Below are 52411 nucleotides of genomic sequence, written 5' to 3'. Positions count from 1 at the left end.
CCCGCGGAGCGGGTACCACATCGCTGCGCGATGTGCAAGCGAACCACCGCGCTGCGCGCGGTGGTTGCGCTTCCGCTCCGCGGAAGCGCTGGTGACCCGCTGCGCGGGTCACGCACCTCCTGTGCTGCGCTTCGGAGGTGACGGTCCATCCGCTGCGCTCCCGGACCGGCGCAGGCTTCGCCTGCGCTTAGCAGGCCTTCGCTTCGCTTCGCCTGCTTGGGGCGAGTCCGCTGCGCTCCCTCGCCCAACGGTCCTTCCGGCTGCGCCTCCAGAACCGTTGGGCCCGCTGCCGCGGGCCGGGCTAGCTACGAGGGGTGGGGGGTCCCTCGTTCGTGTCGGGTTCTAGTGCAGTGGCTGCCTCAGATAGATGCAGCATGTACCGTTGGCGGAAATATGGGATACCTGGCAGTCGCTCGGGAATATCCCAAGTTCCGAGAGGATGGCCAGATGGCCGGTCACCGCGAATCTACCGGACCAGATCCCGCGCTGAGCAGCGATTCGATGCGCCGGGTGACGCAGTACCAGACGGCGGGTGTGAACGCCCGGTTGAGACTGTTCGCGCTCCTGGAGGCGCAGGGCGTGCCCGCGAGCGAGGCGGACGACCTGGAGGCCGGGGCGGTCGCGGGGGCGCAGGGCGAGGTGGTGGAGCTGGGCGGCATGGCGCCGGCTCCTCGGGGTGTGCTGTTCGCGGACGGCTGGGACGAAGGCGTGATGGCGGTGAGCGAGGCCCTGGAGGTATCGCGGGCCGGGGATGGCCACGGTGCGGCGGCCGGTGGGGTTCGTCCGGGAGTCCGTGCTGCCGCGCGCCTATCCGTGCATCATGGCGCGGCTCCGGGTGGGAGGTGCTGGGCGTGGTCGGCGGTCTGTGTGCGGCGCGGAGGGTGAACAGCGACGAGGACTGGATCCTCTGCATGCTCGGTGTCGGGCGCTACGACCCGGACGGCCGACCGCCCTTCAAGGACGGAAAGCCCGGCTGGCACAGGGCGGGTGCGTGGATCTGGAACGGCTCGGGTGCGGCCTGCATTCCGCACGCGGCCATCGAAGGACCACAGGAATAGGAATCGGGGAGGGCTTGGAAATGCTTTTGGTTCCGCTCAAGGAACACCAGGTCGACCAGAAATTGCGCTTTCGTGACTGGGTTGGATTTCCTGCAAGATCTTTTGTGCCTCCGGAGGGGGCGCGTGCCATGGGGGTGTCCGCGACCGGGTCCGGTAAGACGATCACCACCGCTGCGTGCGCTCTGGAGTACTTCCCGGGCGGGCGGATTCTGGTGATGGTGCCCACGCTGGACCTGATCGTGCAGAGTGCCCAGTCCTGGCGGCGGGTCGGGCACAGTGCGCCGATGGTCGCGGTCTGCTCGGTGGACAGGGACGAGGTCCTGGAGCAGCTCGGGGTGCGCACCACGACCAATCCGATCCAGCTCGCCCTGTGGGCCGGGACCGGGCCGGTGGTCGTGTTCGCTACGTACGCCTCTCTCGTGGACCGTGAGGACCCGGTCGATGTCTCTGGTCGTGGGACTGTTCCTGGGCCGTTGGAGTCGGCTCTGGCGGGCGGGGATCGGTTGTACGGGCAGCGGATGGCTCCGTTTGACCTGGCCATTCTGGATGAGGGGCACATGACGGCCGGGGATTTGGGGCGGCCGTGGGCGGCGATCCATGACAACAGCCGGATCCCTGTCGGCTTCCGGCTCTACCTGACCGCTACGCCGCGGATCCTCGCCGCGCCCCGGCCGCAGCGCGGGCGGGACGGGCGGGAGGTGGTGATCGCGTCGATGGAGGACGACTCCCGCACCTACGGCACCCGGATTTTCGATCTCGGTCTGGCGGAGGCGGTGGAACGCTCGATCCTCGCGGGGTTCGAAATCGACGTGCTGGAAATCCGCGACCCCGACCCGATTCTAGGGCTGTCGGAGGAGGCGCTGCGCGGCCGGCGTATGGCTTTGTTGCAGGCGGCGCTGCTGGAGCATGCGACGCAGCGGAATCTGCACACCACCATGGTGTTCCACCAGCGGGTCGAGGAAGCCGCAGCGTTCGCCGAGCAGATGCCGGCGACCGCCGCCGAGCTGTACGCCTCTGAGGCCTCCGCGGCGGCGCTGGCCGAGGCCGCGGAGCTACCCGCGTCGTCGATCGACGCAGAGCTGTACGAGCTCGAGGAAGGCCGTCACGTGCCGCCGGAGCGGGTGTGGGCGGACTGGCTGTGCGGGGACCATCCCATCGCGCACCGGCGTGAAGTAATCCACCAGTTCGCCAACGGCATCGACGCCGACAGCCGGCGGGTGCACCGGGCGTTCCTCTCCTCGGTACGCGCCCTCGGAGTCGGGGTCGACATCACCGGACTGCGCGGGGTCGAGGCCGTGTGCATCGTCGGCTCACGCAGCTCCCAGGTCGACATCGTCCAGAACATCGGACGCGCCCTGCGCCCGAATCCCGACCGCAGTGTGAAGACTGCGCGGATCATCATCCCCGTCTTCCTCCAGCCCGGGGAGGACCCGAAAGACATGGTCGCCTCGGCCAGCTACCAGCCCCTGGTCGACATCCTCCAGGCCCTGCGCTCGCACTCCGAACGCATGGTCGACCAGCTCGCCTCCAACGCCCTCACTCGCGGCAGCGCTGTACGGCGGCGCATCCACGTCCACCCCTCCCCCGCCACCGCGGCCGGTCCGGAGGACGGGGACATGCCCGCGGAGGCCGGCGAGGCGCAGCAGGAGGTCGACCGGGTCACCTCCATCGTGGTCAACTTCGCCTCCCCCCGCGACGCCGCCGACATCGCCGCCCTCACCCGCTGCCGCGTCATCCGCCCCCAGTCCTTCGTCTGGCTGGAGGGCTACCAGGCCTTGGTCCGGTGGCGTGCCGAGAACGGGATCACCGGCCTGTATGCCGTGCCTTATGACGTCGAGACCAAGGCCGGCACGACGAAGGCGTTTCCGCTGGGGCGATGGGTGCACCAGCAGCGGAAATCATTGCGGGCCGGAGAGCTCGATCCTCACCGCAAAGACCTCCTCGACGACGCCGGGATGGTGTGGGAACCCGGCGACGAAGCATGGGAGAAAAAGCTCGCCGCACTCCGCTCCTACCACCAGGCACACGGGCACCTCGCACCCCGACAAGACGCCCTCTGGGGCGAAGGCGCGGCAGACGGGGAGCAGCTAGCTGTCGGACAGCTCCTCGCCAACCTCCGCCGCAAGGGCGGGCTCGGGAAGGATGCGGAGCGGGCCACTGCGCGCGCGGAGCAGCTGGCGGAGATCGACCCGGACTGGAACTGCCCCTGGCCACTCGACTGGCAACGCCACCACCGCGTACTCGCGGACCTGGTCGACGCCGACGGACACCTGCCCCACATCGTCCCCGGCGTCACCTTCGACGGCGACGACATCGGACGATGGCTCAAGCGGCAGAAGAACCCAGGCACGTGGGCGCAGCTGTCGACCGATCAGCAGGAACGGCTGTCGAAGCTGGGCGTGGAACCTGCCCAGGCCCCGCCTCCCGCCCCGGTCGGCGCGCGTGCGACGAAGAAGGGCCCGAGCAAGGCACAGCAAGCCTTCCAACGCGGCCTCACAGCCCTCACACAGTGGATCGAACGGGAAGGCCAACGGCCTGTGCCGAGGGGTCACGCCGAGGAGATCTCGATCGACGGCGAGACTGAGCAAGTGGTCGTCAAGCTCGGCGTATGGATCTCCAACACGAAAACCCGCCGCGACAAACTCACCCAGGAACAGCTCAACGCCCTCCGGGAGCTCGGCATCGAATGGGCATAACCGCCGCGGGTGACGTTCAGCGAGCCGTGTTCTCGGTGCGGATCATCCGGCGCAGGCTGGTCCGGGCAGCAATCAGGTCTTCTTCGAGGGCGGTGATGCGTGCGCGGGACGCGGTGTTCTCTGAGGAAGCCGGATCAGGCGTGGCGCAGTGAGGCGTGGATGCGGGCGATGGCCCGCAGCACCTTGTCGCGGTTCTTGGCCTGCTGCATCCATGCGGGCAGGCGGGCCACCACGGTCATCTTCCGGCCGTGGTCGTGCCAGGGGATCCCTTCACGCAGCGGCGCCTGAACGAACCGCCTGAGCAGGTCCAGGTGTTCCAGGTTGTAGGCCCATACCCACCCGTGCCGGGTCTCGGTCTGCAGCCACAGACGGACGCCGAAGTATGGGTCCGTGGCCGGCTCGTCCCGATCCCGGTGCAAGGCCACACCCCCACGGCTCCATTCCTTCGCCGTCCCGCAATTCCGACAGACGAGACGCCTTGGTGCGAAGAGGTCCGGATCGCGCACCCCGGCCGACTCCGGACCTGCCACGACGTGCGCGACCTTCTCGCAGCCGGGACAGCACACGACGACCGATGCGAGAAAGTCGTACTTCGTGCTGCGCGGGTCCCGGAACCGATGGTGTGCGGAGATCGAACTCATCAGACCAGTATGCGAGCCAAGCACCGAAGGCTCCTACGGGATAAATCTCCAGCTCAGCCACAACGGAGCCGCGCTCTTCGGATCCTATTGGGTGGGATCCAGGTGGGCAGCGGTCATGGGAGAAGCTCCTTGTTCAGCGTTCAGTGAGTTTGGGGGTACCGCCGGTTCAGGCGGAAACGGGGTCCGGGGTAGGCGCGGCCTGGGCGGGCACGGCAGCCTTCTTGCGGTCTGCGGCTGCCCGCTTCTGCGCCAGGTCCTCGTGGCGCTGGTGGGCGTAGCCGATGATGAAGCGGCCCTGCTGGACGTCGGAAAGGTGACCGGGAAGGTCGTCGCTGACCTTGCTGTAGAGCTCGAGAAGCCGGCTCTCCAGCGCACGGCCGGCTCCGGGCTTGTCACGGTTCAGCCTCTTGAAGTGGGCCGTGGAGTCAGCGAACAGGCGGCGCAGGGTGAGGCTGGGTGCGGACACTGCAGTACTGAAGTACTTGTCGCGCAGTGTGGTGTTGATGTCCGGAAGAGCTGTTTCCTGCACGGACTCAAGCACGGCGAAGATCCGGCCGCAGACGTACGCGGGATCGGTGCTGTCCTTGTCGAGCTGGGGCATTAGATGGTCCTGAGGGTCGGGGGAACGGTTGAGGAGCAGGCGCAGCAGCGCCAGGCGCGGCACGTCGACCCGGCGGTCGGCGTGGACACGCTGAAGCAGAAGAGCAAGTGCCCGGTCGGGCGGACGCAGACCGTGCAGGGCGCTGTGGAGCAGTTCGGCCTCCAGACCCCGGGGGGCGCTGTCGGGTGCGTAGCGTTCGCCTTGCCAGCGGCCGCAGGACAGGGCGAGGAGCCACAGCGGGACGTACCGGGTCTGCCCGGTCCATCCGTCCCGGACTCCGTGGTCGGAATACCAGGCGGCGATGTTCTTCTTCGCCTCCTGAACAGGAACGTCGATCCAGTCCCGGACGACGAGACGGGCGTTGTTCAGTCCGAGGGACAGGCCGTAGAAGGCGTCCGCGTCAACCCGCAACGCAGCGGCAGGCCCGGCGGGCTTGTCCATCGAGTCGATGAGGTGCTGAACGTCGGCGGCTTCCGGCCGGTCGTCGAAGAACATGGCCAGTGCGGAGTCGGGCGCAGTCTGCCGTGTCCACCAGAGCAGCACCCCGTCGTCCCGGAATCGCCGACGGTGGCGGTCCGATGCGAGCAGGTGATTGAGCACCGCCATCGCCCGGCCCCCGCACTGGTGGCACACCGGGGTGTTCACCAGCTGGGTAAGGCCCTGACGCCCCTGGGCCGCGGCGTTGATGCTGATGAGCTGGCCCTCGTTGCTGCTGGCGGCCGTCGGCACAGCCCCCTTCTTCACCGGCTCCGGAATCGTCGCGAGCAGAGGCCGGCATTCCCCGCACACCAGGCACAACCCCGTACGCTCCGTGGCACCTCCCTTACGGGACCGCACCTCCTGCGCCCACAGCCGCTGCACAGAGCCCAGGTCGTGCAGCCAGGAGGTCCCCACCATGAGGGCGACCGTGTCCTTGGCCTCCACCTCCTGCGGGACACTGAGTGCCTGCCACCCACTGGTGAAGAACGCCTCAGCGGCCCGAGCGGCCGGCTCGTCCATCACCTCTCGCGCCCACTGCAGCACCAGAGCGCGGTAGGCGTCGTTCCGCCGCAGAGCTTCGGCCCTGTCCCCTTCCGTGACGCTGCCGTTCTTCGCCCTCTTGGGCACGCCAAGTACGAACTCCGCGGTGTCCACCAGAAGGTAGGGAGGGACCTTCGTACCGGACCGCTGCACATACGGCACCGCCATGCTCAGCACCTGATCGCGCTGACGCCCCGGCACCTTTCTGCTGATCAGTTTCGCGCTCAGGCCGTCCGGCGCGATATCCAGCACCCAGTGGACCTGCTTCTCCCGGTAGAACTCGGCAGGAAGATCGTCGGCGATCCGGTCCCCGTACTCGGTCAGACGCTGCAGCAGCACAGGTCAGGCCCCCGGCCCGGTGGCGCGCCGGGGAGCCGACGGCATCATCACCGCGTCGCCCGGCAACGGCTCCCGCGGAACCTCGAGCACACCGTCCACGACCGATGCGCGAAACCACCGGTAGCTCTCTCCGTCCTCGCCGTATTCGATGGAGTGCAGCATCACCCCGAGCTCTTCGCTGAATCGCACCGGCGGCTCCTGGGGGTCCGCCTTCCCGAACGAAGCGGCAAACTCCTTGCAGCCCAGAAACGGCTGCGAGAAGCACGCACCGCGCTCGACCCGGCGACGCAGCTGCTCGCGGTACTTCTCCTCAGACGCCGGCGGGTACTTCGCCGACCCGGCCAGAGCTTCTGGAGCAACCACGATCTGCGCGTGGATGCGGTACCGGACGTCCCTCAGCGCCAGCGTGCTGCGCTGGTCACGGTCGCTCTCCACGTCGTACCGGTGGCGCCGGTCGCCCTGCAGACGCTTCACGTCCTGAGAACTGATCATCGACTTCACCTCGTTGCGGCGCACCCGCAGCCAGCTGACCGGCCGCAGAACCTCGATCCTCCTCACCACGTAACGGAACTGTGGCTTCCAGAAGATCGCCTCCAGCACGCCACGTGCCGCCGACGGCGTCATCACCTGGTAGCTGACGCGCTCGGCCTTCAGCTCCGGCCGCGTGAAACACGCCGCGTCCCCCCACACCTCCACCACCAGATCCGGAAAAGCCCAGCCATCATTGCCGCGGGCCTCCCGCCGCACAGCAGGCACCGTCATCGTCATCGCCTCTCGCCCCATCCCTGACAGCTCGCCCCCGCCGCGCCCGTCCAGTGGACGAACCCGGCGAAGGCGCGCGGAACCAGGAGAGCAGCCAGTCACTCTCTGCCCTCTACTGGCTCCGCACTGTAGGTGCAGGCACTGACAATGCACCCAGAAACGTGGAAATCCCCAGGTGGAGCAGGTTCCGACGCGCTAGCAGGCGAACGGGAACCCACCTAACCCGGAAGCGCGACTCAACCCTCAAGATCAACAACGCGACGACGATGGCGAGGACCACCGGTACGTCGACCGATGGCAAGCCCCCGTTACCTTTTTCGTAGCTCCGCAATGGGGCCTCCGGCCTTCGGGTCCGGCACGACTCCCCCGTGCAGACGGCGGTGGTCTCGTTCTCTGGGCGGCAGTTCGCGGGCCAAGTGACCTCGGCGAACGAGGCGAACCAGGTCGTCATGCCGCCACCCTGGCCCACCACCTTGACCAAACACATCCCGAACACCACCGCCCGCGCCGCCATCTACAACGACGCCTACGAACCCGCCGTCCGCATTTTCGACCTCGACCTGACGAACAACGGCCACCCTCACCATCAACCCCTCGACGAACTGACACACGGCCCCTCCGGCGGCTCAGCCCGACCCCTGCACGGGCCCTGTCCGAGCCGGGCAGCCGACCCCACAGCACCGCCCTGGTAACCCCACCCGCACCACCCGTGGGCAACTGGCCACCCAGAAGGCCGGCCCGGACGGACCAAAGCGCCGAACGCCCGACGCCGCCCTCTGCCGTGCCGCCCGCGGCTACCGCCGCCCCCTGACCGACTTCGGCCTCACCTGACGAACCCGGACAAGATCGGCTCACGCAACGGCCCTGGCTCTTGAGCTGAGGACTACCTCCCGTCAGGCGACGGGCCCGACGAGGGCATGCGGAACCAACGGGCCATCGGGTCACGCTCTGCCCCCTAGCGATTCCGCACTGCAGGTGGAGGCACTGACATTGCACCCCGGAACCGGAAAAGCCGCTGCTCACAGACGTCTCGGCATCTCATCCACCGACTCGGAACCGAGCCGGCCCTGCCGTCAAAGGACGTAGCCGCCTCGGTCGTCGGGATCATCCGCTTAGACCGCGCACCGGGTCGTAGTACCCCCGCCACACGACGAGGTCACCGATCACCGGCTTCGCTAAACCCGCCTGCAGTGCCATGGCGACCTCATGCCGCGGCAAGGTCGCCATGTGCGGCTGCAAGCGACGCAACGGCTCCGGACCTACCGGGTAGGAAGAGCGCAGGAGGGCGATGTCCGACTCGATGGCATCGCGCTCCTCGTCGGCCTTCTCCGCACGGATCACGACAACGGACTGCGCATACTTGTTGTCGACCATCTGGAACGCCTCCGCGACGGCGGGAAAGTCCCAGACCCGGCGCAGTTGCTGGATTCCCTCACCCATCGACCGGCCGTCAGTGCCCTGCAGCGCCCAGCGCTTCTCGTAGTACCACTCCAGGGCCTCCAGATCATCCGGAGCCGAAGCGCCACCAGGCCCGAAGAACTCCGCGGTCGCCTCCAGAGCCGCCGTGTACGACAAGTCCTTCGGCACGCCGCCGTCCACCGGCCGGAACACCACCACCCTCCCCCTGCCCAACCGGCCGTCCCTGTTGCAGCGGCCCGCCGCCTGCTGCAGAGCTTCGGCCGGCGCCCACGCCCGGTACACCCGCGGGAAGTCCACATCCACACCTGCCTCAATCAGCGACGTGGACACCACATGCACAGGGCGGCCGACCGTGAGCTCGCCACGCACGTGCTCGATCACTTCGCGCCGGTGCTCGGCCGTCATCCTCGTCGACAAGTGCCACACCGGCGCCGTCACCCGCGCCTCGCCCTCCGTACTGTTCAAGAGGCGGTGCAAACGCGCCGAGTCCCGTGTGGTATTCACGATCGTCAAAACCTGCTCGCCGCCTTCGGACGCGATCTCCTGTGCGATCGACTCCCACGTGACATCAGGCCCCAGCCGCCAGTCGTACTCCACCCGCCGCAGCTCTTCGAACAGCCCGGTCACGTCCTCAATCATGCTGCGCCGCGGCAGCCCGTCCAGCTGCGCGAGAGACCAGAAGGAAGGCTGGGTCGCAGACGTCAGCACCACCGAAGCCCCGAAATGCTCCACCAGGTCGCGCAGCACACTCAGGATCGGGATCAGCAGCCGGTCGGGAAGAGCCTGCACCTCGTCCAGCACGATCACCGAGCCCGCCAGCCGGTGCAGTTTGCGCATCACGGAGGGTTTGCGCGCGAACAACGACTGGAACAGCTGCACCGTCGTCGTGACCACCACAGGCGCAGCCCAGTTCTCCGCCGCCATACGCGCCCAGGCCCCCGCTCCGTCCTCTTCCTCCAGCTCCACCGAACTGTGGTGCTCCAGCACGACAGGCTGCTCGCCGCTGTCCGGGGCGGGGTCGAGGAGTTCCCGGTACACCTCGGCGTTCTGCTGCGTAATGCTGATGTACGGAACCGCGAACACCACCCGGCCCAGACCATGCTCAACCGCATGCCGCAGCGCGAACCCGCCCGCAGCGATCGTCTTCGCCCCACCCGTCGGCACATGCAGCACATACATACCCGGCGCGCCCGCGGCCGCCGCCAACGCCTGCGCGTACACCCGCTCACGCAGCTCATCCACCGGCGAAGCCGTACGCCGGGCAAGCAGCCGTAGCCTGCGCTGCTCGAAGCGCTTCAGCAGCATCCCCATGTCCGCACGCGCGCCGGTCCGTGGCTCCCTGCCGGCGAAGTGGGCCTCGGTATCGAGATAGTCCGCATCGACCACACAGCTGAACACCATGCGTGTGAACACATCCAGTGCCAGTGCCTGCCTCTGCGGCGATTCGAGTCCCGCAAGCCAGGCCGGCGGTGGAATGCGGCCTTCCCGAAGGATCTCCGGCACCACCCGGGCCACAGCCTCGGTCGCCTCCCGAGCACGGTCCGCCTCCACACCGCTCCCCCGGAGCTCGGCCAGAAGATCCTTGATCTTGTCCTGATCCGGCAGCCCTCCATGATGCCCCTGCACCACAGCAGCGAGCTGACGCCCCACCGTCCGCGCAGCAAGCACCGTGCCGGCTTCCTTATGCGGGATCCCCACCGGCTTACCCGTCGGCTCAGCATGAAAGATCAAGCGATCCTGCCAGGCACAACACCCCTTCCCCACGTCATGCACCAACGCCAGGTACCCGGCCACATCCTCAGCACCAAAACGCTCGGCAAAGACCCTGGCCAAAGCAGCCGAGCCACGCAGATGATCCTCGAGCCGATGCCGACACCCCGACCGCGGACTACGACTATGGGCGAACAACCCACGCTCTGACACCCGACCTCCTGACCGCCGAATCACCAACCTCCCTGGAACCGACACACCCTAAGATTGGCCACTGACACAGCCGTTGCGATTCGCGGTCGTCCCGTAACGCGACCACCACCCGCAGCGCTGTCCACGTACAAGGACGGGACGTTGCAATCCTTGGCTGCTCCGGAGAGCGACCGCCACGACCTGCGCCCTGTCGACGTCGTCGAGCTTGAACGCGTTGCGATCCTCGGCCGCTCCGGAGGTCGACCGCCACTTCGTCGTCTCGCTGATGTCGGCTTCCCGGACGTTGTTGCGATCCTCGGTCACCCCGGAGAGCGACCGTCACCCGGCGGCACGGTACTCAGTACGTGCACGATCGGAATGTTGCGACCCTCGGTCGTCCCGAAGGGCGACCGCCACCAGGTCGACGAGCCACGCCCCCGGGACCTTCTTGTCGTTGCCATCCTCGGCCGCCCGGCAGGGCAACCGCCACACCGCGTCCCGTCCTAGCCTCGGTACAGGCGGCGGCTGTTGCGATCCTCGGCCGCCCTGAAGGGCGACCGCCACGTCGTCCAGATCGGCCTGCGCCCCTGGTACGCGGAGTTGCGATCCTCGGTCGCCCTGGAGGGTGACCGTCACCTTCCGGCACGGGGGGCACAGCTGGGTGTGCTCGATGCTGCGATCCTCGGCCGCCCTGGAGGGCGACCGCCACGACTCCCTCCAGCTGCGCGGACCCGGTGCCGGTGGTGTTGCGATCCGGAGTCGCCTTGAAGGGTAACCGCCACACCGGAGTCAGCCAGTCGGCCTCGACGCAGTAGTCGTTGCGATCCACGGTCGCCCTGGAAGGCGACCGACACTCGCTGTACTTGACGCCCTCGACCATCCGCGTGTTGATGTTGCGATGCTCGGCCACCGCGGAGGGCGACCGCCACGCGGTATCCCTCTCGCTCGATCTCGGTCCAGCTGGCGTTGCGATCCTCGGCCACCCTGGAGGGCGACCGCCACCGGCCACCAGGCCGTGCACCTGCCGCATGAGGAGCCCGTTACGATCCTCGGCCGCCCCGGAGGGCGACCGCCACCCCGTGCCTGAGGCCCACGGCCAGACCTACGTCGTTGCGATCCTCGGTTGCCCCGGAGAGCGACCGCCACCTGGGCGCGAACGTCGGCCCGGAACTGCGTCATGGAGTTGCGATCCTCGGTCCCCCCGAGGGCGACCGCCACATCCGAAACCGCCTCCGTCCCCTCCGTCGGCGTACAGGTTGCGATTCCTCGGCCGCCCCGGAGAGCGACCGCCACGGGTACTTCGCCCCGGAGCCGGGACTCCGATATCGGTTGCGATCCTCGGTCCCCCTGGAGGACGGCCGCCACCAACTGGTCGGCGTGCGTCTGGTTACCGCGAACGCGTTGTGGTGCTCGGCCACCCCGGAGGGCGACCGCCACTTGATGCTGACCCAGCCGGCGTCCGCGCCTTCGCCGTTGCGATCCTCGGCCACCCCGGAGGGCGACCGCCACTGCGGGGCGAGTTGCGCGGCGGCCTGCTCGCCGAGGTTGCGATCCTCGGCCACCCCGGAGGGCGACCGCCACGCGACGTCGTACCTGCCACTCGCGTTGGTGGAGGGTTGCGATCCTCGGCCACCCGGAGGGCGACCGCCACGACGGCGGCCCGGTCCCGGCCGTGCGCGATGGACTGGTTGCGATCCTCGGCCACCCCGGAGGGCGACCGCCACATCCGTCCAGTTGAAGCGGGCCAGGATGCGGGAGTCGTTGCGATCCTCGGCCACCCCGGAAGGCGACCGCCACGCCGATGCGGGGGGGTGTCCCTACGGACGGCATCGAAAGTTGCGATCCTTGGCCACCCCGGAGGGCGACCGCCACCGCGCACTTCTGGCCCTCGATGAACATCCGCATGTGGTTGCGATCCTCGGCCACCCCGGAGGGCGACCGCCACAGCAACGACGCCGCCGGGACGGGCGTCGTTGCGGACGTTGCGATCCTCGGCCACCCCGGAGGGCAACCGCCACAGCGGGACGACGGCGTCGTTGCCCTTGGGTTCCAGGTTGCGACCCTCGGCCGCCCCTGAGGGCGACCGCCACGTCGACCGCCGTGTCACCGTTGATCACGGCGTCGTTGTTGCGACCCTCGGTCGACCCGGAGAGCGACCGCCACGCCGCCGATCGGCGTTTACATGGGGTGGTTGCGATCCTCGGTCGCCCTGGAGGGCGACCGCCACGCCCTGCATGGCCGCCTCGTCACCCTCGGGAGCGGTGTTGCGATCCTCGGCCACCCCGGAGGGCGACCGCCACGACCCCCTCCAGCTGAGCGGACCCGGTGCCGGTGGTATTGCGATCCGGAGTCGCCTTGAAGGGTAACCGCCACGACCAGGCGCATGGCGGCGTACGCGGTCCTGGAGACGTTGCGATCCTTGGCCGCCCCGGAGGGTGACCGCCACCCGCGCTCCCCAAAATCCCCATGACGCTCGACAAGGTTACGATCCTCGGTCACCCCGAAGGGCCGCGCCACGTGGTGCACCACGATGCCCGGGCGGCACCCGGAGGTTGCAATCTGCGGATGCCCCCGCAGCCACCCGGGTCGAGAAGTTGCGATCCTCGGTGGCCCTGGAAGGCGATCACCACTCCCCCTTGCCGGAGCCAGTGCCTCAGGCGATCAGGTTGCGATCCTCGGCCACCCGGAGGGCGACCGCCACTGCCACCCCCGATCCCCCACCGGTACGTCCCGTCATCGTTGCGATCCTCGGCCACCTCGGAGGGCGACCGCCACGTGCTGCCCCCGTCCTGGTGACGAACAAGGAGGAGGCTGCGATCCTCGGCCACCCCGGAGGGCGACCGCCACTTGATCTGCGCCGGGGGGCAGGCACCCACCGTTTCGTTGCGATCCTCGGCCGCCCCGGAGAGCGTCCGCCACAACCCCAGGTTGCGATCCTCGGCCTCCCTGGAGGGCTACCGCCACCTGCCCGGTCAGTGTGACCGTCTCGATTCCCTCGGGGTTGCGATCCTCGGCCGCCTTCGATGACGACCGCCACACCTGGCTCCGAACGTCGGACTCGCCCGCATGGACGAGTTGCTAGTCTCGGCCGCCCCGGAAGGCGATCGCCACCTGCAGCCAGCCCTCGGGCAACTCGACCGGCTCGGTGTTGCGATTCTCGGTTACCTCGGAGGGCGACTGCCACGCCTGGGCCACCAGCGGCGGCACCTCGGCAGCGATTCTCGGTCACCTGCGGGGGCGACCGCCACTCCTCGGGGTCCTCGTCTTCCTCGCACAGGCCCTCGTTGCGATCCTCGGTCACCCGCGGGGGCGACCGCCACAGCTCCTCCACGGCGGAGAACTGGCCGGGGAAGGCGTTGCGATCCTCGGTCGCCGCGACGGGCGACCGCCACCACGCTGTCCGCCTCGCCCTCGGCGTACTCGATGAAGTTGCGATTCTCGGCCGCCCCGGAGGGCGACCGCCACTCAGCTGATCACCTCGGCCACGGCCTTGCCCATCCCGTTGCGATCCTCGGCCACCCCGGAGGGCGACCGCCACCGGCCGCCGCCGGGCCGTTCGCCCGCGCGTACGCCATGTTGCGATCCTCGGCCACCCCGGGGGCGACCGCCACCATGTCCGGGCCCTTCTCGGCCGGTGGGTTGTGCAGTTGCGATCCTCGGCCGCCCCGGAGGGGGGCGACCGCCACGTCCAGCCGCCGAGCCCGGTGCGTTTGTCGGGGCTGTTGCGATCCTCGGCCATCCCGGAGGGCGACCGCCACCACGCCCCGCTCGGCCTGGGCCACGCCGTGGGTGTCGTTGCGATCCTCGGCCAGCGGCGGTTCACGTCACACTCATTCCCAGGGCAGCCCAAACGGTCACCACACTCATGAGGATCACCGGCCTGTCCAAAACCGATTCCATCAACCGGGCCGTCCAGGTCTACGCCTCCTCCCCCAGCTGGCTGGTGGCCGACGGAAGAGAAGTGCTCCTACGCGACGAGAACGGCGACACCGCCGGCGTCCATATCGTCTAACCCCGGCGGCTTGTCAGTTCAGCTCGAGGGGCTTGCCGAACGTCGCCCACGCCCGCAGCACCATGCTGTCCACCAACGCGATTCCATACCTGGCTGCTGCCTTCTCCGCGTGCACGGTGAAGCGTGTGTTCGTCACCATGATCGGGTGGGTGGCGTCATGGTCGGGGCGGGCTGTCCCGTTGAAAGCCTGCACATCCGGCGCTCCGATCGCAGCCGACGGCGCCCTGCGAAGCTTGCACTGCACGACGATCCGCTCACCGTTCCCGCCAGTGGCTATAACGTCCGCTCCCCTGTCACCCGCGCCCCCATGCATACGCTGCACCTCGTAGCCATCTCGCTCCAGAAGCCGGGCAATAAGCAGTTCAAACCCTTGGCTCGACAACCTACGTATCTCCTCCAGGGAAGTGCTGGCACTGCTGAGCCGGAAGTCCTGACGCCGTCGCTCCTCCACGGACAGTTCTTCCAGTTCTCGCCGGTAGGCCTCCAGAGAGCAGACGTAGCGTGCCCGGGCCCGCTGCAGTTCCTCTAGCAGTTCGCCCAGCGGAGCTGCCTTCGTCGAAGGAAACTCAGTCCTCCGCTCCCGCACCAGCCGGCCGAAATCCTTGATGACGCCCTCTCGTACCTCTTCACACCACTCGACGGCCTTCCCTGCGAGGGAGACCAACTCGTGCAGCTCGTCCCTAAGAATCTTCGCCGCCGCCCAGCGCCCGTAGCGCACGGTGTCCTGGTCGACCGTCCCGTCCTCAAGCAGCCCGCGGCCCTTCCAGCAGCGACTGAGTTCCGCCTGCGCCTCCTCGCCCAGCCGACGCCAGTCAGCAACAAGATCGTCCGCGAGCCGCCCTTCCGCTACCCACGCGAACGCGGCCTCCAGATCCACCGAAGTCGCCCGCTCACGTGCCGACTCCAGCAAACACCGCACCGCGTCCTCCGGTGACGGCCGCACCGCATCCGCAGAAGGTTCCAACAAACTCATACGAGCAGGCTAAAGACACCCACTGACAATCCTGCGAGGCTCCCACACAAGTCCTCCCAGGCAGGCAGCAACCGGCACCCCGCCGCCCTGCAGAGGAAAGTGATCTTCGATGCAGCGCAGCACCAGCCGGCATGTGAACGGCTTACCGGAATCCTGCGGTGCCCTCGTCTCGCTGCGCCGCATCGGCTTCCTGTCCGCCCTGCTCACCGCCGCCGCCCTGACAGCCTGCTCCACCGAACCAGTGGAGGCCTACGACCCCAATCCCTCCGCCACCGGCACCACCACACCGTCTGGCGCGCCCGGCGGAGCCCCGGACGAGGGCGGCCTGACCCTCGCAGACGCCATAAGGAAGATCCCCGTCGCCGAGGAGAAGCGCGTCGGGTATGAACGCGATGCCTTCAAACACTGGGTCGACGAGGACGACGACGGCTGTCCGACCCGTCAGGAAGTCTCCCTCGCCGAAGCGGTCACCGCCCGGAGCAAGGTGACCGGTGCACGACCAGCGGAGGCAGTTGGATGTCCTACTACCACGAGGCCGAGCTCACCGACGCGAGGGGCGACCGCCACCACGCCCAAGGCGGCGACGTCGCGTCCGGACCACAGGTTGCGATCCTCGGCCGACCAGAGGGGAGACCGCCACCACCCTGCTAACCCGAGCCGCTTACACCGTACGAGCCTTGCGATCCTCGATCCCGCGGAGGGCGACCACCACCTGCTGGTGGGTGCCCATCCAGACGACGAGGGCGTAATCGTCATCCTCGGCCGTCACGGAAGGCGACTGCCACGCCCGGCCGTGCTGACGGCCGCCGGTTGGTACAAGCAGTTGCGATCCTCTGCCGCCGGGGAAGGCGACCGCCACCACCCTGGTCGGCTACTCCACGGTCACCAAGACGTTGCGATCCTCGGTCGTCCCGAAGGGCGACCGACACAGCAACGACGCCGCCGGGACGGGCGTCGTTGCGGATGTTGCGATACTCGGCCGCCCCGGAAGGCAACCGCCACCCAGGACACGTACGACGAGCTGTGCCGGATCGGCGCGTTGCGATCCTCGGTCATCCCGGAGGACGACCGCCACGAGGACCGCATCTCGCCGAGGTCCCACGGGTTGCGGTTGCGATCCTCGGTCACCTCGGAGGGCAAGCAGCGCCTGTGCCTGCTGCGACACCACCTCGGCGGCATTGCGGTTGCGATCCTTGGTCGGCCTTCACGGCGACCGCCACGTAGAGCCTCATGCACTTGTCGCCGTCCATCGTGTCGTTGCGATCCTCGGCTGCCCTATTGGGCGACCGCCAGTCGTCCGAGGCGGCAATAGCCGCGCTCGACGCGAGAGTTGCAGTCCTTGACCGCCCCGGAGGGCGACCACCACCCGAGCACTTGCGAGTCGCCGACGACGAGCGGCAGGTTGCGATCCTCGGTCGCCCTGGAAGGCGACCGCCACTCCCCCTTGCCGGAGCCAGTGCCTCCGGCGATCAGGTTGCGATCCTCGGCCACCCCGGAGGGCGAACGCCACCTCGGTCGACGAGAGGCCCCGTTGCAGGGCGGGGACGCGGTTGCGATCCTCGGTCACCCCGGAGGGCAACCGCCACCCACTCGAGGGCCATGCAGGAGAGCCACACGAGGTCGTTGCGATCCTCGGCCACCCTCGAGGGCGACCGCCACCCTGCCCGGACTCCGGCTCGCCGGGTTCCACTCGACGTTGCGATCCTCCACCCAGGAGGGCGACCGCCACTCGGGGTGCTGGCCGGCGATGAACAGGCGTTGCACGTTGCGATCCTCGGCTACCCCGGAGGGCGACCGCCACCACCAGCCGGTCGTCGGCGCGCCGGGCGACGCTGAGGTTGCGATCCTTGGCCGCCCCCGAGAGCGACCGCCACAGGACCGCCGGATGACCGGTGCCCTGCCGGGCGGAGTTGCGATCCTCGGTCGCCCCCGGAGGGCGCCCGCCACCGGCAGATGACCTGGTACCTGGCCGCCCATCCCGAGTTGCGATCCTCGGCCACCCTGGAGGGCGACCGCCACCCTGGCTGAACAGTACAAAGAGCGTAGCGCTCTTCATAAAAGGAGGCCGCTAGAGGTGGCAATTCTGGTGAATTCGAACATCTAGCTTCGGTGCGGCTCTCGACGAACAAGTACCCGGGCTCGCGGAGGCGGTCGCGAATCTACCGCTCCGTCTTCGCGCGGATGACCAGGTCGGCCTCCTGCCCTCCCGACCACGCCTGCTGGTGCGCAGCCAGGGCTTCGAGGTACCTGGGGTCCCGAGCTCGGGGCACCAGCGGCTCACCCGGGGCTGGGCCAGCCACCGGTGGCGGCGCGAGGGACGCCGGAGAACTCTCCGCCGGCACCTGATACTGAGGATTGCCGGGCCGCAGGATCTCCAGGCACGACACCGTGCCCGAGCCGACCGCTGCGTTGACGCGGGCGAAGATCTCATTCTGATGCAAAACGAGTTGGTTCGGTAGGCCGGTGAGCAGGGACGCAGGTGCAGGGTGCGGGTCGCGTCGTCGTACCGGACGGCCTGGACCTTGCCCTGCAGCTCGGGTGCGATGTTGTCCCACTGGCTGAGCACGGTACGCCGTACCTGCCCGCCGACTGCGCCGGTTTCCAGGCCCTGCTCGGCGATCATCTGGCTGACGGCCGCGCCCAGGGCCACGGGCTCCCGGCCCCGGAACGGCCCTGGCGGGACGGAGCCGCTCCGGTACGGCGAGGGCGCTGCCGCGGTGCGGACTTCGCGGCCGCGAGGGCGGCGCGGAGCGCGACACGGGCGAGGTCCATGCCGCTCGCGGACGCGGGTGCGGTGCCGGTCATGCCGGAACCCTTTCGAGGAAGGCGGCCATGTCGGCGGCCGCGTCGGCGTCGGTCAGGTCATCGAGGCCCTGCTCTGCCTGGCGGGCGGAGTAGGCGGCCATCCCTACGGCCAGGCCCTGCATCACGTCGTACGCCAGCTCCGGCCGGGACACGGTGAACGCCCTGGTGGCGGCTGCCTCGTCCCAGCCCTCGGCCGCTTCGTACGCCGCCGCAACGTGCTCGGCGGCGGCCTGCTGCGCCAAGCGGGCCCGGATATAGGCAGCGGGCCGGGCCGGGTTCCAGGTCAGCATCCAGGAGTGGAGCTCCGCCGCGATCATGTGCGCATCCCACCCAGCGCCCGTAAGGGGCCGGAGCGCAACCTCCAACGGCCGGAGACCTTCCCGCTGAGTCCAGTTGACCAGGGGCCTGACCTGCTGAACGACCGCGATCCCGGCCCGCGTCTGAGCCGCCGTACGACGGGAGCCGTCGCTGTTCAAGCTGATCTTCGCGGAGGAGACGGGAGCTGTTCGGCAGCTCGCGCGAGCGCGCGGGATGTAGTTACAACCCCTCTCAACATCAACTGCAGGTGCTCGGTGGTAACGACCAAGAGAATGGGGCTCACCCCCCGCTGAACAGGCCTTGTCCACAGCCGAGTTATCCACAGGCCAGGCAGCGCGGACACCACGCCGAACACCCTGGCCGGAGCGGCTCGCGCGACGCTGCTCCTGCCGGGCGTCGGCCCGTGCCGTCGCACTAGCGACCGCGAGCTCCCGGCCCGCCGGAGTCACGCCGCACAACCGGGCCTCGTACCCGGACCCGGTCAGCCGGTGCCCCATCGCGTCGTCGTACGCCGGAGGGATCACTGCGCCGTAGATCGTCGCCGTCGCCATGTACTTCTCGCCCGGGGCCGCGAGGTTGCGCTTGCTGCCCCGGACCATCCAAACCAGCGCACCGAGTTCCCGCAGCACCCGTACGTGCCGCTTGACCGTCGCCGGCGACAGACCGGTCCGCTCGACAACCCCTGCCAGGCCGTAGACGACGATGCCGCGGCGATAGTCCATACGGAACGAGAGATCACGGGCGACCAACACGGTCGACGGCCCGGCACCGGGATGCAGCCCGGCGGCCACGAGCCACACCACCGCGCGCAACCACGCCCGCGGCTCCGCGCGCCGCGACCGCGTCCGGACCACGTCCTGGTCGGCCCCCGCCACCAATTGCTCGTCCGGCATCTCGACGAGCAGATCGACCGTGGCGGCGGCCTCTGGGCTCTCAGTCGTACGCGGGGACGGAATCCGACTCCGCGGCGGGGCCAGGAGACTCATCGGAGCACCGCCCGGGCACGGGCCGTAGAAGCACCCGAACGGGTGAAGCGACCACGCCCAGCAGTGACCTTCGTCACGACGGATCCGGATCGCGGCGTGAAAACAGGGCGGGAAGTGGTTGTGCGGGCATGCCGAAGCTGGCCGCCGCACGAAACGTCGTGCACAATGGCTCCCGTGTTGAAGGGGCCCGCCTCTTGGCACGACGAAGCCCCTGAAAGGGCTTCGGTTTCTGGGAGAAACCTTGTTGAACCGCTCGGCCGGGTGGCACCGGACGGGCAATCCCTTCGGGAAGCTCGGCAAAAGCTTCCCGGTGTCAGAAGGGCGCTCCAGCTGAGGCGACGGCAAATCGCTTCACGGCTCGGAGGCCCGGGGCGGCAGACCCATCGGGTGCCGCCCCAGAAGGACTACGCCATCCCGACCCCCTCGACAGAGGTGCGGGCCGGGGCGTATTCAGGCAGCACGAACACCCCGTCGAAGGAGCAGCGACCGGCAAGGTCGCTGAGCCCACGGCGGGGTGCAGTGTGTGCGCGTGCGGGTACGGGTACCCTGATCACGTCGCCACCTCCTGGTTCGTAGGAGTGTGCGGCCGGCCAAACGACCCCCACCACAAGGTCTTTGGCCCGAGTGGTCCCTCCCGGTTGCCAAGCCGGTCGCAGGGGCCACTCGCATTTTCGATCTACGTCCGAGGCCACCATACCGCCGCAGGCTCATGCCGCAGGGCCTTGGGGGCAACGTGTCGATACCGCGGCCCCCCGAGCCTGCTGACGGCGTTTCACCCCGAGAGAGTGAGATGAGGTTATGGCGTCTGTCTGCCATATCCCGTTCACGGAGTGGCGTGCCACATCCCGGGGCGGAGGATGTCCTCCCACACCTCAAGCGGACCGTCATCATCCGAGTAGACCGTGCGGAGGACGAGAACAGGAACGGGCGCGTCCGGGGGTACGTCGATACCGAACTCGGCGAGTTCGTTAGTCGAAGCGAATCGGGCAGCGCTCTTCTGAGGGCCAGCTGTCAGCTGCTGGCCGGTGCGCTCCGCGTAGAGGTCATGGCGGAACTTCGGCATGGGGCCAGCGTCGAGCAGTTCAGGCAGAACGTTCAGAGCGCGGACGTGGATGCAGTTGAGGGCCAGGGTGATTGCTCGCTCGCCTCGCATGAAGGTACGGCTGCGGATGACGATTTCGTCGTACAGCTCGATACCGAGGAGTGCTGCGATCTCTGGATCAGCGCATGATCGCATCACCGACTGCGCGTTCGTGTACGTCTCGCCGGGCGTGAGTGGCTGCCCGGTCCGGCGAAGCCGATCCAGCCGAGCTGCGCCCGTGACCACAGTGTGTGGCGAATCGCCCGGGCCAAGCACGACTGTGCCGCTCCCGAGCACCATTCGCACCAGTCCCTCCGCCTCCAGTGCTTGGTACGCACGATGAACCGTTGCGGTGGCTCCTCTCCCCGCGGCGACCTGCGCCTGCACTGAAGGAAGCCGCTGGTCGGGGCTGTAGAGGCCGTCTCTGATTTCCGCAGCGATCTCGTCAGCGATCTGCCGCCACTTCGGCGGCTGCTTAGGCGAAGGCACGGCGACTCCTTTGGTTGATGGACTTCAGTGAACCCGATTCTAGAAGGGTTGACAACCCTTCTAGAAGGGTTCATTGTTTGATTCGAAGCACCGCAAAACAGCAGGCGCCACTGCCCATTCGGGTGGCGGCAAGGGGTTGAGCCCGCGCTCCCCCGGTCGGCGGCCCCCTGTACCGAATAGCTCCACCCGTTCCACACCCTGAACAGCGTTGTTGCGCTGTCTGTCCGCCAGGCCCACCGGTCATCCGGTGGCCTGCCGGGCGGAGAAGGCAGCACCGCTCCAGTACCGAACGAGGAGGACTCGATGTCCCGTAAGCGTCCCGGCCGCGTCCGGACCAAGCGCGACAACCGTCGCGAGCCACTGCTGCTCAGCACCATCCAGCCTCAGAACATCAACGTCCGCGAGGGCGAGATTCTGACGATCGTCTGCCCCGACTGCGAAACCTGGCGCAGGCTGATGGGCGAAACGCAGCTCAAGATCCGTGAGCACTGCCCGCGCGGCTGCACCGGCCGTGCGGCCGAGTGCGAGGAACACCCCCGTTGCCCTGGCAGCAACCAGTCGGTCCTGCTCGACATCACCATCGAGCAGTGGGGCGAGGCGATGCTCACCGCCGACAGCACGGCCACCGGTCGCCGCTCCGCTCGCCAGCACTTCAAGCCGATCCCGGCTCCGGCCAAGCCGGTCATGCAGATCTCCCCGATGTCGACGACGTCGAGTGAGGCTCTCGCCGCGTACCGCGATCACCTGCGACGGTGCCGGTCCAACGTCAGCGGCATTCGCTGCATCGGTAGTTACCGCTGTGTGGGCGGAGCACGTCTCGCAGCCGCGTACGAGGAGCTGGAGCGGACCGAGCAGCAGCGCCATCGCGAGGCCCGGGTCGAAGCCCTTCTCACGCGCTGCCGGGCGGCGAGGACGTGGTCCCGGCACGCAGAAGCCACCGCCGATTCGAAGGCAGACCTGGCGAAGCGCGCCGGTACGGCGATCGAGGAAGCCAACAACTCCGTCCGGGCCCGCTCCGCGGGCTCCGTCTCGGAGTTCCGAGGCCCCGACGTCCCGCTCGACCCGCTGACGATCGCGGTCTGACCCCGACGAACAACCACGGCCCCGGCCGCCCCGAAGCACTTGGGGCGGGCGGGGCCGTGGCTGCTCGTACAGCAGCCCGGGGCCACAGGCCCCGGAAACGGCACACCCCCAGGGATTACGGCCCTGGGGGTGCGTCTTCGCAGATCACCCTGATCGAGAGGGCAACCATGCGCGTGAACAGGATGACATTCAATCAGTCCCCGCCGGCACGAGGGGCCGCTACGACCGTCCTCGACCGGCGCGCCGAGAGCGGCCCCGCCCCCGCAGCCGCCGGTGGGTACGGCGGCTGGGAGGACGAGGACAACCAGCGCGGCTACGAGCGCGACGAGACCGACCAGGTCCACCAGGTCGTCCGCCGCCTGACGGACGACGGTGACCGCCGCGCCCGCGCCGCCGGCCGCCACGCCCGCCGCACCTATGCCGAGATGGCCCCCGGCCAGACGCGGCAGCCGGTGCTGCAGATGACCCGCCAGCTGACCTTCGCCCCGTCGGCCCCCGCCTCGCAGACGGGCCGAACCTGCACCACCTGCAACGGGCAGGGCGGGAAGATGATCGACACCAGCGGCGACGGTGTCTCCCGGCAGAACTGGCAGTCGTGCGCCCCGTGCGGCGGTACGGGGGTGGCCCGATGAGTAGCTGCGGACACCCCCCGCGCCTGGTGACCGTCAACCACATCGGCGCTGACGGCAAGCCCTACCAGGCCGTGGTGCACGAGCCGTGCCAGTGCGGCGGCAAGCAGTAGACCTGATGCCGCATCACATACGTGCCGCCCGGACCGCCCAGCACCTCGCGGTCCGGGCCCTTACCGCCCACGGCCTGGCCCACCCGCTCACCCTCGCGCTCCTGGCGGCCGCCTCCACGGCGGCCGCCAGGGCGTGGGACCGAGGCCACCCCGTGCACGCGATCCACCCCGCACAGAAGGGCCGCCGTGCCCGCTGACCTGTACTCCCGCTACATGGAGGCCCGGCGCACCTGGGCCGACCACGCCGACGACTGCGGCGCCTGCACCCCCACCCAGCCCGCCTGCCCGCCCGGCACTGCGCTGTGGGAGCGGATCTGCCGCCTGCAGGACGCCTACCTCACCCACCTCCGTACGAAGGGCGCCTCATGACCGCCACTGTCACCTCCATCGCCGCCCCTGCCGCCGTAGACGCTATTTCCACCCAGGCCGGGGCCACCGTGTTCGTCTACACGGACCCCGACGGGACCCTGAGCAGCGACTGCACCGGCTGCGGCGAGTACGCCTGGACGCTCGCCGCCGACCACGGCTTTGCCCGGCAGCACGCCGCGGCCTGCTTCCGTCGGCCCAGCCCGCTTCGCCTGGCCGCCTGACCCGCCCCGTTCACTGCCGCGTACAGGTCGGCCCCGCCAGCTCCACGGCGGGGCCGACCTGTGCGCGACCCTCTTGAAGGAGCCCCATCGTGGCGACCGCCGCTCGTACGAAGCCCGCCCGGCGCAAGCCGAACCGGGCCCGCAAGACCTCAGTCCCCAAGACCCCGGCCCCGGACGCTCGGCCGACGGCGGAGGTTCCCCCGGCGACCGGTTCGGCAGAGGAGCGCGACGAGGCGCTGGCCCGGGTCGCGGATGCCCGCGACCGGTCCGCTGACATCATCGAGACCGCTCGTGAGCAGGCTGCCGTGCTCCAGGCCGAGGCCGAGAGTGTGGCCGCGCGCACCATCAGTGAGACGCACGAGCAAGTCACCGTGATGATGGCCGAGGCGCAGACCCGCGCCGAGGGCACCCTCGTCAACGCGGACCAGAGCGTCACCGCCCAGCGCGCGGCTGCCGAGGCCGACGTGGAGGCAGCGCGCGGCGAGGCTGACCGGCTCCTGGCTCAGGCGCAGAGCCGCGCCGAGCTGCTGGTGCGCGAGGCCCGCAGCCAGGTCTCCGAGATCACCGAACTGGCCGCCACGGAGCGCGAGGTGACGGCGACGGCGGTCGCCGAGCTGCGACGCCTGGCGCAGGCTGACCTCGCCGAGATCAGTGCGCTGGTCGACCAGCGCCGCACCGAAGCGTCCGCGATTCTGGCCCGCGCCCAGGAGCAGGCCGACGAACTGGTCGCGGCGGCACGACGGGAGGTCGAGCAGGCCCGCGAGCGGTTCGCCGAGCTGGCCCGGACCGCGGCCGAGCAGTACGACGGCCGCCGGGCGGAGGCGGAGCAGCTCTACACCGGTGCCGTCGCGGCGGCCGATGAGCGGCGCCGTGAGGCCGATGCTCACGTGGCCGCGGCGCACACCGAGGCGGAGCAGGCCCGGGCTGAGCTGCGCGAGAAGCTGCGTGAGCTCACCGACCAGTTCGACACGGTGGCCGCCGAGAGGCGCACCGCGCTGGCCGGGGAGCTCGCCGGGCTCAAGGCCGCGTGCGACAAGCAGCGCGAGCGGCTGCGCGAGGAGGCCAAGACCGTTGCCGGGCAGCTGCGGGAGGCCGCGCAGAAGGAGGCCGCCCGCATCACCGCGGAGGCGGAGCGCAAGGCCAAGGGCATCACCGACCGGGCCGAGGCCGACATCTCCCGTGCTCACCGGATGCTGGAGGAGGCCCGCGAGGCGAAGAAGGCCAGCTCCCGCTGGAACGGCTGGCAGCAGAACGTCAGCGCGAAGGCGTGGAAGGGCGCCCCGTGGGTTGCGCTCGCCGCCGGCGTCGGTCTCGCCGCCTCCGGTGAGTACGAGCTGGCCCGCATGGTCGGCATCAACGAGTACGTTGCGCCGCTGCTGCCCGTCAGCATCGACGTCTACTGCGTCACCGCGTTCCGCGCCAAGCGGGACATCCCGGCGGCGCTCGTACTGATGGCGTCGGCCAACGTCGTGTACCACCTCTCGGAGCAGGCGCACCTCGTACCGGAGGGTGCGTCGGCTCCGTGGCCGCTGACGACGTTCGTCGTACTGATCTTCGTGGCCGTCATCTGGCGCGTCCACGCGCTCATGCACGACACCGGTACGGACGGACACGGTGGTACGGACACGCCCGCCGCGACGGACGGCCGTACCGGTACGGCCGCAGCCGCCGGTGCCGACGGGCGTACCGGTACGGACGCGTGGACGGACGGCCACACCGCCTCGCATCACGCCCGTACAAGCCCCGCTGGTACAGGCGTGTACGGCGGGATGACTGGTACGGCGACTACTCGCGCGGCCCGGGGCGCGCCTGGTACGGAGCCTGTACGGCGCACCTCGCACCACGAGGGCCCCGCCGAGGGGAATGCGGCTGTGACCAGCGCGTACGGCGACCGTACAAGCGTCGTACAGGGCCCCCGGAGCGGGGCGGCGCGTACCGGTACGGGTAGCCCGGGTCGTACGAGCGCCGCCGCGTACGAGGGCAAGGCCCGTACCGGTACGGTCACCGCCCGTACGAGCCCGGCCGACGCGGTCCCCGCCGCCCATACCGGTACGGCGGGCGGGCCCCCGCGTACCACCGGGGGTGACTCCGGCGGGCGTACCGGTACGGCGACCCGCGCCCGTACGGACGACGAACTGCTCCCGCTCGTACAGGAGCTGCCGCGCGAGGCGGACGGGTTCGTCAACATCAGCCGCGTCCGTACAACGCTCTCCGTCAACCAGGACCGCGCGATCCGGCTGCTGTCGAAGGCCGGGCTGCTGCGGCCCGAGGACGCGGACAAGTACCTCACCTGACAGGGGCGCGCCCGTACCGGCGCGCCCCCCCTTCTCCTGTACGTCCTGGCCGCGCATGGCCGCACCCAGACCCGCTCCGCCCTCTCCGGACTGCCGGACCGGGGCGCGGAGGGACCTGGTGGCGGGCCACGGCTGCCAGGCCGGCCCCCAGCACCGCCCGATTCGGAGACATCCCATGAGCGATCCCCTGAACCGCGAGAAGAAGAATCCGCTGGCCGACGTCGCCGCCAGCCCCGACGCCACCGCCCGCTACCTCGCCGATGTCCAGCGGGTCCTGCTGGACATCGGCGGCAACCTGGAGATCCTCGCCCGCGAGATCCATCTCCACTGCCGCCACACTCACGTCGAGGGCGACCGTTTCTACGACGCATGGATGCGTGCCAGGCCCGTTGAAAAGGCCCTGAAAGACGTCCTGAAAAACGTCGAGGGCGTCACCAAGGGCCTGGAAAAGAGCGCCTATCAGCGGCGCGCACACGACGAGGCCGTTGCCGCCGCCGACGCGAAGCGTAAGGAAAAGGCGCTGGAAAAGGCCCGGAAGAAGAACCCGCCCCAGCTGAATAGCACCCAGGGAAACACGGGGCAGGTGCCCCAGCAGGGGAATGTGCGCTACGATGAGCCCGCGTCGATTTACGACCTGCGTAGCGACAGGCGGTCGGCGTAATGGCTGGCCGCCCGCTTCTGAAAGCGGAACTCTCCGCCCAGCGCTCCCGCGATTACCTGATGGAACAGCGGGATTCTTTCATCCAGAAACACGGGGGAGACCTCGGCGCTTTCTATTTCCTGCTGATGCTGATCCAGACGCACGGCAGGAAGCGGCTCAAGAGCGGCGACGTCACCGCCCTGCGGGCCCTGGCGCACGACCTGCACGCGATCTACGTCAAGCACACCCAGTAACACCGCCCGCTGCACCCGGGGCCCGTCACGAAGACCGTGACGGGCCCCGGCTCCGTCTGGAGGGGGGCCCAACGCCCAGGCGCCCACACGCCCACCCGCCCAGGCGCGCACACGCGTACGCGAGACCGTCACTGTTTGTCAACTCCCCTTGGAGGTCGAAGGAGCCGTGTCCGACGACACCGAACCGCCCCCCGGCCAGACCCCGCCCCGCGCCGGCCAGCTCATCAATTTCCCTACCGGAGACGACGTCACCGGACGCCCCCCGGCACTTCCCGACCCCTCCCGGCTTTTCCCCGAACCCCGGACGGAAGACATTCCGCCCGACCCCCCGGAAGAATCCGATAGGGAATTCCCCGCAATTCCCCAGCCGCCTGATCCGGAATTCGCCCTGCGCTCCGAAGGAATTGATTCCGCCGATTCCGAAGCGGAAGAAGAAGCCGAATATTTCGATGAGGAATCGGGACAGCGCCGTTCTCTGGCTGACCGGCTCGGAGACTGGCTGGAATTCCGGCTGGAGCGAGCACGGTCGCGTCACGAGGATGAGGCGGCATTCCGTGAGGCGGAGATCGCACGGAAAGCGGAGCTGCTGAAAGGCCGCACCGCTGCGGAAGTCGCGATGATGGAGCAGAACGGCAAACTGCGCCAGGCGATGCTGCAGGCCCGGGCCGACAAGGCCTCCGCGCGGGGCAAAGCCGATGCGGCGTCCATGAAGTCCGGCGGCACGGGCCTCGGGGACCGGGGACGCAGGAACAACTCCGGTTCCGGCGGCGGCTCGCGTCCCGGCGGACCCAGGAACCCGAGTTCACACGCGAAACCGAACCAGCCCAAGCCCCCGGGCAAGCAGCTCAACTCGCCGCCCAGGAAGGCCCCGGACCCGAAGCGGGCACCCGAGCAGCGCAAGGACTCCAGCCCCAGGCGCGGGCCCGATCCGAAGCGCGGCCCGGACTCCCGGAAGGGCCCGGACGCGAAGAAGGGGCCCGCCGAGAAGCGGACGCGAACGGATCCGAAGACGCCGCCACCCCGTCCACGTCCCGAGAGCAGCGGTCGCAAGGCCCCCGACCCGAAGAAGGTGCCCGACCCCAAGAAGGCGCCTGATCCGAAGCGGGCCCCGGCTCCGAAGAAGACCCCCGACCCCGGGAAGAAGGGGCCTGGCTCGCAGGACTCCTCGGGGGCGGGGAGCAAGACCGGGTGGGGGAAGTGGAAGAAGGCGCCGAAGGACGCTCCGGTCAACGGCCGGAGCAAGGACCCGAAGCGGTCGGGCAAGGACTCGGCTGGCAGGGACCCCCTCGGCAAGCCGGACCCGGGAAGGAGCCAACGGGACAACTCGACGGGAAAGGGCGGGCGTTGGAAGCGCCGCCCCTCCCCCGGCAAGGGCCCTGACGGCAGCTCGAAGCCTCGTACGGGCCCGGAAGGCCGCAAGGGTCCGGAGGGCTCCGGAAAGGCCCGCAGCGGGGCCTCCAGGGGCTCCCGGGGCGGCTGGTGGAAGCCCGGGAGAAACCGCACCTCCCCCGGTGGGGGCCGGAGCGGTGCCGGTTCGCCGAATGGTGGACCGCACGACCCGTACGAGGACCTGTTCGCCTCCCAGGCGCCGGAGTACACCGCCGAGTGGCCCGGCCGCGACCGCGGGACGGCCGGGCCCGCCGCGGGGCACCGCTCCGACGGCGGCCCCGGCCCGCGGGCGTCGGACGACGTGGTGGACGCGGTGATCGTGGACGACCCCGCCGACCCGTTCGGCGCGGACCGGATCCGCCAGCCCGGACTGACCACCGGCACCCCGGGCCTGCCGCCCGCCCCCGAACCCCACACCCAGCGCCCCGGAACTACCCGGGCCGCCGAACCCGACCAGGAGGACCCTTTGGGATCACAGGTGACCAAACCCGCCGCCGGCCACGCCATGGCCGCTCAGCACCGCACGAACATCACCTTCGGCGAATTCCTGACGGACATCGTCAACATCGCGCTCCAGGCCGCCGTCGACAAGGAGCGCGCCCAGGAACTGGACGCCGCGCTCGGGCGGCTCGCGGACGCGCTGCGCGACATGGCCACCGACCTGGTGGGCGACCACAACATCTCCTCCGAGGTCGTCGACGCCGTCACGGACCTGGCCGACGGGGCCGGCCGGATGAAGGCACTGGCCCAGCGGTGCGCCACCGAGTGCGAAACCGCCTCCGAGGCCGCCCGGCTCGCCGCGATCTCCGTCGGCCGCGTCTACGGCGAGGACATGAAGGCCAAGGACGACGCAGGCCTGGCCGACGCCTCTGCCGCCGCCCACCACGACTAGAAGGGCAGTTCTGCCGATGAGCACTCCTGCACCGCGCCGAGGCGCCTTCGCCGCGCCGACGGACGCCGACAACCGCTACAAGTCCCTCCAGCGCAAGCTGAAGATCCTTGCCAACGCGATGGACCACGCGTCCGACGAACTCCAGCAGTTGGTGCGCAACATGCGTCTGAACGCCTCGCGCACCGAGAACCTGGCCGCGGACATCGCCCACGCGGACCTGGACCCCAAGTTCGTCGAGATGACCAACCAGGTGTCCGTCGCCCTCGGCGGCGCCGCAGACGAGGGAAAGAAGCTCCAGGAAACCGCGCACGAGGTGTCCGTGCAGGCCACCGGGGCGCAGCGGACGCACGCCCGCCTGTACGAGGGCCTGGACACCGTGCGCTCCGGACGCCCCGAACGCACCCCCAAGCCCGGCTTCTTCGCCCGCTGACCCCCACCCCCTCCCCGCCACGGGCACCCCCGCAGCTCCGCGCTCCCGGGGGTGCCCGCCCTGCTTCCCGAAGGAGAACACCGGTGCCCGTGCCGCGCAGTGTCGTGCTGGAGCGTCTCGCCTACACCCTGACCGCGCCCGTGCTGGCAGCGGCCCCGAACCTCTACCCCGACAGCCCCGTCAACCAGGTCGTGCAGCTGGCCGGAGCCGCCGGGCTCGGCGGGTGGATCCTCGCCGCCAAGAGCGACGGGCCCGGCACCGGGCGCAAGATCCTGCGTTGGTCCCCGCTGGTTCTGGCCGCCGCCGTCGACGTGACCGCCAAGGTGACCACCGGCTTCGGCCCCTGGTGGATGGACGGGCTGCTCGCCGGCGGATGGGCGGCCGCCGGATGGATCGTCTCGCCGTTCTCACGGCACACCCGGCGCAGCAACCGCCCCGCCCTCGCCTCCCCCACTCAGGCCGCGCGCCTCCAGCCCGCCGCGTCGGCCCCGGTGCAACCGGATGACGGGGCCGACGCCTTCACCCGCCGGGTCCGGGCGCTGTGGGCGCGGGCCGGGAATCCGGGGCGCACCCAGGTCGTCACCGCCGCCCCGCACCCCGGCACCGACCACGACCTGACCCTGCTGCTCCGGGCGGCCGAGCCGGGCCGCCCGATCGCCGGTATCAGCGAGGCCGCGGTGGCGGCCGCGTTCGGGATCGACGAGGCGTTCGTGGAGTTCGCCGCGGTGACACGGAGCGGCGGCCGTCAGGGCGGTCCGGGGTGGCTGGAGGTACACCTGACCCCGGACGAGGCCGAGCGCCGCAGAAGGACGCCGACCGCGCTGGAATGGTGGGCCGACCGGATCGGCGCGGCGACCGGCCCCATCCCGGGCTCGGAGTTCATCAAGAAGATCCGCGACGATGGGCGCAAGGTCACCCACTACATCGGGCAGGTCCCCGACGAGATGGGCGAGCCCCGGGTCAACCTGCACGCCCTGGCGGCCGCGTTGAAGACGAAGTACGACGAGGGCCGCCTGTTCGTCACCATCGACGGCAACCAGGTCCTGGTCTCCCTGTGGGACAGCTCCCCGCTGGCCCAGGTCTTCCCCGCCACCCGGGAACTGCTCACCCCCGATGCGGACGGGCGGTGGGTGACCGGGTACCTCGGTAACGGGCAGCCGGCCCGCAACCGGGTCTACACCGACCGCGGTGCCGCGCACGGCCTGTTCGTCGCCCCGTCCGGCGGCGGCAAGACCCATCTGATGGGATTGCACATCGCCGCCGACGCCCTGTTCGGGGCCGTGGTGTGGCTCGCGGCCGAAGCGCCGGACGAGAAGGCCGCCATGCTCGGCGAGTACACCGACCGGTACGGCGTCGGCGCGCTCTACATGATCCGGCTCCTGCGCGCGCTGGACGCCCTGATGGAGATCCGCGGCGAGATGATGTGGGAGGACGGCCGGGTCCACGACTGGGATCCGAAGCTGCCGGGCTGCCCGTATCGGATGCTGTCCGCGTACCTGGACGAGTTCCTTTCCGCCGCCCGTCACGGTCTCTACGGGGCGGAGATCATGGATCTGGCCGAGCTGGTGTCGGTCAAGGGCCGTAAGTACGGCATCGGCCTCAAGGTCGCCGGACAGTCGATCTTCGTGCAGGACGGGTTCACGCAGCTGCTGTGCGAGAACCTCCGTGAGAACTGCATCCCCGTCGTCCTGAAGGTCGCCCCCGGCAAGGTCGTGGGGATGTTCAAAGCACTGGGCATTCCGTCCGAGAACACGCCCGCCCCTCTCCCCCGCTCCTTCTCCCCCGAGGAGCGCGGGCGCATCGAGCGGGTCATGGCCGGGGAGCCCGAGCCCCCCGCGAACTCCAACACGGGCGGCGCCGGGTGGATCGTCGAAGCGAAGCAGCCCGAGGTCCTGCGCACCCTGTTCATGAGCTTCTCCGAGGGCCTGGACGGCTACTTCCCCGACACCATTGCCAGCCTCACCGACCACGAGATCCGCGAGCTCGAAGCCCGCGACCTCTGGTTCGACTGGACCGAGCCGCCCCGGCCCGGCGAGTTCGGGCCCGAGCCCGACGACGAGGACGATGAGGAGAGCGCTCCGAAGAGGAGCGGGAAGGGGCGCGGTGGGAAGCCTGCCGCGCGCCGGGACACGGTCAGCTCCCCGCGCCAGGCGCTTGACGCGATCAAGGCGCTGAGCCGCAGCTGACGGCGCTTCTCACTCGGCCGGTGTCCAGGGCCCGTCCGGTGTCCACGACGTGCCCTCGCACCGCCAGCAGTCGAACTCCTCGGGGTCCTCGAACCGAGTCCCCCAGAACCCGGTGCGGGCGCAGAACACGGCGTTGTCCTCGCCGCACCACCCGCACACGAACAGGAACCACATCCAGTAACCCCACTTCCCCGTACCGGTCCGGCGCCCCCCTGTGGGTGCCGGACGACCCCAGCTTGACGGCAACCACCAGCCCGCAGAGGCCGGTTGCAGCAATCCCCGAGACCGGTTTCCCCCGGCCCAAATGCCTTCCCGTCCGCATGATCGGAGACCCCCGGTGGACCCCCTGCACACCCAGCACGGCCTGAACGAGTCCGAGGCCGCAGCCGAAGCCCGCCGCCTCATCGACGCCTGGGCGGCCAAGCCCGTACGCCACCACCCCACCTCCTTTCGCGACAAGACCGAGCCGCCCGCCTTCGGTACCACCCCACCCGTCCATCAGGACGACAAGCGGATCGTCCCAGCCTGGGCCGCCGGAATCGCCGTCGCGAGCATCGGTGTCGGCGCCGGGTCCGTCGGCCTCGGCTGCTGTGCCTGGCTCGTGCTCCAAGGTCTCGCCTCGGTCACCCTGACCAGCGTCCTGATGGTCACTCTGCCGCTCGCCGGTCTCGCCATGGTCGCCACCGCGATCGGCGGCGCGGTCAGCAAGGCCCGGTCGGTGTCCAAGACGGTCTACGAGGGCCCGGTCGTGCAGAACACGCAGATCACCAACACCAGCAACCAGCGGGGGATGTTCTCCCGCACCCGCAACGACGTCCGCTGATCCGGGCGCCCTGCCTCGCATCCGACGCCGCCCGCCGGCCGGGCCTCGGGTGCGGGACAGGCCGTCCGGCCTGACCGGTCAGACGTAGTCGATCCAGATCCGCCCGTAGTCGTCGACCTCGGCACCCCGGATGTGCCCGTCGACGATCGCCCGGTCGATCGTCACCTCGACCTCGTAGTCGACCTCGATCCGCCTGGCCCTCGCCCCCCCCGCACCCGGGTGGGCGATGGCCGGATACGCCGACCGGCCGCCTCGCACCGCGCCCGCCGACGAAAGCCGGCGGGCGCGGTGAGTGCTGTCCACCGACATCAGGAGGAACCGCTCGTGCTCACTTCCCGCCCGCGTCGCCGGATCGGCCGTCCCCGCCCGCTGCGTCCCGGCACCCGCTACCCGCTCCCCCCGCGACGCCTTCCCGGTTCCTGGAGCCGGTGATGCCCCGAACCCGCCGCAAGCGCCCCGACAAGGTGGCGCGGGTGCCGCGCAGCGACGCGACCCTGCCCGAGTTCGATCGTGGTGCCGTACCCGAAGGCCTCGTCACGAGACGGGCTCTTCGGGAGATGGGCCTGAGCCCCGGCGACAACGTCGGCCCGGTCGCGATCCTGCGGTGCCGCCTGTGCGCGACCCGGCCCAACTGGTCGTGCCGCCACCCGACCCGGGGGTTCCTCCTCCGGGTCGATCTGGCCCGGCCCAAGCGCACGCCGACGCTGGCTCAGGAGCTAGCACTGGACCGCGCCATCGCCGCAAGGAGCACCTGCCCGAAGTGCGCCCGCCGGTACGTCTACTGCCTGCCTCTACGCACCGTCGGTTCCTGCGACCCGTGCGCCCAGGGCTACGAGCCCAGCCCCGACACCTACTTCACCTCCACGGCCCCGGTGGCACACCGGCTCGCCGCCTGCATGCCCGCCCCTACAGGAGTGATCACGCGATGACCGAGACCCTCACCCCGCCCGCCACCGGCTCCCCGCTGGCCCTGCTGTTCGATATCGCCGCCACCACCGCGGCCCTCGGCCAGGACGAGGAACGGGATCTGGCGGAGACCGCGGCCGCCGACCACATCTACGCCGCCTACCCCGACACTCTGGGCCGGGCCGTGGACCACGACACGTGGGCCGGCTTCCCCGCTCTGCGCGACAACTTCGTCGAGCCCAGCGCGGTGGCGCACCTCGACGGCGGGCTGTGGCTGCACCACACGATCACCGCCGACGCCGACTACCAGGACGTCCTCACCCTCCTCGTGCCCTGCGCCTGCGGCCACGGCTACGTCCCCACGCTCCTCGAAGACGAGAGGGACCTCCTGGAGCTCCTGACGGAGCTGCGCGCCACCGGGGGCCGCGCCGTCCACAGCGACGACACCGGAGGCCCGTACTGCGACAGCATCCCGGCCACCTGAACGCCCCTCCGCCCCGGCCCACATCGGCCCGGGGCGGAGACGCACGGGGTCGGCCGCAGCATCGGCAAAGAGGCCGGCCACCCCGCTCCCCTTCACCCGCACGCGAGATCAGGAGACCCACCAGCATGACGCATCGCCCCGCAGTCTTCGCCGCCCTGCTCGGACTGACCCGCGCCGGGAGCGCCCTCGGTGACTTCTGGGTGCAGAACGACTTCTGCGCCCGGGTGAAGGGCGCCTCCGACGACCACCCGGTCACCTTCAAGGACCCGGCCACCGGGAAAGAGACCACCCACGGCACGGCCGACGGCCGCAAGGCGTGCCTGCACCACTGCCTGACCTACACGGCCACGCAGGCCATCGTGGCCGGGGCCGGCGCCCGCGCGCTCGGTATCAAGGTCCACCCGGCCGCCGCCGCGGCCGCGCTCGCCGTCTCCTTCACGACCCACTACGCCGCGGACCGACGCGTCCCCGGCAAGGGCCTGTTGGAGCGGATCGCCACCACGACCGGGAAGGGCGGCTTCTACCGTCTCGCCGACTTCGGCATCAACGGGGCGTTCCACCTGGACGGCGCGTGGCACCACGGCTGGGAGACCGTCGCCGCTCTGGTCGCCACCACCAAGGCGACCAGCCGGTGACCGGCGGCCGTACGCGCACCCCGCTGGACCGGGTGCGCGCCTCGGTCGGCATCGCCCAGCTCGCCCTCCAGCAGATCGAGGACGACCTGAGCGCCGACGACGTCGACGGCCCCGAGCTCGCCGCGATCCTGCGCGAGCTCCAGGAGGACATCGGCCACCCCGGCGGGCTCTCCCCGATGCTCGCGCAGGTGGTCAGCACCGCCGCGCGGCGGGCGGAGCAGATCGAGCCCGACCGCGACGGTGACGCCTCCTGCCCCCTGCACGAGGCCACCGCCCTGATCACCGACAACGCCGGGCAGCGCCTGACCTGGGCGGCCCGCTCCCTCGACTCGCAAGGAGACCCCGAATGACCTCGGTGCTGTACCCGGACCTGCCCGAGAACGGGCTGATCGTGCTGATCGGTGCCTCCGGTGCGGGCAAGTCGACCCTGGCCCGCACCTGGCCGGCCTCCCAGGTCCTCTCCCTCGACGCCCTGCGCGGCACGGTCAGCGACGACCCCGGCGACCAGAGCGCGACCGGCGACGCCGCCGACGTCCTCAAGCTCATCCTGGAGCGCCGGATGGCCCGCCACCTCAACACGGTCATCGACGCCACCAACCTGAACCAGCCCGTGCGGGCGGAACTGGTGATGGCCGCCAAGCGGCACGGCATGCCGACCGCCGCCGTCGTCGTCGCCACGCCGCTGCCCGTCTGCCTGGAGCGACAGGGACCGCGCCCGGACAACCGGCGCGTGCCCGAGGACGTCGTCCGCTCCCAGCACCAGGCCATGGTCCACTCCCACCAGCGGCTCACGGCCGAAGGCTTCAACACCATCGTGTTCGCCGACGCCCTGTACCGCCTGGAGCCGTTCCTGGGGCGGCTCTCGCAGGTGCGGGAGGCCGACCTCGGGCGCGACGGCAGCGACGGCCTGGGCGACCTTTGGCTGGCCCGCCGCTTCTTCGGTCCGGAGATCCTGCCGTTGTGGCGGTGGCGGCCGGGCTCGGACCTGGTGACCGGCCGGGACCGCGTCGCGGAGATCCGCCTCGGGCAGCAGTACCTCACCCTCGCGCTGCGCGAGGACGTCGACGGCGAGGGCGACTTCGGCTTCGACGTCCTGCTGCCCTGCCCCACCGACCCGGAGTGCGACGGGCAGGCATGGGCGCCGTCCTACTCGGTCACCGACCTGCACAAGGCGCTGACCGGCGCGATGGACAACGACCCCGAGATCGTCTGCACCGTCCACGGCGGCCCCGACGACGTCGACCAAGAGGCCGACGACCACGACGAACGGGGCCGGGACGACGACCCCGAGGGGCGCGCCGACCTCAAGGCGCAGGCCATGGAGGCGATCAGCGCATGAGCACCAAGACCCCCGCGTGCGGCTGGGACCAGGCCGTCTTCCGCTGCGGGCGGTGCGGGGCTGAGCACACCGCCACCACCGAGGCCGACTACCTCAAGGTGGTCGGCGCCCACGGCGACGCCCACGCGGTGTGGGACCGGCTGAACCCCATCGAGCGCGACGGGATCACCTCGATCCTGCGTACCGTCCTGGCCGCGCCGGACCTCGCCGCGGAGCTCCTGGCGCTCGCCGAACGGCAGCCCGTCGGCGAGGACGGCCGGTGAGCCGTCCCACCGGCAGCCCGCACCCACGCCCGCTCACCCCAGCCGGCCTTCCGGCGAGGGACGAACGGGCCCACGGCTGCGCCGACTTCCACCTCCTGGTCCCCGGCGGCACCGCCGGTCTCACCGCGTACCGCCGCACCAGCGCGGGCGACCCGCGCCGCCAGATCAACATCCCGTTATGAGCGGCCCGGCCGCTCCCACCCCTTCGGAGGCCCGTATGCCCCGCAAGCCCGTCACCTGGTACATCGCCACCCCCGCCGACGGCGTCATCGCCATGTCCCGCGAGGCCGGGACGCCGGTGGACCTCGCCGCCAACGTCGGCCAGGTCATCGACCACCCCCAGCCCTGCACCAACCTGTGGTTCGACGAGAGCCGCTTCTCCTACTTCCGCATGGTCAAGCGCGTCGGCGAGGCGCTGGAGGACACCGGTATCTGGCCCGTCACCTGGCCCGTGCGGCTGTGGAGCGTGAAGCCGCTGGGCGAGACCGGTAACTGGAGCCCGCGCTACTACCCCTACCGGCTCCTCTCCCACCAGATCCGCGTCCTGGAGGAAGTCGACGCGTACCTGGCGCTCGGCCCCCGCGGCCGCGACGTCCTGACCGTCGTCCAGCAGGAGATCCCCGAACACGCCGCGCGCTGGGCCGCAGACTGGGACGCCGGCCCCGAAGGCATGCGGACACGGACGTGGAACTGGGAGCAGCGCGGCGGCCCCGGCTGGGGCAGCGGCCAGTGGGCGGAGTCCCTTGCCATGGCGGTCTCCCACAACCGCCGCGAGTCCGCGGCCCAGACCTGGGTCGAGTACCTCGCGCGGGGCGCCGTCGACCAGGCCCTCGCCGACACCGACGCCAGCATGATGGCGCGCTGCTACGCCTACGGCCGCGCCACCGGTCACGCGGTCGCAGCCCAGCACCAGAACCGGTTCGAGCCGTACGTCCTGGACGCGTTGCGCGGTGTCGGTCTGGACGCCCTCGCCGCCCGGACCTGATCCGCACCAGGTAACCGACGGCTCAAAGGTCACACCGGAGACGACGAACCCCGGGACGGACGCCAGACGTCCAAATCAGCCGCCCGTCCCGGGGCCAACCCAACCCGCATCAAGCGAGAGGGAAACCCCAGTATGTATGCCTCCGCCCCGTTACTCGGCATAGACGCCCAACCCGCCCTGCTCATCACCGCCGCAGCCCTACTGCTCACCTGCTGGGCCGTCCACGCTGCGGTGCTGCTCAAGAAGCTCGCCCGCGCGGACAAGGACCCGCTGACCGGGCTGCTGCGTCGCGACGCCTACACCGCCCGCGCCCGCCGTCTCCTGGCCCGCCACGGCGACGACGTCACGCTGTTGATGGTCGACGCCGACCATGTTGACCGGACTACGGACGGGTAACTCCGTGTGTCGCAATCCGCGTTGATCGCCGATCCGGTACGAGTCATGCAGCCATTCGAGGGAGGAGCTGCATGTTTGCATGCGATGAGGTCCCCAGGGATCTCCAGTCGATCCGTCTTGCTCGCTGGGGGCGGGTAGCGCCTGTCGACGACGTGATCCCGTACGTGGTCGAGGACCCGACGGGCCGTCCCGTCGAGCCGATCCGGCGGTTCCTGCGGGACTTCGTGGCCCGCGGTCACTCTGCGGGCAGCGTCCGCAGCTACGCCTTTGACCTGCACCGTTGGTGGAGGTTTCTGCACACCATCAAGGTGCCGTGGGACAAGGCCACATCTGCGGAAGTGCGCGACTTCGTGCTCTGGATGGGGCAGGCGAAGAAGCAGCGGAGGACACCGCGGACGAAGTCGGCGGCGACCGCTGCGCAGGTCAATCCGATCACGCGCAAGCAGCACCTCGGGGACGGCTATGGCGCCCGGACGATCCGGCACAGCAACGCGGTGCTGCGGCGCTTCTACGAGTTCATCATCGATGCCGGTGAGGGCCCGCTGGTCAATCCTGTGCGCCGGGACCGGGGCCGACGTGGGCGGGCGAACGTTCATCACAACCCACTGGAGCCGTTTCGGCCGGAGGGTCGGCTCCGCTACAACCCTAAAGTGCCCAGGCAGCGGCCACGGGCCATGCCAGATGAACGCTGGGCCGACTTCTTTGCTGCGATGCGGTCCAACCGGGACCGGGCGATCCTGGCTCTCGCCTTGAGCACTGCGGCCCGGGCCAGTGAACTGCTCGGCATCCGAGCCGCTGACGTCGACTGGGGCGACCAGCTGGTCCAGGTCCGCCGCAAGGGCACAGGCGCCCAACAGTGGCTGCCGGCCAGTGCTGAGTCGTTTCTCTGGCTGCGCCTCTACCTCGATGAACTCAAGGATCTCGGTCCGAACGATCCGGTCTGGTGGACCCTGCGGCGCCGGACGAAACCGGGCGAGGGCCTGACGCGTCGACCCCTGAACTACGACGCTCTGCGGGCGGTGCTGCGCCGGGCGAACGACTTGCTGGGCACGAACTGGACCATGCACGACCTGCGGCACACCAGCGCCCTGCGCATGGTCCGGTCGCAGAAGCTGTCCTTGAGGGACGTGCAGGTCATCCTCGGTCACGCTCACCTGACCACCACCCAGGTCTACCTCGTCGAAGACGACGACGAGGTCCTGCGGCGCGTCCATCGGTATCTGGCCGACCGCAAGGAGGCTGCCGCGACGCCAAAGCCGGTAGCCGTCGGCTACGACGCAGACGACCTGTCCATCCTGCTGGGAGGTGGGGCGCTGTGATGTCGGACCTGACGACAGCCGATGCTGTCTTGCCTCCGAGGGCATCGTCGGAGAAAGAGGCGTTCGCGACACCCGTATTGCGGGTGGGTCTGCTGGATCAGAGCCCGTCCGAAGAGGTGCTGGCCGCAGCGATCCGGCATGCGGATCGGATGGGCTACTCCGGCAAGCGAAATCGTGATCTGCGACGCGGGGTTCCCATCATCCTTGACTGGCTGGCGTCTCACCCGGGCCAGGGATGGCAGGAGCGCTGGCTGGCCTCCCACGCGGACACCGACCTGGGCTGGCTCAGCACGATCCCGGCCGGCTCCACCACCGGAGTGGTGCATCGGCGGGCCACGAACATCGCCGGCGTCGCCAGCCTGCTGCTGAACCAGGTGATCCTGCCCAGTCACGGTTTCCTCGCCGCTTACAGCTCGCTCACCTTGTTCCGGGATGTGTGGTGCTCGATCCAGCCCGAGGTCTTTGACCGCATCCTGCAGCAGGCCAAGACCGAGGGCATGGTCGAGCGGCGCCTCATCGAAGGCATGAACGTGCTGTCGAAACTGGTGCTGCACACCGGCCGCGGACCGGATCAGCTGACGCCCGAGGACTTCGAAGAGTTCCGGCACTGGGGGTTGGCGAAGAACGGACTCCTCCCGCACGGCATCTACCCAGGGTGGGACCTGCTGCGGGGCGTCGGCATCCTGCCCAAATCCGTCTCCTACAAGGCCTTTCAGCATCAGGGCCAGCGACCCACCGCTGAGCTGGTCGACCGCTACCAGCTGCGCTGCAAGCCCGTCCGGAACGCGCTGGTCCGCTATCTCGACGAGCGTCGGCCAAGCCTGGACTACGTGACCTTCCAGCACCTGCTCATCCACCTCGTCTCCAGCTTCTGGGCCGACATCGAAGCCCACCATCCCGAGGTCGACAGCCTTCAGTTGCCGGAGGAAGTGGCCACGGCCTGGAAGGAGCGGATGAAGTACGTCACCAAACGGACGGACAAGCCCCGCCCACGCAAGAACTACCTCAACCTCCTGATCCAGGTCCGCGGCTTCTATCTCGACATCCAGGAATGGGCCCTGGAGGACCCGAGCTGGGCACCACATGCCGTTCCCAGCCCGGTACGTCGCGGCGACACCGACGGAATGCAGAAACACCGGCGTCTCACCCGGGCCAACATGCACCAGCGGATCCGGGAACGGCTCCCGCACCTGCCCGTGCTGGTTGCCGCTGCCGAACGGCACCGCACAGCTCAGGAAACACTGTTGGCCGCAGCCCGAACCGCCCCCATCGGTGAACGGTTCGAGCACGATGGCGTCCCTTTCCTGCGGTTCATCTACAAGACGTGGGCAAGGAACACGAGCCGCTCCCGGCCAGAGGCGGTGATGGTGCAGAACCTGGCCACCGGCGAGAAGTTCGACCTGTTCCAGACGGAAGACGACGCGTTCTGGTCCTGGGCGGTGATCGAGACACTCCGGCACACCGGGATCCGCCGCGAGGAACTACTGGAGATCACCCACCTTGCTCTCGTTTCCTACCGCCTCGCCGACACCGGTGAACTCGTCCCCCTGTTGCAGATCGTGCCGTCCAAGAGCAACGAGGAAAGGCTGCTGCTGATCAGCCCAGAGCTGGCGAGCGTCCTGGCCACGATCATCACCCGTCTGCGCAAGGCCAACGGCGGGACGATCCCTTTGACCAGCCAATACGACCCTCATGAACGGACCTTCGGCCCGATACTGCCGCACCTCTTCCAACGCCGGACGCGAGGCCACCGCAACGAGGTCATGTCCCACACGACGGTCCAGAACCTATTGGATGCCACCTTGGCCAGGACTGGCCTGCGGGACGCCGCAGGCGAGCCGCTGAAGTACACCCCGCACGACTTTCGAAGGATGTTCGCCACCGAAGCGGTCACCGGCGGCCTTCCGGTCCACATCGCCGCCCGGCTACTGGGCCACGAGGACCTGACCACCACTCAGGCCTACCTGGCGGTCTTCCAGGAAGATCTGATCCGTTCCTACCGCTCGTTCCTTGACCAGCGGCGTTCCCTGCGGCCCGCTGCGGAATACCGCGACCCGACCGACGACGAATGGCGCGAGTTCCAGCAGCACTTCGCGTTGCGCAAGCTCGAACTCGGCACCTGCGGACGGCCCTACGGGACTCCCTGCAAGCACGAACACGCCTGCATCCGCTGTCCCATGCTGCGCGTCGACCCTGCTCAACGGGCCCGGCTGATCGAGATCATCCGCAGCCTGACCGAGCGCATCGCGGAAGCCAAGCTCAACGGCTGGCTCGGCGAGGAAGAAGGCCTCCGGGTCAGCCTCGAAGCCGCCCGCAACAAGCTCACGGCCATGGAACGCACCCGGAACCAGTCCACAACCCGCATCGCTGATCTCGGAATCCCGCAGATCAGAAAACCCTGACAGCACGCGGGGCGCGGCCCACCTACCAAGCACGCCGCGCCCTGCCTCCACCTACATGGAGGTCACCATCATGACGTCCTCGTTCTTGGCGGACATAGTCCACAGCCGTGACGACGTCTGCAGCAAGCTGTTCGCACTGACACGGCTCCACTTACCGCTTCAGGACGAAGCGATAGACCCTGGAGTCCCTGGCCTCGAAGCCGAGTCGTTCATAGAGGCGATTCGCTGCCTCTCTCGACGGACGCGACGTGAGGTCAACGGTTCGAGCACCCGCCTCCTCCGCGAGGCGCAGAGCCTCCTCGGTCAGAGCACCCCCAACGCCATGTCCCCGCGCGGCCTCGTCCACGACCACGTCCTCGATGCGAGCTCGCAGACCGGAAGGCAAGGGGAACATGACCAACGTCAGCATCCCGACCACTTCGCCTTCGACCCGCGCCACCAACACCGTGTTCGCATCGCTGGCGAGCAAGCGCTGCATTGCCTCGCGATCCAACGGGCTGGCTGTGCTCGAAAGCTGAGGCAACAAGCGCGCGAATGCCTCAACCGACTCGTCGTTCGCTTCACGGACGACCACAACCTCAACGCTCATGATCTCGACCCTACAGAGCAAGCCCCATCACGAGGCGGCACCCCAGAAATCGATCCACGCGTAGTCCGGGAAAACCACTTCAAGCAGATCAACGACACCCTCGGCCATGCGGCGGGCGATGCCGTACTCGCCGCGTTCGGCGCACGGCTCACCGCGTGGGCGGGCCCGCGCGCTGCCGTGGGCAGGCTCGGGGGCGATGAGTTCGCCGTGGTTCTGGACCTGCCTCCGGGCCGCCGCCGGCTCCGCCTGGAGCAGCTGGTGCGGATGCTGCACACCCCAGTTGTCCTGGACGACGGCTCCACGGTCGACGTCGCCGCATCGGTCGGCGCCGCGGCCCCGGACGTGCTCTGCACCCGGGACCTGACCGTGTTGCAGAGGGCGGCCGACGCCGCGCTCTACGACGGCAAGCACACCGGCCGCGTGGTCCTCGCGACGGCACAGCACGCCACCGTGCCGTCGATCAACGGGCGCCGGGCCGGCCGCCCGGGGACCGCGACGTGGGGGCGCGCCGCATGAGCGCCACGGCGGCGCGGGCTCCAGCAGCTGCCCGACCTCCGGCCGCGGCCCGCACCCGGAACAAGAAGCCGCCGGTGGAGCCGCGCCCGGCGACCTCCTGGACTGGCGCGACGGCAGCCACTTCGACCGGTGGCAGGACCGCCCCTGCGCCCTGTGCGACCAGCTCACCCCGATGCGCTCCCACGCAGGAGAGCCGGTCCACAAGAGCTGCGCCGAGTCCTGGATCGCGGCGAACCCCGTCGAGGCCCGTCTCGGCCGGTTCGCCTCGGACGCCCAGGCGAGCCGCCGCCGAGGCCACGACCACGCCTGAACCACCCCGCGCGACGGCCTACCGTTCCTGCCCGCCACTCACCACAAAGGCGTCACCGAGCCGTGACCCCGAGCGGCTCACCCCATGCCCCGCCACAGCGCCACCGCAGCGTCCACTCCTGAACCCCCTCCTCCGGAGGCACCTCATGAGCACCAGCACGCACGACCGCGCCTACCCCGAACCCGCCGCCCACCCCAACTGGACCACCCGCCGACCCGCACCGCGCCCCCTCACGCCCGCACAGCAGCAGCTCAACCGCGAGGCGCTCCTCCTCGCCCAGCACTCCCCGAGCCCCCGCCGCACACGGAAGAACCCCACGGAGGCAACCCGATGAGCAACGTCACCCTCGACGGATACCTCGACACCACCCCCGAAACCGACACCGGCACCTCCGTCCGCTTCGACCTGATCCACTCCCCCGACCACCTGGATCCCACCGAGCCGGATGCCCCCGAGCAGGTCTACGCGTGCACCACCGAGCACCCCGCGGCCGCCGAACTCGTCCTGCACCAGGCGAAGCTCGGCGACCTTCTCCGCGTCACCGGCACCCTCACCGAACCCGACACCCCCGGCACTCCCCCGCGCCTGCGCGTCCACAACGTCGACATCCTCGACGTCGCGCCGCTGACCACCGTGAGCGGCACGGTGCTTGAGCGCTACGGCAGCTACATCGTCGTCTTCGACGCCGACCGCAACGAGGTCCCCGTCTTCACCACCGCCGGCCAATGGGTCGGCGAAGCCACGACCCCCGAGAGCATCGGACACCTCATCCGCGCCTTCGAGAACACCAACCACCCCTGAGCCCCCGGCCGTACGCGGCGACCAGCCACCCGCCCTGCGCGACACGGACACCGCGCCCCACCCAGCGGCCCCACACCCAAGGACCAGCCCATGACACGCCTGTTCACCGAGTCCCCGAAGCGGATCGCCGACATCACCACACAGGGCATCCCCCTCCTCGCGCCCGTCACCCCGGCAGGACCGCCGGACCCCGACGACCCCTGGGGCAGCAGCCACCCCGCACCGCCGGTCGACCGCACCACCCTCGCCTGGTGCACCGCCGTACAGATGCTCGCCGATCACCACCACACCGCGGTCGAACGGCAGGTCCTCGCCGCCGACGCCCTGCTCCGCGAACTCGGAGTCCGCGGCCTCGCCCAACTCCACTCCGACCTCCACCTCGGCGCGCCCATCGACTACCGCTTCACCCGGTGCCCCTACTGCTCCGGCCTCGGCGAAGACCCCACGCTGCCGGACTGCCGAGAGGTCGGCTGCCCACCGCAGTACAAGTTCGCAAACCACCCGCACATCTGCCCCGTCTGCCGAGGCGAGGACTACCAGCCCGAATGGTTCGCGGCGAAGCGCGTTGCCGACCTCGACCGGTGGCTCGCTACCTCCTTTGGCCAGCGGCCTGGATGGTCCCCGTGGTGCCGGAGGCTGGCTCAGCGTTTCCGAAAGCGTCGGTGAGCTATCTGCAGAGAGCATCGTCAGGCCCGTGCCCCTCGTGAGGGGCACGGGCCCTTTTTGGTTGTGAGAACGGCGTCGCGTCTCCGGCATCCCCCTCACGCGATCCGCCGGGCCCCGATGTTCGGTGCAGCTTCCCAAGGCCGCATAACGCCCATAAGTAGTTCATCACCTGAAAAGCGAAGCGCCAGAACGTGCCTTGCGTGGACGATCTCCGCAGCGCCGGGGTGGATGGGATGCGACACAGCCTGAGAGGCCGCCTGTGGGCCGCACCGCCGTCTTTGCCTCCCTTGAGAGGGAGTTGGTTCACTCGAATGGCTCTACAAGACGGGCCTGTTGTGACTGAGCGCGGAGTTGACCCTTGAGCACGCGAGTCGGCCCCCGAGCGCGATAGGTGGCCCGCGAGTTAGCTTCTGGATCATGGACACGAGGGCGGGTTGCTGCACAGGGCGGCGGGCCGCCACGCTGTGGGAGGGACAGAACTGTGAGCTGATACGTCTTGGTTGAACGGGGCCGGTACGGGGAATCGGAGCCGTCGAGCAAGATTCCGGTCGAAGGTGGAAGGGAAGCGGCCGTTACCCGTGCTGAGGAGGTCGCCCGCTCCTGCACCCCCGCCATGCATCTGAGCGGCATCCCGATCGGTCGAATGGTGTTCCAAACTTCACCGACAAGCTGGTTCGTCGAGCTGAGCAAGTCGCTCTGGTCCAAGAGCGACAAGGGGCCGGCGACGATTGTCGAGCACTTGACTGTCCGGGCGGCCGAGCTCGTCCATTTCCAGGAGCTGATCTCTGCCGAGCCCCCAAGAAAAGCCGCTTCGGCAGGTGAGCGCATGCCGCCCCCGGCTGGCCCGCCCGTGAGTGCATATCGCCTTCAGACCCGTGCACAGCCCGGATACGGCTTCTCCTCATTACAACTGAGCGCCGTAGCTAGCCTTTGGGGCCAACTACGGCGCTCAGTCACACCAGCCGCGATTGCCTGCCTACGGCGTGCCCATCGGTACGTGCCTGGTCTGCTGGATCGATAGGGATGCCTATGGAGTTGTAGGTGTTCCGTCTGGGTCCAGGCCGTACGGCCATAGCCTGGTGAGAATTGACGGCTTGCCAGCGATCCTGGACCAAGCGCTGTTGCTGGCATGGTTCGCGGCTTCACGGGCTAGGGCTTCGGCCCCGTCCCGGTCACCGGCGTTCTCCCGCATCAAGGCCAGGCGGTCCAGGGCATGGGTGCTGCCGAGGGCGGCGGCCTGCCGGTAGAAAGCTTCGGCGCCGTCCCGGTCGGCCTCCTCCCGCATCTCGCCCAGCCAGACCAGGGCATCGGGGTCGCCGAGGTCAGCGGTCTGGCGGGCTAGGGCTTCGGCCCCGTCCCGGTCGGTGCTCTCGCGCATCTCCCCCAGCCGCATCAGGGTGTCGGGGCTGCCGAGGTCAGCGGTCTGGCGGGCTAGGGCTTCGGCCCCGTCCCGGTCACCGGCCTCCCCCCTCATCAAGGCCAGCCGGACCAGGGCATCGGTGCTGCCGAGGTCGGCGGCCTGCCGAGCCAGGGCTTCTGCCCCTTCTGGATCCCCAGCCTCCGCTCGTCTTTCGGCCAGGCAGAAAGGCCCGGGTCCCCCGCCGATGATGCGGGGGATCCGGGCCTACTCTTGCGTTTCTACGCGGCTCCAGAACCTCCTGAGGGTACCCAGGCGGCTATAGCCCGCTGCCGGAGTCTCCGCGAGCACTCGCGGAGGACCAGCGCGTACTCCTCAGCCCCCGGTGCCCTTCGCCGAGAGGCCTCGGGATGGTACGGACGCGACTTCACGGTGATTCCTTGGCGGGTTTCGGGCTGTCGAGGACCACTCCCCAGACGTCGTTGTTGATGCGGACAGTGATCTCCTGGGTGCGTTTGGTCTCGGCGAAGTGGAGTATCACTTGCTGGCGCACTGAGCCTTCGTCCAGGAAGTCAGCGGTCACCTGGCCTTGGGCGTCCTTGGAGTAGGCCTTGATCCAGGCTCGAGCTGCGGAGTTCGCATCTCCGTCCTCGGTGTGCAGGGCGGCCAGGGCGTCAGCATCCCGGTCGGCGAGGTGCCAGACGATCTGCTGGACTGTGCGAAGGCTGCCCACGGTGGGGTAGCCAGTGGTTCGCAGAGGCTGGTGATTGGCGTAGTCCGTCTGATAGGCCAACTGCTCGTCGTTGCTGGTGCACCCGGTCAGGGACAAGGTGCCCAGGGACAGGGCGAGGGCCGCGGTGAGGGCGGCCGGGCGCGGTGTCCTAGTCATGGTCATCCCCTCGACTTGGGGCGCAGGATGATGACGCGCTCAATGTAGTTGGTCTTGCGCTTGTAGCGGGCAATAGCGGCGCTGAGGGTGGTCTTGCTGGTGCCTCCGTGCTGCCTGAGCTGGAGGTCCCGGCCTGAGTTGCCCACTACGACTGCGGCGTGGTTGTACACCTTCTCCTTTTTCCATTTGAACATCACGATGTCACCGGGACGGGCGTTCTTCTTCGACACCGACGGAGCCTTGCGGTACTTCGTCATGTGGCGGCGGAAGTTCTCGGCGCCTGACCAGGTGTAGCTCTTGTTCTTGATCGAGCCGAACAGGTAGTACTGCTGCCACCAGGCCCGGTCGTGTTTGCGGCCGCCGGAGCGGGTCTTCATCTTCCCGCCGTAGTAGAGGGCCTTGGAGACGAAGTTGGTGCAGTCCTGCTGGTACTCCCATTTGGTGCCGATGTTCTTGGTGGCCCACTTAGCCGTGCCCGAGCCGGCAACCGCTGCGGCGCGCAGCGCCACCGGGACCGGTCCTGCGGCCTCGTCCACGGGGAAGCCGTCGGCGCCGAGGTCGATCGGCTCGTCCGGCACTTGGTCGGCGTCCAGCTCCTGGGGAGGTGCCACGTCCAGGCCGGTCCATGTGGAGGGTGTCTCGGTGAGGACGGTTTCCGCGGCGGGCGCGTCGGCTTCCAGGTGCAGGATCGGGGCTCCTCCGTTGCTGCTGAACGTGAAGCGCTGCTGGCTGTGGCCTTCGTCGGTCTCGCTCGTCCCGTCCAGGTTCAGCGAGGCGGCCTCGGTGACTGATGCCCGCAGGAATACCGCTCCGTCGATATCGACACCGACGAGGACGTCGGAGAGCTGGGCCGTCACATCGCTGTAGCTGCGGCCGTGCCGAGCGAGCAGGTCCCGGGACTCGAGGAGTCCGGGGGCTTGAGCGTTCAGCAGGTTGGCGAAGGATGCGCTCCGGGGGGCCGCGGCGAGCGCGGCGGCGGCCGTCGGGTATCGATCGGTGAGGAGGCCGGCTCGGGCGTTGAGGTATTGCTGGACGATGTCCCGGTAGCTGGCTGCCCCGCCGGGAACGCTCTTTGTGCTCACGGGTTCGGAGAGGGCGGCTGGGCTTGTGCCGTGGGCGGTACGGGCCTGCACGGATACCCGGTAGGCGGACTGGTCGGTCAGGCCGGAGATGACGGCGTACGGGGTGGTGGTGGTCAGCCTGGCGGCTTCGGTGCCGTTGTCCTTCTGTACGGCAACGGTGTACTCCAGGTCCTCATCGGCCGAGCCGTTGTCCTGCGGCGGATTCCAGGTGGCCAGCAACCCGCCGTGTCCGGGTGTGGTCCGAACGTCCTGCGGGCGGCTTGGGGCGGCAGCGGGCACGTAGTCGATCACGAGCTGGGGGCGCTGTGCGGCGTCCTTGGCCAGGCCCGAGTGGTAGACCACGGTGTCCTTGGTGCCCTTCGGCAACTGCAGTGTCAGGCCTTCTGCGCTGTCCTGCTCCAGCCAGGACTGAACGACGGGAGCGAGGTCTTGGTCCGCCAGGCGGGCTGCGTCGGCGAAGGGAGCCTCGTCGAGCAGGTCCGGAAGGTCTTTCCCCGTGTGCGGGGCAGTCCAGGGCTCCAGCAAGTCGTAGATCTCGACGGGCCGTTCTGTTCCGCGGACGGGGGTGAGTTCCAGCTTGGCCTTGGTGATCCGCGCTCCGGTGGGCACCTTGGTGAGATCGGGTGCGAGCCAGATGGTGTGGTCGGCGTCGAGGGTGAGCTGCGTGTTCTTCACCGCGGGCGTGGTTTCGCGGATCGCGGCGGTGGCGTCGGCAAGCGTGTCACCGCGTAGGGAGAGCGTCTTGGTCGCCGGCGGCTTCGGGCCGGATCCTTCACGGGCGGTGAGCTCTTGCTCGTACGACCAGGCCGAGCAGCCGGCGTCGGTGCAGGCGCGCATCGCCCAGAGGTAGGTCGTGCCGGAGCTGAGTGCGCCTACGGGCACCTGGGTCGCGGCGCGCGAGCCACTGTCCACCCATGCATCGGGTATCTGTACGGCGCTCAGGTCCTTGCCGTTCTCGTCGCGCAGGGCGAACTCTGCCCGTATCCGCTCTTGTGCGGGGCTGGTGACGACGCCGGAGAGCAGCGGGGTCAGGGTGTCGGTGGCACCCTGCTCCAGAGCCTGCGGCATGTCCGGTAGCGCGACCGGACGGTGGCCGGTGTTGACGGTGAACGTGGTCCACGGCGACCAGGCCAGGTTGTAGTGCGTGCCGTCGTACGGTGAGGTGCGGAAGCGGTAGGTCGTACCGTCCTTCAGCAGACCGTCGGGCAGGGTGACGGCGGCGGCGCGGCCTGATTCGACGAACGGTGAGACCAGGTAGTCGCCGACGCGTTTGCCGGTGGCGGCTTCAACCACTTCGAACGTGCCGTTGATCTTGTCGCCGTCCTTGTCGGAGAACGTGTCCCGCAGGGTCGGGGTCGTGGTGCTGACCTGCCAGGTGCCGGAGGCGTCGGGGGCGTAGGGCGGGCCGGCTTGCCGGTTGTTGCCGGAGCGAGGACGGAAGTTGTACGTCACCGTCAGCTTCGGCGGATTGGACGTCGCGTTGGCCGAGTTGAACCGCTTCCAGGGCGCTATAGCGCTTTCGTTGGCCGCGCGCAGGCCCATGGTGGACTGCGGGGCCTTGGTGGAGGCCCAGTTCTGCGCGAGCGAGGTGACGTCCGCGCTGACCCAGCCGGCGCCCCCGCAGGCCGGGTTGCCCTTGGTCTGTGTGGAGGTGGCGCGCTTGGTGTGCATCGTCGGCTGCTTGGTCCACCGGCTTGTGGTGGTCGCGGGGTCGGCCGACCACACCTCCCAGGCCTGCGGCTTGCAGTCGGTGTTGGCCGAGTGGAAGTTCCACAGGCTCAGCTTCGCGCTGCTGACCAGGGCGTCTGCGATCGGCGCGGTGCCCCAGGTGATGTATGACCGTGCGGTGCGCGGAGTGCCGTTCGCGTTCTTCGTTCCCGGGTTGCCGAGGTCGAGTTCGGTGTCGGTGGACCAGTCGCGGGTCTCGCCCTGCTGGACGTAGGTGTCGAAGACGTTGCTGAGCGCGGAGGTGGACGGGTCGACGGTCACCGGGTAGCGGGTCTTCGGATCGGCGAGGAATCCGGCGTCCGGTGTGACGACGAGGTCGAAGGAGTCGTGGTCCTTCACGATGACGTCCATGTCCACCGGTACGCGGCGGGTGTGCTCACCGGACCGCTCGTCCACGGTGGCATCCCACATCACCGGCGCGGGCATCACTGCGCGTTCCTGGCCGGTGCGGCGATCGGTGAACAACACGCTGCCGTCGGGCTGCTGTTTGACCGTGAGTCCCTCGGCGCGCAGAGGCAGGGTGTACCGGTAGACGGTCGCGGCCGGGCGCTTCTTGATGGCGACGTACTGCTCAAAACCGGTGCGGGTGGCCTCGACGATCACGTCAGCGCCGGGCACGGCCTCCGGGTACTCCGCACGGTTGCCATCCAGCCGGGGCTCGGGCAGACCACCCTTCCACTGCAGGGTGACCTGCTGGTCACCCTCCCCCAGGGTCACCAGGTCACGAGGCTTCGCGGTACGGGCTGCGGCCAGAGAGCCTGCAGCCTTGCCGCCTCCGCCGGAGAGCGTAAGACCGCCCGGGTGGGCTTTGGGTGCGACGGAACCGTCGGCGCGCTCGGCCAAGTCGGTGTCGACTGACTGCCAGCGCCCGTCCCGTTCGAAACGGATCGGACCTGCGGTCAGCTCGGTCGTCAGGGACCCGTTCCCATGTACCCAGGTCGTGGACGTTTCCGTGCGTTCGGACAGCGCCTCGACCCGCTCCCCCGAGCTCTGGGCCGCCGTGAGAGCGGATGGTACGTCGGGCGCGGTCAGGTTCTCGGACGTCTGCTTGTCTGGTGCCGCAGATGGCTCAGCGTGCACCGAGCCTGTCGGCAACAGGATGGACAAAAGAACAAGGCCGGTTATGCCGGCCCTGGTTATGCGCATGTACTTGTGACTTTCGGTCAGATGCCATTGATACGACATCAAAGCCTAGGAGTTGCCTGTGTGCTGCAATAACAAGCAATGACCGTTTTGGTTATATTTATGATCAAATTGAGTGAGTGGTAATACTCTCGGGCGATCTTGGAACGCAGATGGATGAAATGGCATCCAGAGCCTACGCAGTTCGGCATCCTCGGCCAGGCCAGGCCCCCCTCAGGCCTGCGGCCTATGCGGAGGGGCCCGCCATTTCTTCTCTGAGAGTGATCCTAAGGATCGGGGCCGTCTCGCGTTTCTAGGAACTGTCCGGGCGATCACGCGTCCCGTTAAGGTGAGTCGGCGGAGGGACGCGATGGGTGCTGTAGAGATGACTCGCGCGGAGGCGGTCGCGCTCGTGCCGCGGATCATGGAAGCGGACTACGCCGCATCTTCAAGGTCAACTCCACGACCCCGACGCTGAGGTTCTCCACCGAAGACACCAACGGCGACGACACCATCGTGGGCACCTACGAGATCACCGACACGGCGACCGGGAAGGTCGTGACCACTCTCAACGCCTCCCCCGCAGCCGCCAACAGCACCTCGCAGGTCAAGGTTCCCGCGGGCAAGCTGACCAATGGCAAGACCTACAGCTTCCGCACCACCACCTTCGACGGGGAGCACTACGCGAACTGCTGGTCTGCCCCGGTCCGCTTCACCGTCGATACCGCCTGGAAGCCCACGGCGGCGGAGAGCGCCCTGGGACTGGCCAACACGTACTCGGACGCTGCGGACATCACCGCAGCGACCTCCTCGGACTCCACCTACGCCTCCATCGCAGTGACCGAGGACAACATCGTCTCGATCCCCTGGGACGGCAAGAACAAGTCCATCAGCATCAAGAACGACATCATGCCCAATCAGCTCTCCATCCCGGAGGCCGGCGCCAAGGGCACGCAGGTCGGCGGCAACGTCGTCTACAACACCTCCGGTCCTGTGGACACCGTGGTCCAGCCCACCGCTGACGGCGGATCGCGAACCCTGAACATTTTGAAGAGCAGCGCGGTGCCCAAGACCTACGAGACCAGCTTCCAGATCCCCGCGGGCATGAGCGTGGTGACGCACGACGACGGTTCCGTCTCCCTCTACTCGCCGGGGGACACCAATCCCGACGTAGCACCGGCCAAGGAGGCCGCAGCCTTCTTCGACGCCCCCTGGGCGAAAGACGCCAACGGCCGGGACATCCCCACCAGCTACAAGGTCGTCGGCAACAAGATCGTCCAGAGCGTGGAGTTCAACGCCTCCAGCGCCTTCCCGATCGTCATCGACCCCGGCTTCTGGTCGACCACCTGGAAGATCACCAAGTGCGCGGCGACCGTGGCGAGCGTCGTCTTCGCCCTGACCCCCGCCGGATCCTCCACCAAGATCTGGACCGCAGTCCGCCTGGTGAAGCGCATCGGCGTGAAGAAGACCGCCAACCTCATCCGGACCTACGCCAAGCGACGGAAGATGACCTCGGCGCACCGCAAGGCCGTCGCGGCACTGCTCGGGATCACCGCGGTCAAGAATGCCTGCAAGTTCTAGGAGCACTCCATGCTGATCGCCCTTGCGGCACTGCTCGCGCAGTTCGCGGTGATTCTCACCCATCGCCGGGTCAACAAGGTCCGCACCCGTCCCGACCCTCCCGTGCTGTTCACCGTGCTCTGCCTGTTCGGTATCGCAGCAGGCTGGCTCAGCATCGGACGCCCGGAAATCACCTGGTCCACAAGCGTCCTCGTGCTCCTCAGCGGCCTGCTCATCACAGCCGAAGCAGCTGACGCAACGGCGAAACTCGGAGCCCCCCGCTGGGTCCCGAACGCCGTATGCCTCCTGTGCGGAGCAGCCTCCACCACCTGGCTGCTCGCAAGGCCACTGCCCTACCTCTGACCCCTCACAGCCCGCCGCGCTATGTGTGCGGCGGGCCGTGTCAGTGCGACGGGAACCCTAAACAGCGTCTCGTTGCCGCAGTGCAGTGGTCCGGCGAATAGCTTCTAGTAGTTGAACTGGATGTAACCTCCGATCCCCGCGTCGCCGCTCTGACTCCTGCGGATGCATTCAAGCTGAACTGCGGGATCGGCTCCTGTGTTGCCCAGCCATGTCCAGCGGTTGTATCCCGGGTCGATGTACCGGGGGTCGAAGCGGCCCCCGTTGACGACGATGC

At 69.2% G+C, this 52411-nt stretch carries 45 protein-coding genes and 2 pseudogenes (1 of these 47 running past the window's edge); 32 read left to right on the top strand and 15 right to left on the bottom strand.

Features of this window, described 5'->3' with window-relative positions; genetic code table 11:
* Window positions 1-510 precede the first annotated feature (510 nt).
* On the top strand, window positions 511-885 hold the full coding sequence (locus WQO_RS36280) for a hypothetical protein (protein ID WP_162493211.1): 375 nt from the start codon (window positions 511-513) through the stop codon (window positions 883-885).
* A gap of 193 nt (window positions 886-1078) precedes the next feature.
* Window positions 1079-3754 carry a DEAD/DEAH box helicase gene (locus tag WQO_RS34345; protein ID WP_193407326.1) on the top strand — a complete coding sequence of 892 codons (2676 nt, stop codon included), beginning with the start codon at window positions 1079-1081 and terminating at the stop codon, window positions 3752-3754.
* Between the two features lie 134 nt (window positions 3755-3888).
* On the opposite strand, the gene WQO_RS34340 is transcribed toward WQO_RS34345, so the two are convergent.
* The 3 genes from WQO_RS34340 to cas5c form a co-directional block, all read right to left on the bottom strand.
* A complete protein-coding gene (locus WQO_RS34340) occupies window positions 3889-4395 on the bottom strand; it encodes a hypothetical protein (protein WP_058954230.1) in 507 nt (168 codons plus the stop codon).
* 166 nt (window positions 4396-4561) lie between these two features.
* Window positions 4562-6355 (bottom strand): type I-C CRISPR-associated protein Cas8c/Csd1, encoded by a 1794-nt coding sequence (cas8c, locus tag WQO_RS34335; RefSeq protein WP_010064754.1) that lies wholly within the window; start codon window positions 6353-6355, stop codon window positions 4562-4564.
* A gap of 3 nt (window positions 6356-6358) precedes the next feature.
* Entirely contained in the window at window positions 6359-7123 is a 765-nt protein-coding gene (gene cas5c / locus WQO_RS34330) for a type I-C CRISPR-associated protein Cas5c (RefSeq protein WP_010064753.1), read from the bottom strand.
* 410 nt (window positions 7124-7533) lie between these two features.
* Here cas5c and WQO_RS36275 point away from each other — a divergent pair, with 410 nt between their 5' ends.
* Window positions 7534-7809 carry a hypothetical protein gene (locus tag WQO_RS36275; protein WP_010064752.1) on the top strand — a complete coding sequence of 92 codons (276 nt, stop codon included), beginning with the start codon at window positions 7534-7536 and terminating at the stop codon, window positions 7807-7809.
* A gap of 412 nt (window positions 7810-8221) precedes the next feature.
* Here the strand turns inward: WQO_RS36275 and WQO_RS34320 are convergent, their stop codons facing one another.
* From WQO_RS34320 to WQO_RS34290, 4 genes are all read right to left on the bottom strand, one after another.
* Window positions 8222-10369, bottom strand: coding sequence for a CRISPR-associated endonuclease Cas3'' (locus WQO_RS34320; protein WP_010064751.1), 2148 nt, complete (start codon window positions 10367-10369; stop codon window positions 8222-8224).
* Between the two features lie 4094 nt (window positions 10370-14463).
* On the bottom strand, window positions 14464-15423 hold the full coding sequence (locus tag WQO_RS34310; protein ID WP_050992387.1) for a restriction endonuclease: 960 nt from the start codon (window positions 15421-15423) through the stop codon (window positions 14464-14466).
* Window positions 15424-18224: 2801 nt separating this feature from the next.
* Complete coding sequence (locus WQO_RS34295) at window positions 18225-19439, bottom strand: cell wall protein (RefSeq protein ID WP_148660144.1); 1215 nt, start codon at window positions 19437-19439, stop codon at window positions 18225-18227.
* A gap of 916 nt (window positions 19440-20355) precedes the next feature.
* Window positions 20356-21102, bottom strand: a complete 747-nt coding sequence (locus WQO_RS34290) for a GntR family transcriptional regulator (protein ID WP_029182773.1) — start codon at window positions 21100-21102, stop codon at window positions 20356-20358.
* A 303-nt stretch (window positions 21103-21405) separates the two neighbouring features.
* Here WQO_RS34290 and WQO_RS34285 point away from each other — a divergent pair, with 303 nt between their 5' ends.
* From WQO_RS34285 to WQO_RS34235, 10 genes are all read left to right on the top strand, one after another.
* Window positions 21406-22185, top strand: a complete 780-nt coding sequence (locus WQO_RS34285) for a hypothetical protein (RefSeq protein ID WP_010064746.1) — start codon at window positions 21406-21408, stop codon at window positions 22183-22185.
* A gap of 182 nt (window positions 22186-22367) precedes the next feature.
* Window positions 22368-22817, top strand: a complete 450-nt coding sequence (locus WQO_RS34280) for a hypothetical protein (protein WP_148660143.1) — start codon at window positions 22368-22370, stop codon at window positions 22815-22817.
* Window positions 22818-22932: 115 nt separating this feature from the next.
* Complete coding sequence (locus WQO_RS34275; protein WP_010064744.1) at window positions 22933-23124, top strand: hypothetical protein; 192 nt, start codon at window positions 22933-22935, stop codon at window positions 23122-23124.
* Complete coding sequence (locus WQO_RS34270) at window positions 23114-23296, top strand: hypothetical protein (RefSeq protein ID WP_010064743.1); 183 nt, start codon at window positions 23114-23116, stop codon at window positions 23294-23296. The genes WQO_RS34275 and WQO_RS34270 overlap by 11 nt, the downstream gene beginning before the upstream one ends.
* The gene (locus tag WQO_RS34265; RefSeq protein WP_010064742.1) at window positions 23293-23517 is read left to right on the top strand and encodes a hypothetical protein; all 225 of its coding nucleotides are present in this window, start codon (window positions 23293-23295) and stop codon (window positions 23515-23517) included. Before WQO_RS34270 ends, WQO_RS34265 begins: the two co-directional genes overlap by 4 nt.
* 89 nt (window positions 23518-23606) lie before the next feature.
* Window positions 23607-25811 carry a hypothetical protein gene (locus WQO_RS34260; protein WP_010064741.1) on the top strand — a complete coding sequence of 735 codons (2205 nt, stop codon included), beginning with the start codon at window positions 23607-23609 and terminating at the stop codon, window positions 25809-25811.
* Between the two features lie 175 nt (window positions 25812-25986).
* The gene (locus WQO_RS34255; RefSeq protein ID WP_010064740.1) at window positions 25987-26472 is read left to right on the top strand and encodes a hypothetical protein; all 486 of its coding nucleotides are present in this window, start codon (window positions 25987-25989) and stop codon (window positions 26470-26472) included.
* 849 nt (window positions 26473-27321) lie between these two features.
* Window positions 27322-28986, top strand: a complete 1665-nt coding sequence (locus WQO_RS34245; protein ID WP_050992386.1) for a hypothetical protein — start codon at window positions 27322-27324, stop codon at window positions 28984-28986.
* Between the two features lie 16 nt (window positions 28987-29002).
* The gene (locus WQO_RS34240; RefSeq protein WP_010064735.1) at window positions 29003-29416 is read left to right on the top strand and encodes a hypothetical protein; all 414 of its coding nucleotides are present in this window, start codon (window positions 29003-29005) and stop codon (window positions 29414-29416) included.
* Window positions 29417-29499: 83 nt separating this feature from the next.
* On the top strand, window positions 29500-31602 hold the full coding sequence (locus WQO_RS34235) for a hypothetical protein (RefSeq protein WP_010064734.1): 2103 nt from the start codon (window positions 29500-29502) through the stop codon (window positions 31600-31602).
* 9 nt (window positions 31603-31611) lie between these two features.
* Here the strand turns inward: WQO_RS34235 and WQO_RS36505 are convergent, their stop codons facing one another.
* On the bottom strand, window positions 31612-31776 hold the full coding sequence (locus WQO_RS36505; protein ID WP_010064733.1) for a hypothetical protein: 165 nt from the start codon (window positions 31774-31776) through the stop codon (window positions 31612-31614).
* Window positions 31777-31939: 163 nt separating this feature from the next.
* Here WQO_RS36505 and WQO_RS34230 point away from each other — a divergent pair, with 163 nt between their 5' ends.
* Window positions 31940-32425: a hypothetical protein gene (locus WQO_RS34230; protein ID WP_058954242.1), complete on the top strand. Its 486-nt coding sequence runs from the start codon at window positions 31940-31942 to the stop codon at window positions 32423-32425.
* Between the two features lie 78 nt (window positions 32426-32503).
* Here WQO_RS34230 and WQO_RS34225 read toward each other — a convergent pair whose 3' ends face one another.
* Window positions 32504-32728, bottom strand: a complete 225-nt coding sequence (locus WQO_RS34225) for a hypothetical protein (RefSeq protein WP_148660142.1) — start codon at window positions 32726-32728, stop codon at window positions 32504-32506.
* Between the two features lie 128 nt (window positions 32729-32856).
* On the opposite strand from WQO_RS34225, the gene WQO_RS34220 reads away from it, so the two are divergent.
* The 11 genes from WQO_RS34220 to WQO_RS35900 all read left to right on the top strand — a co-directional run bounded on the left by WQO_RS34220 (window position 32857) and on the right by WQO_RS35900 (window position 41154).
* Entirely contained in the window at window positions 32857-33354 is a 498-nt protein-coding gene (locus tag WQO_RS34220; protein WP_058954241.1) for an RRQRL motif-containing zinc-binding protein, read from the top strand.
* Complete coding sequence (locus WQO_RS34215; RefSeq protein WP_010064728.1) at window positions 33351-33815, top strand: hypothetical protein; 465 nt, start codon at window positions 33351-33353, stop codon at window positions 33813-33815. Before WQO_RS34220 ends, WQO_RS34215 begins: the two co-directional genes overlap by 4 nt.
* Window positions 33816-33940: 125 nt before the next feature.
* Window positions 33941-34450 (top strand): hypothetical protein, encoded by a 510-nt coding sequence (locus WQO_RS34210; RefSeq protein WP_058954240.1) that lies wholly within the window; start codon window positions 33941-33943, stop codon window positions 34448-34450.
* Window positions 34447-34800 (top strand): hypothetical protein, encoded by a 354-nt coding sequence (locus WQO_RS36585; protein WP_029182771.1) that lies wholly within the window; start codon window positions 34447-34449, stop codon window positions 34798-34800. Before WQO_RS34210 ends, WQO_RS36585 begins: the two co-directional genes overlap by 4 nt.
* Entirely contained in the window at window positions 34797-35789 is a 993-nt protein-coding gene (locus tag WQO_RS34200) for an ATP-binding protein (protein WP_058954239.1), read from the top strand. The genes WQO_RS36585 and WQO_RS34200 overlap by 4 nt, the downstream gene beginning before the upstream one ends.
* A complete protein-coding gene (locus WQO_RS34195; protein WP_010064722.1) occupies window positions 35786-36052 on the top strand; it encodes a hypothetical protein in 267 nt (88 codons plus the stop codon). Before WQO_RS34200 ends, WQO_RS34195 begins: the two co-directional genes overlap by 4 nt.
* Complete coding sequence (locus WQO_RS34190; RefSeq protein WP_010064721.1) at window positions 36049-36234, top strand: hypothetical protein; 186 nt, start codon at window positions 36049-36051, stop codon at window positions 36232-36234. The genes WQO_RS34195 and WQO_RS34190 overlap by 4 nt, the downstream gene beginning before the upstream one ends.
* A gap of 35 nt (window positions 36235-36269) precedes the next feature.
* The gene (locus WQO_RS34185) at window positions 36270-37037 is read left to right on the top strand and encodes a hypothetical protein (RefSeq protein WP_010064720.1); all 768 of its coding nucleotides are present in this window, start codon (window positions 36270-36272) and stop codon (window positions 37035-37037) included.
* 132 nt (window positions 37038-37169) lie between these two features.
* A complete protein-coding gene (locus WQO_RS34180; protein ID WP_010064719.1) occupies window positions 37170-37433 on the top strand; it encodes a nucleotidyl cyclase domain-containing protein in 264 nt (87 codons plus the stop codon).
* Between the two features lie 71 nt (window positions 37434-37504).
* A complete protein-coding gene (locus tag WQO_RS34175) occupies window positions 37505-38752 on the top strand; it encodes a tyrosine-type recombinase/integrase (RefSeq protein ID WP_010064718.1) in 1248 nt (415 codons plus the stop codon).
* Window positions 38752-41154 carry a tyrosine-type recombinase/integrase gene (locus WQO_RS35900; RefSeq protein ID WP_107115935.1) on the top strand — a complete coding sequence of 801 codons (2403 nt, stop codon included), beginning with the start codon at window positions 38752-38754 and terminating at the stop codon, window positions 41152-41154. The genes WQO_RS34175 and WQO_RS35900 overlap by 1 nt, the downstream gene beginning before the upstream one ends.
* A 151-nt stretch (window positions 41155-41305) precedes the next feature.
* On the opposite strand, the gene WQO_RS34165 is transcribed toward WQO_RS35900, so the two are convergent.
* The gene (locus tag WQO_RS34165; RefSeq protein ID WP_010064714.1) at window positions 41306-41743 is read right to left on the bottom strand and encodes a GNAT family N-acetyltransferase; all 438 of its coding nucleotides are present in this window, start codon (window positions 41741-41743) and stop codon (window positions 41306-41308) included.
* A 60-nt stretch (window positions 41744-41803) separates the two neighbouring features.
* Between WQO_RS34165 and WQO_RS35505 the strand changes: the two are divergent.
* The 5 genes and pseudogenes from WQO_RS35505 to WQO_RS34140 all read left to right on the top strand — a co-directional run.
* A pseudogene (locus WQO_RS35505) lies at window positions 41804-42259 on the top strand (GGDEF domain-containing protein); the annotation flags it as partial.
* A gap of 172 nt (window positions 42260-42431) precedes the next feature.
* Window positions 42432-42569 (top strand): hypothetical protein, encoded by a 138-nt coding sequence (locus WQO_RS37080; protein ID WP_010064712.1) that lies wholly within the window; start codon window positions 42432-42434, stop codon window positions 42567-42569.
* Between the two features lie 145 nt (window positions 42570-42714).
* Window positions 42715-42903, top strand: a complete 189-nt coding sequence (locus WQO_RS34150) for a hypothetical protein (protein ID WP_010064711.1) — start codon at window positions 42715-42717, stop codon at window positions 42901-42903.
* Window positions 42900-43370, top strand: coding sequence for a hypothetical protein (locus WQO_RS34145; RefSeq protein ID WP_010064710.1), 471 nt, complete (start codon window positions 42900-42902; stop codon window positions 43368-43370). The genes WQO_RS34150 and WQO_RS34145 overlap by 4 nt, the downstream gene beginning before the upstream one ends.
* A 90-nt stretch (window positions 43371-43460) precedes the next feature.
* Complete coding sequence (locus WQO_RS34140) at window positions 43461-44036, top strand: hypothetical protein (protein ID WP_010064709.1); 576 nt, start codon at window positions 43461-43463, stop codon at window positions 44034-44036.
* A gap of 1027 nt (window positions 44037-45063) precedes the next feature.
* Here WQO_RS34140 and WQO_RS34135 read toward each other — a convergent pair.
* The 4 genes and pseudogenes from WQO_RS34135 to WQO_RS37070 form a co-directional block, all read right to left on the bottom strand.
* On the bottom strand, window positions 45064-45513 hold the full coding sequence (locus WQO_RS34135) for an SEL1-like repeat protein (RefSeq protein WP_148660141.1): 450 nt from the start codon (window positions 45511-45513) through the stop codon (window positions 45064-45066).
* A gap of 307 nt (window positions 45514-45820) precedes the next feature.
* Complete coding sequence (locus WQO_RS34130) at window positions 45821-46282, bottom strand: hypothetical protein (protein ID WP_010064706.1); 462 nt, start codon at window positions 46280-46282, stop codon at window positions 45821-45823.
* 2 nt (window positions 46283-46284) lie between these two features.
* Window positions 46285-48201, bottom strand: a complete 1917-nt coding sequence (locus WQO_RS37075) for an amidase domain-containing protein (protein WP_237274244.1) — start codon at window positions 48199-48201, stop codon at window positions 46285-46287.
* 258 nt (window positions 48202-48459) lie between these two features.
* Window positions 48460-50238 (bottom strand): annotated as a pseudogene (locus WQO_RS37070) (DNRLRE domain-containing protein); the annotation flags it as partial.
* 492 nt (window positions 50239-50730) lie between these two features.
* On the opposite strand from WQO_RS37070, the gene WQO_RS34120 reads away from it, so the two are divergent.
* Together WQO_RS34120 and WQO_RS34115 are read left to right on the top strand one after the other, a co-directional pair.
* The gene (locus WQO_RS34120) at window positions 50731-51795 is read left to right on the top strand and encodes a hypothetical protein (protein WP_010064704.1); all 1065 of its coding nucleotides are present in this window, start codon (window positions 50731-50733) and stop codon (window positions 51793-51795) included.
* A gap of 9 nt (window positions 51796-51804) precedes the next feature.
* A complete protein-coding gene (locus tag WQO_RS34115; RefSeq protein ID WP_010064703.1) occupies window positions 51805-52137 on the top strand; it encodes a hypothetical protein in 333 nt (110 codons plus the stop codon).
* A gap of 104 nt (window positions 52138-52241) precedes the next feature.
* Here WQO_RS34115 and WQO_RS34110 read toward each other — a convergent pair whose 3' ends face one another.
* Window positions 52242-52411 carry the end of a hypothetical protein gene (locus WQO_RS34110; protein ID WP_010064702.1) on the bottom strand. 277 nt of this gene lie beyond the right edge of the window, so only the last 170 of its 447 coding nucleotides appear in the window; its start codon lies off the right edge, out of view — the gene reads right to left on this strand; the stop codon is at window positions 52242-52244.

The sequence above is a fragment of the Streptomyces globisporus C-1027 genome (genome assembly GCF_000261345.2).
Classification (GTDB): Bacteria; Actinomycetota; Actinomycetes; order Streptomycetales; family Streptomycetaceae; genus Streptomyces; species Streptomyces pakalii.
Note: the sequence above shows the minus strand (reverse complement) of the source record. Positions and strands in the feature narration are given on the sequence as shown.

Coding starts and splice junctions, on each gene's coding strand:
- WQO_RS34195 (WP_010064722.1), top strand. CDS start 35,786: ATGAGCACCAAGACCCCCGCGTGCGGCTGGGACCAGGCCGTCTTCCGC.
- WQO_RS34180 (WP_010064719.1), top strand. CDS start 37,170: ATGTATGCCTCCGCCCCGTTACTCGGCATAGACGCCCAACCCGCCCTG.
- WQO_RS34310 (WP_050992387.1), bottom strand. CDS start 15,423: ATGAGTTTGTTGGAACCTTCTGCGGATGCGGTGCGGCCGTCACCGGAG.
- WQO_RS34210 (WP_058954240.1), top strand. CDS start 33,941: ATGACGCATCGCCCCGCAGTCTTCGCCGCCCTGCTCGGACTGACCCGC.
- WQO_RS34215 (WP_010064728.1), top strand. CDS start 33,351: ATGACCGAGACCCTCACCCCGCCCGCCACCGGCTCCCCGCTGGCCCTG.
- WQO_RS34130 (WP_010064706.1), bottom strand. CDS start 46,282: ATGACTAGGACACCGCGCCCGGCCGCCCTCACCGCGGCCCTCGCCCTG.
- WQO_RS37075 (WP_237274244.1), bottom strand. CDS start 48,201: ATGCGCGCCTGCACCGACGCCGGCTGCTCGGCCTGGTCGTACGAGCAA.
- WQO_RS36505 (WP_010064733.1), bottom strand. CDS start 31,776: ATGTGGTTCCTGTTCGTGTGCGGGTGGTGCGGCGAGGACAACGCCGTG.
- WQO_RS34295 (WP_148660144.1), bottom strand. CDS start 19,439: ATGCCGGACGAGCAATTGGTGGCGGGGGCCGACCAGGACGTGGTCCGG.
- WQO_RS34340 (WP_058954230.1), bottom strand. CDS start 4,395: ATGAGTTCGATCTCCGCACACCATCGGTTCCGGGACCCGCGCAGCACG.
- WQO_RS34145 (WP_010064710.1), top strand. CDS start 42,900: ATGAGCAACGTCACCCTCGACGGATACCTCGACACCACCCCCGAAACC.
- WQO_RS34140 (WP_010064709.1), top strand. CDS start 43,461: ATGACACGCCTGTTCACCGAGTCCCCGAAGCGGATCGCCGACATCACC.
- WQO_RS34265 (WP_010064742.1), top strand. CDS start 23,293: ATGACCGCCACTGTCACCTCCATCGCCGCCCCTGCCGCCGTAGACGCT.
- WQO_RS37080 (WP_010064712.1), top strand. CDS start 42,432: ATGCGCTCCCACGCAGGAGAGCCGGTCCACAAGAGCTGCGCCGAGTCC.
- WQO_RS34200 (WP_058954239.1), top strand. CDS start 34,797: ATGACCTCGGTGCTGTACCCGGACCTGCCCGAGAACGGGCTGATCGTG.
- WQO_RS34280 (WP_148660143.1), top strand. CDS start 22,368: ATGACATTCAATCAGTCCCCGCCGGCACGAGGGGCCGCTACGACCGTC.
- WQO_RS34175 (WP_010064718.1), top strand. CDS start 37,505: ATGTTTGCATGCGATGAGGTCCCCAGGGATCTCCAGTCGATCCGTCTT.
- WQO_RS34240 (WP_010064735.1), top strand. CDS start 29,003: ATGAGCACTCCTGCACCGCGCCGAGGCGCCTTCGCCGCGCCGACGGAC.
- WQO_RS35900 (WP_107115935.1), top strand. CDS start 38,752: ATGTCGGACCTGACGACAGCCGATGCTGTCTTGCCTCCGAGGGCATCG.
- WQO_RS34220 (WP_058954241.1), top strand. CDS start 32,857: ATGCCCCGAACCCGCCGCAAGCGCCCCGACAAGGTGGCGCGGGTGCCG.
- WQO_RS34115 (WP_010064703.1), top strand. CDS start 51,805: ATGCTGATCGCCCTTGCGGCACTGCTCGCGCAGTTCGCGGTGATTCTC.
- WQO_RS34245 (WP_050992386.1), top strand. CDS start 27,322: ATGATGGAGCAGAACGGCAAACTGCGCCAGGCGATGCTGCAGGCCCGG.
- cas5c (WP_010064753.1), bottom strand. CDS start 7,123: ATGACGATGACGGTGCCTGCTGTGCGGCGGGAGGCCCGCGGCAATGAT.
- WQO_RS34285 (WP_010064746.1), top strand. CDS start 21,406: ATGTCCCGTAAGCGTCCCGGCCGCGTCCGGACCAAGCGCGACAACCGT.
- WQO_RS34150 (WP_010064711.1), top strand. CDS start 42,715: ATGAGCACCAGCACGCACGACCGCGCCTACCCCGAACCCGCCGCCCAC.
- WQO_RS34165 (WP_010064714.1), bottom strand. CDS start 41,743: ATGAGCGTTGAGGTTGTGGTCGTCCGTGAAGCGAACGACGAGTCGGTT.
- WQO_RS34255 (WP_010064740.1), top strand. CDS start 25,987: ATGAGCGATCCCCTGAACCGCGAGAAGAAGAATCCGCTGGCCGACGTC.
- WQO_RS34345 (WP_193407326.1), top strand. CDS start 1,079: ATGCTTTTGGTTCCGCTCAAGGAACACCAGGTCGACCAGAAATTGCGC.
- WQO_RS34275 (WP_010064744.1), top strand. CDS start 22,933: ATGCCGCATCACATACGTGCCGCCCGGACCGCCCAGCACCTCGCGGTC.
- WQO_RS34185 (WP_010064720.1), top strand. CDS start 36,270: ATGCCCCGCAAGCCCGTCACCTGGTACATCGCCACCCCCGCCGACGGC.